This is a genomic window from Streptomyces sp. NPDC001515, from assembly GCF_053597115.1.
In genome coordinates, this window is sequence record NZ_JBSFHN010000005.1 from 55,353 (window position 1) to 110,612 (window position 55,260).

Annotated in this window: 53 protein-coding genes and 2 pseudogenes (2 of these 55 running past the window's edge); 31 read left to right on the forward strand and 24 right to left on the reverse strand. The window is 72.4% G+C overall.

Translation table 11 applies throughout. The features are described from left to right. The 3 genes in view from ACWCXC_RS08005 to ACWCXC_RS08015 are tightly spaced (each overlapping or abutting the next) and all read right to left on the reverse strand, a layout consistent with a single transcriptional unit that may run on beyond the window. A protein-coding gene (locus ACWCXC_RS08005; protein ID WP_450887348.1) for a glycoside hydrolase family 65 protein crosses the window boundary here: on the reverse strand, positions 1-1,018 show its start. 1,376 nt of this gene lie to the left of the window's left edge; the window shows 1,018 of its 2,394 coding nt (coding positions 1-1,018); it begins with the start codon at positions 1,016-1,018; its stop codon lies beyond the left edge, outside the window. After that, positions 1,015-1,785, reverse strand: a complete 771-nt coding sequence (locus ACWCXC_RS08010; protein ID WP_450887350.1) for an HAD family hydrolase — start codon at positions 1,783-1,785, stop codon at positions 1,015-1,017. The genes ACWCXC_RS08005 and ACWCXC_RS08010 overlap by 4 nt, the downstream gene beginning before the upstream one ends. Next, positions 1,782-2,861, reverse strand: coding sequence for an alcohol dehydrogenase catalytic domain-containing protein (locus ACWCXC_RS08015; protein WP_450887352.1), 1,080 nt, complete (start codon positions 2,859-2,861; stop codon positions 1,782-1,784). The genes ACWCXC_RS08010 and ACWCXC_RS08015 overlap by 4 nt, the downstream gene beginning before the upstream one ends. Before the next feature lie 244 nt (positions 2,862-3,105). Between ACWCXC_RS08015 and ACWCXC_RS08020 the strand changes: the two genes are divergently transcribed. Both ACWCXC_RS08020 and ACWCXC_RS08025 read left to right on the forward strand, forming a co-directional pair. Further along, on the forward strand, positions 3,106-4,455 hold the full coding sequence (locus ACWCXC_RS08020; RefSeq protein ID WP_450887354.1) for an MBL fold metallo-hydrolase RNA specificity domain-containing protein: 1,350 nt from the start codon (positions 3,106-3,108) through the stop codon (positions 4,453-4,455). A gap of 65 nt (positions 4,456-4,520) precedes the next feature. After that, positions 4,521-5,171, forward strand: a complete 651-nt coding sequence (locus ACWCXC_RS08025) for a CBS domain-containing protein (protein WP_450887356.1) — start codon at positions 4,521-4,523, stop codon at positions 5,169-5,171. A 407-nt stretch (positions 5,172-5,578) separates the two neighbouring features. Here ACWCXC_RS08025 and ACWCXC_RS08030 read toward each other — a convergent pair whose 3' ends face one another. Beyond that, complete coding sequence (locus tag ACWCXC_RS08030) at positions 5,579-6,484, reverse strand: universal stress protein (protein ID WP_450887358.1); 906 nt, start codon at positions 6,482-6,484, stop codon at positions 5,579-5,581. Between the two features lie 181 nt (positions 6,485-6,665). Between ACWCXC_RS08030 and ACWCXC_RS08035 the strand changes: the two genes are divergently transcribed. After that, positions 6,666-7,550 carry a universal stress protein gene (locus tag ACWCXC_RS08035; RefSeq protein WP_450887360.1) on the forward strand — a complete coding sequence of 295 codons (885 nt, stop codon included), beginning with the start codon at positions 6,666-6,668 and terminating at the stop codon, positions 7,548-7,550. A 66-nt stretch (positions 7,551-7,616) separates the two neighbouring features. Here the strand turns inward: ACWCXC_RS08035 and ACWCXC_RS08040 are convergent, their stop codons facing one another. The 3 genes and pseudogenes from ACWCXC_RS08040 to ACWCXC_RS08050 all read right to left on the reverse strand — a co-directional run bounded on the left by ACWCXC_RS08040 (position 7,617) and on the right by ACWCXC_RS08050 (position 10,889). Further along, positions 7,617-8,297: a helix-turn-helix domain-containing protein gene (locus tag ACWCXC_RS08040; protein WP_450887362.1), complete on the reverse strand. Its 681-nt coding sequence runs from the start codon at positions 8,295-8,297 to the stop codon at positions 7,617-7,619. 242 nt (positions 8,298-8,539) lie between these two features. Continuing rightward, positions 8,540-9,938: pseudogene (locus tag ACWCXC_RS08045) on the reverse strand (MFS transporter). A 534-nt stretch (positions 9,939-10,472) separates the two neighbouring features. Further along, a complete protein-coding gene (locus ACWCXC_RS08050) occupies positions 10,473-10,889 on the reverse strand; it encodes an NUDIX domain-containing protein (protein ID WP_450887364.1) in 417 nt (138 codons plus the stop codon). A 595-nt stretch (positions 10,890-11,484) separates the two neighbouring features. On the opposite strand from ACWCXC_RS08050, the gene ACWCXC_RS08055 reads away from it, so the two are divergent. The 9 genes and pseudogenes from ACWCXC_RS08055 to ACWCXC_RS08095 all read left to right on the forward strand — a co-directional run bounded on the left by ACWCXC_RS08055 (position 11,485) and on the right by ACWCXC_RS08095 (position 19,807). After that, positions 11,485-12,978 carry an NUDIX domain-containing protein gene (locus ACWCXC_RS08055; protein ID WP_450887366.1) on the forward strand — a complete coding sequence of 498 codons (1,494 nt, stop codon included), beginning with the start codon at positions 11,485-11,487 and terminating at the stop codon, positions 12,976-12,978. Between the two features lie 237 nt (positions 12,979-13,215). Next, positions 13,216-14,028 (forward strand): class I SAM-dependent methyltransferase, encoded by an 813-nt coding sequence (locus tag ACWCXC_RS08060; protein ID WP_450685748.1) that lies wholly within the window; start codon positions 13,216-13,218, stop codon positions 14,026-14,028. After that, complete coding sequence (locus ACWCXC_RS08065; protein ID WP_450887368.1) at positions 14,025-15,473, forward strand: phosphotransferase; 1,449 nt, start codon at positions 14,025-14,027, stop codon at positions 15,471-15,473. The genes ACWCXC_RS08060 and ACWCXC_RS08065 overlap by 4 nt, the downstream gene beginning before the upstream one ends. A gap of 34 nt (positions 15,474-15,507) precedes the next feature. After that, complete coding sequence (locus ACWCXC_RS08070) at positions 15,508-15,843, forward strand: hypothetical protein (RefSeq protein WP_450887370.1); 336 nt, start codon at positions 15,508-15,510, stop codon at positions 15,841-15,843. A 62-nt stretch (positions 15,844-15,905) separates the two neighbouring features. Continuing rightward, on the forward strand, positions 15,906-16,694 hold the full coding sequence (locus tag ACWCXC_RS08075; RefSeq protein WP_450887372.1) for a hypothetical protein: 789 nt from the start codon (positions 15,906-15,908) through the stop codon (positions 16,692-16,694). Then, positions 16,691-17,473, forward strand: coding sequence for a PIG-L deacetylase family protein (locus tag ACWCXC_RS08080; RefSeq protein ID WP_450887374.1), 783 nt, complete (start codon positions 16,691-16,693; stop codon positions 17,471-17,473). Before ACWCXC_RS08075 ends, ACWCXC_RS08080 begins: the two co-directional genes overlap by 4 nt. Before the next feature lie 86 nt (positions 17,474-17,559). Beyond that, positions 17,560-18,672 carry an NUDIX hydrolase gene (locus tag ACWCXC_RS08085; protein WP_450887612.1) on the forward strand — a complete coding sequence of 371 codons (1,113 nt, stop codon included), beginning with the start codon at positions 17,560-17,562 and terminating at the stop codon, positions 18,670-18,672. A 31-nt stretch (positions 18,673-18,703) separates the two neighbouring features. Beyond that, positions 18,704-19,108 (forward strand): annotated as a pseudogene (locus ACWCXC_RS08090) (GFA family protein); the annotation flags it as partial. Between the two features lie 69 nt (positions 19,109-19,177). Continuing rightward, positions 19,178-19,807, forward strand: a complete 630-nt coding sequence (locus ACWCXC_RS08095) for a M15 family metallopeptidase (RefSeq protein ID WP_450887614.1) — start codon at positions 19,178-19,180, stop codon at positions 19,805-19,807. Here the strand turns inward: ACWCXC_RS08095 and ACWCXC_RS08100 are convergent. Beyond that, on the reverse strand, positions 19,735-20,058 hold the full coding sequence (locus ACWCXC_RS08100; protein WP_450887376.1) for an AMP-binding protein: 324 nt from the start codon (positions 20,056-20,058) through the stop codon (positions 19,735-19,737). The genes ACWCXC_RS08095 and ACWCXC_RS08100 overlap by 73 nt on opposite strands. A gap of 665 nt (positions 20,059-20,723) precedes the next feature. Between ACWCXC_RS08100 and ACWCXC_RS08105 the strand changes: the two genes are divergently transcribed. Next, positions 20,724-22,592, forward strand: a complete 1,869-nt coding sequence (locus ACWCXC_RS08105) for an FG-GAP-like repeat-containing protein (protein ID WP_450887378.1) — start codon at positions 20,724-20,726, stop codon at positions 22,590-22,592. A gap of 60 nt (positions 22,593-22,652) precedes the next feature. On the opposite strand, the gene ACWCXC_RS08110 is transcribed toward ACWCXC_RS08105, so the two are convergent. Then, a complete protein-coding gene (locus tag ACWCXC_RS08110; RefSeq protein WP_450887380.1) occupies positions 22,653-23,510 on the reverse strand; it encodes an alpha/beta fold hydrolase in 858 nt (285 codons plus the stop codon). An 11-nt stretch (positions 23,511-23,521) separates the two neighbouring features. Then, positions 23,522-25,078 carry a carboxylesterase/lipase family protein gene (locus tag ACWCXC_RS08115; RefSeq protein WP_450887382.1) on the reverse strand — a complete coding sequence of 519 codons (1,557 nt, stop codon included), beginning with the start codon at positions 25,076-25,078 and terminating at the stop codon, positions 23,522-23,524. A gap of 95 nt (positions 25,079-25,173) precedes the next feature. Here ACWCXC_RS08115 and ACWCXC_RS08120 point away from each other — a divergent pair, with 95 nt between their 5' ends. The 3 genes from ACWCXC_RS08120 (at position 25,174) to dhaL (ending at position 27,716) form a co-directional block, all read left to right on the forward strand. Next, a complete protein-coding gene (locus tag ACWCXC_RS08120; RefSeq protein WP_450887384.1) occupies positions 25,174-25,812 on the forward strand; it encodes a TetR/AcrR family transcriptional regulator in 639 nt (212 codons plus the stop codon). Between the two features lie 187 nt (positions 25,813-25,999). Then, positions 26,000-26,998 (forward strand): dihydroxyacetone kinase subunit DhaK, encoded by a 999-nt coding sequence (locus tag ACWCXC_RS08125; protein ID WP_450887386.1) that lies wholly within the window; start codon positions 26,000-26,002, stop codon positions 26,996-26,998. A 49-nt stretch (positions 26,999-27,047) separates the two neighbouring features. Further along, complete coding sequence (gene dhaL / locus ACWCXC_RS08130; RefSeq protein ID WP_450887388.1) at positions 27,048-27,716, forward strand: dihydroxyacetone kinase subunit DhaL; 669 nt, start codon at positions 27,048-27,050, stop codon at positions 27,714-27,716. Between the two features lie 20 nt (positions 27,717-27,736). On the opposite strand, the gene ACWCXC_RS08135 is transcribed toward dhaL, so the two are convergent. Continuing rightward, the gene (locus ACWCXC_RS08135; RefSeq protein WP_450887390.1) at positions 27,737-28,417 is read right to left on the reverse strand and encodes an HAD family hydrolase; all 681 of its coding nucleotides are present in this window, start codon (positions 28,415-28,417) and stop codon (positions 27,737-27,739) included. A 458-nt stretch (positions 28,418-28,875) separates the two neighbouring features. Between ACWCXC_RS08135 and ACWCXC_RS08140 the strand changes: the two genes are divergently transcribed. From ACWCXC_RS08140 to ACWCXC_RS08150, 3 genes are all read left to right on the forward strand, one after another. Then, the gene (locus ACWCXC_RS08140) at positions 28,876-29,511 is read left to right on the forward strand and encodes a ScbR family autoregulator-binding transcription factor (protein ID WP_450686206.1); all 636 of its coding nucleotides are present in this window, start codon (positions 28,876-28,878) and stop codon (positions 29,509-29,511) included. A gap of 98 nt (positions 29,512-29,609) precedes the next feature. After that, a complete protein-coding gene (locus ACWCXC_RS08145; RefSeq protein ID WP_450887392.1) occupies positions 29,610-30,830 on the forward strand; it encodes a metallophosphoesterase in 1,221 nt (406 codons plus the stop codon). Between the two features lie 120 nt (positions 30,831-30,950). Continuing rightward, complete coding sequence (locus tag ACWCXC_RS08150) at positions 30,951-31,364, forward strand: SgcJ/EcaC family oxidoreductase (RefSeq protein ID WP_450887394.1); 414 nt, start codon at positions 30,951-30,953, stop codon at positions 31,362-31,364. A 54-nt stretch (positions 31,365-31,418) separates the two neighbouring features. On the opposite strand, the gene ACWCXC_RS08155 is transcribed toward ACWCXC_RS08150, so the two are convergent. Continuing rightward, positions 31,419-32,369 carry a sigma-70 family RNA polymerase sigma factor gene (locus ACWCXC_RS08155; protein ID WP_450887396.1) on the reverse strand — a complete coding sequence of 317 codons (951 nt, stop codon included), beginning with the start codon at positions 32,367-32,369 and terminating at the stop codon, positions 31,419-31,421. Positions 32,370-32,391: 22 nt separating this feature from the next. Beyond that, positions 32,392-32,817 (reverse strand): DUF3592 domain-containing protein, encoded by a 426-nt coding sequence (locus tag ACWCXC_RS08160; protein WP_450686186.1) that lies wholly within the window; start codon positions 32,815-32,817, stop codon positions 32,392-32,394. 323 nt (positions 32,818-33,140) lie between these two features. On the opposite strand from ACWCXC_RS08160, the gene ACWCXC_RS08165 reads away from it, so the two are divergent. Both ACWCXC_RS08165 and ACWCXC_RS08170 read left to right on the forward strand, forming a co-directional pair. After that, a complete protein-coding gene (locus tag ACWCXC_RS08165) occupies positions 33,141-34,055 on the forward strand; it encodes an AurF N-oxygenase family protein (protein WP_450887398.1) in 915 nt (304 codons plus the stop codon). Positions 34,056-34,086: 31 nt separating this feature from the next. Next, positions 34,087-35,757, forward strand: a complete 1,671-nt coding sequence (locus tag ACWCXC_RS08170) for an FAD-dependent oxidoreductase (RefSeq protein WP_450887400.1) — start codon at positions 34,087-34,089, stop codon at positions 35,755-35,757. Positions 35,758-35,835: 78 nt separating this feature from the next. Here the strand turns inward: ACWCXC_RS08170 and ACWCXC_RS08175 are convergent, their stop codons facing one another. Next, positions 35,836-36,366, reverse strand: a complete 531-nt coding sequence (locus ACWCXC_RS08175; RefSeq protein ID WP_450887402.1) for a DoxX family protein — start codon at positions 36,364-36,366, stop codon at positions 35,836-35,838. Positions 36,367-36,596: 230 nt separating this feature from the next. Here ACWCXC_RS08175 and ACWCXC_RS08180 point away from each other — a divergent pair, with 230 nt between their 5' ends. Next, the gene (locus ACWCXC_RS08180) at positions 36,597-38,612 is read left to right on the forward strand and encodes an oxidoreductase (protein ID WP_450887404.1); all 2,016 of its coding nucleotides are present in this window, start codon (positions 36,597-36,599) and stop codon (positions 38,610-38,612) included. 63 nt (positions 38,613-38,675) lie between these two features. Next, positions 38,676-39,227, forward strand: a complete 552-nt coding sequence (locus ACWCXC_RS08185; RefSeq protein ID WP_450887406.1) for a PadR family transcriptional regulator — start codon at positions 38,676-38,678, stop codon at positions 39,225-39,227. Between the two features lie 9 nt (positions 39,228-39,236). On the opposite strand, the gene ACWCXC_RS08190 is transcribed toward ACWCXC_RS08185, so the two are convergent. After that, on the reverse strand, positions 39,237-39,968 hold the full coding sequence (locus ACWCXC_RS08190) for an SDR family oxidoreductase (RefSeq protein WP_450887408.1): 732 nt from the start codon (positions 39,966-39,968) through the stop codon (positions 39,237-39,239). A gap of 95 nt (positions 39,969-40,063) precedes the next feature. Between ACWCXC_RS08190 and ACWCXC_RS08195 the strand changes: the two genes are divergently transcribed. Genes ACWCXC_RS08195 through ACWCXC_RS08205 form a run of 3 tightly spaced genes read left to right on the forward strand, consistent with a single transcriptional unit; the run spans position 40,064 to position 41,368 of the window. Then, positions 40,064-40,912: a LysR family transcriptional regulator gene (locus tag ACWCXC_RS08195; RefSeq protein ID WP_450887409.1), complete on the forward strand. Its 849-nt coding sequence runs from the start codon at positions 40,064-40,066 to the stop codon at positions 40,910-40,912. Positions 40,913-40,951: 39 nt separating this feature from the next. Continuing rightward, complete coding sequence (locus ACWCXC_RS08200) at positions 40,952-41,098, forward strand: hypothetical protein (protein ID WP_450887411.1); 147 nt, start codon at positions 40,952-40,954, stop codon at positions 41,096-41,098. Positions 41,099-41,101: 3 nt separating this feature from the next. Next, a complete protein-coding gene (locus tag ACWCXC_RS08205; protein WP_450887616.1) occupies positions 41,102-41,368 on the forward strand; it encodes a GAP family protein in 267 nt (88 codons plus the stop codon). Between the two features lie 18 nt (positions 41,369-41,386). Here the strand turns inward: ACWCXC_RS08205 and ACWCXC_RS08210 are convergent, their stop codons facing one another. The 3 genes from ACWCXC_RS08210 to ACWCXC_RS08220 all read right to left on the reverse strand — a co-directional run bounded on the left by ACWCXC_RS08210 (position 41,387) and on the right by ACWCXC_RS08220 (position 44,664). Beyond that, the gene (locus ACWCXC_RS08210; protein ID WP_450887413.1) at positions 41,387-42,718 is read right to left on the reverse strand and encodes a DUF1254 domain-containing protein; all 1,332 of its coding nucleotides are present in this window, start codon (positions 42,716-42,718) and stop codon (positions 41,387-41,389) included. 117 nt (positions 42,719-42,835) lie between these two features. Continuing rightward, positions 42,836-43,795 (reverse strand): hypothetical protein, encoded by a 960-nt coding sequence (locus ACWCXC_RS08215; RefSeq protein ID WP_450887415.1) that lies wholly within the window; start codon positions 43,793-43,795, stop codon positions 42,836-42,838. Further along, on the reverse strand, positions 43,792-44,664 hold the full coding sequence (locus ACWCXC_RS08220; protein WP_450887618.1) for a phosphatase PAP2 family protein: 873 nt from the start codon (positions 44,662-44,664) through the stop codon (positions 43,792-43,794). The genes ACWCXC_RS08215 and ACWCXC_RS08220 overlap by 4 nt, the downstream gene beginning before the upstream one ends. Positions 44,665-44,820: 156 nt before the next feature. On the opposite strand from ACWCXC_RS08220, the gene ACWCXC_RS08225 reads away from it, so the two are divergent. From ACWCXC_RS08225 to ACWCXC_RS08245, 5 genes are all read left to right on the forward strand, one after another. After that, entirely contained in the window at positions 44,821-45,447 is a 627-nt protein-coding gene (locus ACWCXC_RS08225) for a TetR/AcrR family transcriptional regulator (protein ID WP_450887416.1), read from the forward strand. A gap of 216 nt (positions 45,448-45,663) precedes the next feature. Beyond that, a complete protein-coding gene (locus ACWCXC_RS08230; protein ID WP_450887418.1) occupies positions 45,664-46,677 on the forward strand; it encodes an SPFH domain-containing protein in 1,014 nt (337 codons plus the stop codon). Next, complete coding sequence (locus ACWCXC_RS08235; protein ID WP_450887420.1) at positions 46,674-47,573, forward strand: hypothetical protein; 900 nt, start codon at positions 46,674-46,676, stop codon at positions 47,571-47,573. The genes ACWCXC_RS08230 and ACWCXC_RS08235 overlap by 4 nt, the downstream gene beginning before the upstream one ends. A gap of 72 nt (positions 47,574-47,645) precedes the next feature. Continuing rightward, positions 47,646-48,164, forward strand: a complete 519-nt coding sequence (locus ACWCXC_RS08240) for a nucleotide triphosphate diphosphatase NUDT15 (protein WP_450887422.1) — start codon at positions 47,646-47,648, stop codon at positions 48,162-48,164. A 40-nt stretch (positions 48,165-48,204) separates the two neighbouring features. Next, positions 48,205-48,699, forward strand: coding sequence for an FBP domain-containing protein (locus tag ACWCXC_RS08245; protein ID WP_450887424.1), 495 nt, complete (start codon positions 48,205-48,207; stop codon positions 48,697-48,699). Here the strand turns inward: ACWCXC_RS08245 and ACWCXC_RS08250 are convergent. The 6 genes from ACWCXC_RS08250 to ACWCXC_RS08275 form a co-directional block, all read right to left on the reverse strand. Beyond that, the gene (locus ACWCXC_RS08250) at positions 48,690-50,033 is read right to left on the reverse strand and encodes a cytochrome P450 (protein WP_450887426.1); all 1,344 of its coding nucleotides are present in this window, start codon (positions 50,031-50,033) and stop codon (positions 48,690-48,692) included. The genes ACWCXC_RS08245 and ACWCXC_RS08250 overlap by 10 nt on opposite strands. 154 nt (positions 50,034-50,187) lie before the next feature. Beyond that, entirely contained in the window at positions 50,188-51,915 is a 1,728-nt protein-coding gene (locus ACWCXC_RS08255; protein ID WP_450887428.1) for a CocE/NonD family hydrolase, read from the reverse strand. Next, a complete protein-coding gene (locus ACWCXC_RS08260) occupies positions 51,912-52,868 on the reverse strand; it encodes an MBL fold metallo-hydrolase (RefSeq protein WP_450685920.1) in 957 nt (318 codons plus the stop codon). The genes ACWCXC_RS08255 and ACWCXC_RS08260 overlap by 4 nt, the downstream gene beginning before the upstream one ends. A 36-nt stretch (positions 52,869-52,904) precedes the next feature. After that, positions 52,905-53,828, reverse strand: a complete 924-nt coding sequence (locus ACWCXC_RS08265; RefSeq protein ID WP_450887430.1) for an alpha/beta hydrolase — start codon at positions 53,826-53,828, stop codon at positions 52,905-52,907. A 4-nt stretch (positions 53,829-53,832) separates the two neighbouring features. Further along, positions 53,833-54,948, reverse strand: a complete 1,116-nt coding sequence (locus ACWCXC_RS08270) for an FAD-dependent oxidoreductase (RefSeq protein WP_450887432.1) — start codon at positions 54,946-54,948, stop codon at positions 53,833-53,835. Between the two features lie 11 nt (positions 54,949-54,959). After that, positions 54,960-55,260, reverse strand: partial view of a phosphotriesterase family protein gene (locus ACWCXC_RS08275; protein WP_450685923.1) — the end only. Its footprint extends 659 nt past the window's final position; the window shows 301 of its 960 coding nt (coding positions 660-960); its start codon lies beyond the right edge, outside the window; the stop codon is at positions 54,960-54,962.

A 55,260-nucleotide genomic window follows, 5' to 3' on the forward strand; every position in this document is an offset into this window, starting at 1 on the left:
TGGCGGGCACGCCGACGTCCAGCTCCGCGGAGTGGGCCGAAAGCGTCTGCAGCAGGTGGAAGAGATGCAGGCGCAGAACGTGCCCCGTTTCTCCGGGCACGTGCAGCTCGGCCTCGTGCCACAGCCGCCGCCAGACGGACCGGTGTGAGCTCAGCAGGGCGGAGAAGTCCGGTGCGTGCGCCACGTCTTCCACGGCGGCTGCCAGGGGGTCGCTGGCCGGACGGTCGCGTGAGGTGCGCAAGGCCACGGTCTTCACGACAGCCGCAGAGCCGCCCGGAGTCACCGGAAGCACATACCGCTGCACTGCGGTGGTCGCACTGTGGTCGTCGACGGCCTGTGCCGAAGGGACGGTCTGAGTGCGCGCTGCCAGCGCGATCCGGACATCTGATTGGAAGGTCCGGCAGGTGAGCCACGCGATCCGTTCGGGCTCCGTCCCGGTGCGGTGAGCCCTCAGGTGGTTCCCGTCGAGCTCGCGGTAGCGCTCGACGCCGGCATTGCTCACGGCGCCGTCGAGAACCGATTCGACTTCGAGTGCCCCCTTCCAGCCGTAGGCCCGGAAGATACTGCGTTGTGCGGCGAGTCGCGGGTTGCCCATGTGGACGATCCGGTGGTGGGTGACGCGCAGACCACGGCCTTCGGCGTCCTGGAAGAACAAGCGGTGGGTGAGAGTCCCGGCACGGAGGTCGAGGCTGGCGTCGTACCGTTTCAGGTCCGCGGAGTCGGGGGTCAGCCACTCGCCGGGGGCGCCTTTGTCGGGCAAACAGCGGTAACGCAACAGCGTCCAGTTCGGCAGGTTGACCATGTCTTCGTTCTGGACCTGCCGACCGGCCACCACGGAGGTGAGGCGGTCGTAGCACCCTGCAAGATAGGTCCCGGGGTAATGCGCGCTGTCCGCACGGCACTCAGGAGCGGAGCCGCGGGTGGCGAATCGTCCGTTGCCGAGGGTGCACAGAGCCTCGGCAACCTTCTCGGTCTTGGGGTCGTAGGCGTCGTATTTCCAAGTCCAGGCCGCTGTCATGGAGGTACTCCTGGCAGGTCCCCGATCAGTTCGGTCAGGTCTCGCACGACAAGATCGGCGCCCCGACCGGCCAGCGCGGACGCCCGGCGGGGGTCTGCCGTGCGGTCCACTCCCACGACGAGAGCGAAGTCTCCGCGCCGTCCGGCCTCGACTCCGGCAACGGCGTCTTCCACCACCGCAGTGTTCCCCGGGTACGCCCGCAGCCGCGATGCCGCCTCCAGGAACAGGGCTGGATCCGGCTTGCCGGGAAGCCCCAGCCGTTCCGCCTCCCCGCCGTCTACCACGGCCGCGAAGCGACGGCGGATGCCGGCCGACTCCAGGAGTTCCGTGGCATGTCGCGACGCGGATACAGCGGCACACATCATGCCGCTCCCCCTCAGAGCGTCGAGTGCCGGGACGACGTCGGGGAAGGACGCCACTGCCCTCGATCGAACCATCTGTGTGAACGCCTGCTCCTTACGCGCGGCGACTGCCCACACGCTGGCACAACCGGGCGGGTCGTCGGCGTTTCCGACGGGCAGTGCGAGACCTCGGGCCTCCAGGAAGGCGCGGGCCCCGTCGAACCGCGCCTTACCGTCCACGAGCCGCCTGTACTCCCCGTCCGCGTCGAAGAACGGCTGCCTGTTCTCCCCGGATGCCAGTGCCTCCAGACAACCGTCGAAAGCGGTCTTCCAGGCTGCGGCGTGCAAGGACGCGGAGTCGAGCAGCACACCGTCCGTATCGAAGGCGACCGCGCGCACGTGCGAGGCACCGCGGGAACTGCTCATCGGCCGGCCGGGGCGGGTCGGCTGACCGCGTTGTGCTGCGCATCCCCGAGGGCCACCTTGAGTGCTCCGGTGTCGGCCGCACGGCCGAACACGTCGTACGCCTCCTCCATCTGTCCCAGTTCGAACCGATGGGTGACCAGCCCCGCCGTCGGGAGCCTCCCGGCCGCCAGCAGGCGCAGCAGCATCGGGGTGGACGAAGTGTCCACGAGACCGGTGGTGATGGTGACGTCCTTGATCCAGAGGTCTTCCAGGTGCAGGACGGCCGGCTTGCCGTGCACACCGATATTCGCGACGCGGCCGCCCGGCCGGACCATGCGCGTACACATCTCGAACGAGTCCGGGACTCCCACCGCCTCGATGACGACGTCGGCACCCAGCCCGTCCGTCAGGTCCGCCACAAGCTGCACGGGGTCCTCGTCGGCGCGTGCGGTCGCCTCCGCACCCAGGGACCGTGCAGCGGCCAGTCGCGCTTCCGCCAGGTCCACGACGATGACTCGCTCGGCCGAATAGAGACGAGCGGCGACCGTGGTCGCCAAGCCGATGGGACCGGCGCCCACCACCACGACCGTGTCACCCGGGCGTACCGCCCCGTTGAGGACGCCCACCTCGTAGGCGGTGGGGAAGATGTCGGCCAGGAGTACGGCGTCGAAACTGTCGACGGAGCTGGGCAGGGGGTGGACCGAAAGATCGGCGAAGGGCACCCGTACGTACTCCGCCTGTGTGCCGTCGATGGTGTGCCCGAGCACCCATCCGCCTCCGCCCCGGCATTGCCCGTATCTGGCCTCACGGCAGAAACGGCACCGCCCGCAGGAGGCAATGCAGGAGATGAGCACACGATCGCCGGGGCGGACGCTCCGTACGTCACCCCCCGTCTCCACGACGGTGCCCACGGCTTCGTGGCCGAGCACGCGCCCTGGCTCCACCTCGGGCACATCACCCTTGATGATGTGCAGATCCGTCCCGCATATGGTCACCGCGTCAACCCGCACGATCGCGTCGCCGGCGTCCTCGACGTCCGGATCCGGCACGTCGTCCCATTCGATGTGGCCAGGGCCGCGGAAGAGGAGTGCCTTCATGACGTGGCCTGCTTCCTGTCTCTCGTCAAGAGGTCACGGCCAGATTCACCCTTGGCCCCGGGAACGCGCATGGGCCGACCGGTCCCCAGGAGGGCCCCTGGGGACCAGTTCGCTCCGTTTCGCCGGATGCGACGGTGGAGATGCCCACTCAAGCCAAGGGGTGCCCATGTCCCCAGCGATTCCTCCCCCCGTCCGCACAGTTCCCCGGCCGGCGCTGCTCACGTTCCTCGGTGGTGTGGGCACCGTGACCGGAAGCAAGTTCCTGATCGAGGGCGACCGCTCCCGCATTCTCGTCGACTGCGGCCTCTTCCAGGGCTTCGCGGACCTGCGGCGCCGCAACTGGGGAAAGTTCGCCCGGGAAGCACGCGACATCCACGCCGTCGTCGTCACCCATGCACATCTGGATCACTGTGGCTACCTGCCCAGGCTCGTACGGCAAGGATTCAGAGGACCGATTCTCATGAGCGCCGACAGCGCCCGCCTTGCGGCAATCGTCCTGCGGGACAGCGCCCGCCTCCAGATGGAAGCCGCCAGGAACGCGAACGAGCACGGCTGGTCGAGGCACCACCCGGCCGAGCCCTTGTACGACGAGGCCGACGTGGAGAAGACGCTGACGTACTTCGACCCGCTGCCTGTCGGCAGCGAGACCGAAATCGAGGCCGGCACCCGCGTGACCCTCCACCGTGCCGGTCACATTCTCGGCGCTGCCTGGGCTCATCTCACTCTGGAGGACGGACACAGCCTTGTGGTATCAGGAGACCTCGGCCGTCCGGGACACTCTCTCCTCCTGCCCCCCGAGCCGTTCACCGGGGCCGACGTGCTGCTGGTGGAGTCCACCTACGGCGACCGTCGCCACGACCTGGAAGGCGGCCGGTCCGACTTCGCCTCGGTTATCGACCGCACCGTGTCGCGTGGAGGCACCGTGGTCATTCCGGCCTTCGCGATCGACCGCACGGAAGTCGTCCTTCACGAACTTGCCAGGCTACGCGGCACCGGGTTGCTGCCCGGATCCGTGCCCGTCTTCGTCGACAGTCCCATGGCCCTGGCCGCCTTGGACGTGTACCTGGACGCAGTGCGCCGCCGCTCCTCCGAGGTGCGACCCGAGGTGCTGGACCAGGGTCCGAGGTCCCTGAGCCCGGAACCGTTCCTGGCCGCCCGGACGGTGCGGGAGTCCATCGCCATCAACAGGGCGCGAGGGCCGTGTGTCATCGTCTCGTCCGCGGGCATGGCAACGGGCGGCCGCGTCCTTCACCATCTCAGCCGGCTGCTGCCGGACCCCCGCAACACTGTGGTCGTCGTGGGCTTCGCCGCGGCCGGCACCCGGGCCAGAGACCTGGTGGACGGCGCACGCGCTCTCAAGATGTTCGGTGAGTACGTTCCCGTACGCGCCGAAGTGGCGGATGTGCCGCACTTCTCGGCCCATGCCGACGCCGGTCAGATTCTCGACTGGCTGCGCGGTGCCCCGCCCCCGCACACCACCTACCTCGTTCACGGCGAGGAGGCGTCGTCAGAGGCACTGCGCGCCCGCATCGACCACGAGCTGGGCTGGACCGCCGTCGTCCCCCGCTCAGGTGAAGCGGTCCTGATCCGATGACGATCGCCCCTGGCCTCACAAAACACCGTCCGTCGGCCCCGTCGGCGCCTCTGAAGGACACCACCATGGCCACACGCCCGTACAACGTCGCCGACGTCATGACGAAGAAGGTCGTGGCGGTCGCGCCAGGCGCCGGATTCAAGGAGATCGTCGAAACCATGGCCCGGTGGAAGGTCACCGCGCTCCCCGTTCTCGAAGATGATCACCGCGTCATCGGGGTCGTCTCTGAAGCCGACCTGCTCCCCAAGGAAGAGTTCCACGACCGAAGTCCCGGACTCATCGAGCAGATGCGCCGCCTGGGAGACACGGAGAAGGCGGGCTCGCTCTGTGCCGGAGACCTGATGACCAGTCCGGCCGTCACCGTGTCCCCGGACGCCCTTCTTCCGCAGGCCGCCCGTCTCATGGCAACCCACCACATCAAACGCCTCCCTGTCGTCGACATGGACACACTCGCCGGCATCGTGAGCCGGTCCGATCTGTTGAAGGTGTTCCTTCGACAGGATTCCGAACTCGCCGCCGACGTGCGGCATCAGGTCATCGAACGTCTCTTCCCCCTGCCCTCGGCAAACGCCCGGGCAGATGTCACCAACGGCGTCGTGACCCTGTCCGGCGAGGTGCACGACCCGACTCTCGTACCGGTGGCAGCCCAGTTGGCGCGGGCCATTGAGGGTGTCGTGGACGTGCGGTGCGAACTCACCGTCGCCGAATCTGCCTGAAGCAGCTCACCGGTGAATGCGGTGCCGCGCGCGTAGCAATTCGTCCGTGCCCCACACTAGGACGGCAAAGGCCGCACGCAGGACGACGACGTCCTGGGGGAGCGATGCCGTGCCGGATGCCGCGCTGGGGGCACGTAGACAAATAGGGCGGTGAAGGCCGACGCGAAGGCAATGCCCGCCAGCAGCCGTGGGCAGAGGGCGGCCGGACGGGGTGCGCACGTCGAGCGGTGAGGGCCTGCGCGGACCTGGCCTGGGTACGGAGACCCGGATGCGTTCCATGTGACCTGCCTCGTCGAGGCTGTGGACCGCGGCCCCTTGCCCCGCAGCACCGGGAGCGCCGCGGGCGGGGAGCATGCCGGTTGGTGGGGAAGCGGGCGTGGGCACGTCGTCGCGCACGAGTGAGACCTTCACGGCTCGTCACCCGCCGGCACGAAGTCGGGAGGGATGATCTCGATGGGACAGCGACCGTGGTGCAGCAGCGCATGGCTGACGCTCCCCAGGGCGGGCCCGCTCCGGAACACCCGATGCCTGCTGCCCATGACCAGCAGGTCGGTGTGGGCCGTGGCCTCGACGAGAACGCCGGGCACGCTGGTCGCGGTCTCGACCCGATGGGTGACCGTGAGGCCGGGGCAGCGTGCCCGGACGCGATCGGCCATGGCGGCCACCTCGTGCACCCTCTGCTCGGCGATCCCGCCGACATCGTCGAGCATGGTGGTGACGTTGCCGACGTGGGCCAGAAGGTTGCACACGCTCAGCAGGCATAGCGACGCCCGGCGAACCTGCGCCTCGGCGGCCGCGAACATCAGCCAGTCAAGATCGGACGCGCTGTACACGGCACCCGTAATCGCCCCCGTCCCGGCCCGGCCGCACTCACCTCGCACGACAATCACCGGAACCTTCGTCCGCGAGGCGACGCCCAGACTCACGGACCCGAGCAGTAGAGCACCGAACCCTCCCAGCCCTCTGCTCCCCACCACGATCGTTCCCTGGTTTCCTGCAGCCGCGTAGAGTCCGGCCACCGGCTCCTGCCGGCTCAACTCCTTCGTCACGGGCAAGCCGGGGAATTGTTCAGCCACGGCATCGGCGGTGCCCGCAAGCAGGTCTCGGGCCTTTTCGCGCGACGCCCGGATGGTGCCGGCCGACGAGAGGATGGCGCGCCGATCGGCGTCGCTCGCGTGAACGATGTGCAGCGGACTTCCGCGACGGTCGGCCTCCGCGGCCGCCCACAGCGCCGCTGCCCGTGCTTCCGGGGACGCGTCGACGCCGACAACCACGGCACCGAATTGCGGGACGCCGGTAGAGTCGCAGGTCATGGCTTCTCCTCGGGAGCGGCCCAGAGCTACCCCGCCACCCTCGCACCGACCGGCAGCTCACGAGGAGGGGCCCTTCGGCCCCGATCGAGACCTGTCGGCCCTCCTCCTGCCGGCATCGCCGGAGCGACGCTTTATCCATGCGTGGTTCCTCATCCGAGCCCGGGTTCGAGGAGGCTCAGTCATGACTCGTCACGTCGCCGTCGGAGTGGACGGCTCCACCGAGAGCACTGCGGCGGTCGGCTGGGCAGCCAGCGAGGCTGCGCTCCGGGAGGTACCCCTCCTCCTTGTCCACGCGGAGGAGACGCCGGCCGGCCCCGAGACACCAGCGGCTTTCGCCCGCGCGCAGGCCGAGCGGACCGACAGCCTCCTGGGCGACGCCGCAGACGGAGCCCGCAGACGGCACCCCGGCCTTGAGATCATCAAGAACGTCGCACAGGGCCGCGCCGCCGACGTACTCACTGCCGCCGCGAACAGTGCTGAGGTGATGGTGCTGGGCTCACGGGGTCTCGGCAGGGTCGCCGGATTCCTCGCCGGCTCAGCCTCGCTCCCCGTGGTCGCCGCATCACGCCAGCCGGTGATCCTCGTGCGGCATCCAGGCTCCACGGAACCGCCATCACCGGGTGAAGGCCGCGACGGCACGGGCTCGGGCATCGTCCTGGGACTCGACATCCGTCATCCGTGCGACCCGCTCATCGCCTTCGCTTTCGGAGAAGCCTCGCGCACGGGCCAGGAGCTCCGGGTCGTGCACGGCTGGTCCCAGCCGGCCGCCTACGGATATGCGGCCATCATGGACCCGGGCATCGGTGTGGAACTCGAGCAGCGCGTCACCGAAGGCCTCGCGGACATGATTCGGCCGTGGCGGTCGAGATTGCCTGAGGTCACCGTGTGGGAGAAGACCGTGAACGGACCCGCAGCCGCCGAGCTGCTCCACGCCTCGAGCGATGCCGCTCTGCTCGTCGTGGGGCGCCGTAGCCGCAGCACGCCCACGGGGCTCCGCCTGGGCCACGTGGCCCAGGCCGCCATCCACCACAGCAGCGCACCGGTCGCCGTGGTCCCGCACGAGTGAGTGCCCGGCACGGTCAGGACGGGGCCCGTGCCCGCGTTCCCGCCTCGGACGTCCCGTGCCCGCTGCTCAGCAGTCATCACCTGGAGCGCCGCTCACGATGATCCGCCGACCGGTGACGCGTCGCGGCGAGAGCATCATGACATGGTCGCGCCCGTCTCCTGCCCAGGGTGACGAGTAGGCGGACTCTCTGAGCCGACGAGCGACTTGCTCGTCCACCACACCGTGAACGGGCCCCACGAGCAGCACGCTCCATCCTCTGCTGAAGGCGTCGTCGATGTGATCGGCCTCGAAGGCGATCTCTGTGCCCTCGGCCATGGCGAGGGAGGAATGCTCCGCCGTGCTGAACATGATCTCGCCGTCCAGCACCTGATAGTTCACCGGGAACACGACCGGCCCGTCCGCGCCGCCCAGAGCCACCCTCCCCACGCCGTGGTCGCCGAGCAGGGCCCAGGAGTCCGACGCGTCCAGTTCCACCATTCGGGCTCGCCCAGCCGCTCTGGCAAGCCCTGCCGGCAATTCCCCGGCCGCGCCCGTCAGCTCCTCGACCGTTGTTTCGAGGGCGTTGGCCAGCCGGAGGAGAAAGCCGATGCCGGGTGACGTGGAGGAGTACTCCTCCACGTACTCGATGTAGCCGGGCGCCGCTGCTGCCCGCAAGGCGACCTCCTGCCTGGACAGGCCGAGCTGCTTGCGACGCGTGGCAACACGTCGGCCGATGTCGCCTCTCGCCGAGTGCGGTTGTGAGGGCATCCCCGGAGCTCCCTGTCCATCGACACACGTCGTACGAGTACAGAACAACGCTAGCGAGAGTCGGAGCCACGCGCAGTCCGGGGCAATACCCTGTCCGTCTCGACCGAACGGGCGAGGCGTCAAGGCTGCTGCTCGGCTGACGGAGCCGAAATCCTCGATGCGGGATCCGGTGTCACCCGCGCTTCGCACGCGGGAACGCCACACGGCAGGATCGGGACAGCCCCGTTCCCCATGCCCTGCGGCTACGACTCCGTCGAACGCGGCTGGGTGCTCGGGGTTCGCGGGGTGAAGAGGGGTGCCAGGAGAGCAGCAGAGGCGAGGATGGCGAGTGCGGCACGTAGACCGTCGATCCTGGCCTCCCTGTTCGCACCGTGTACCGCACGCGCCACGTCCTTATCGAGCCGGCGAGCGCCGTACCGATCGAGGCCCCGAGGTGGGTGACGGCGTTCTGCACGCCGCCGACTTCGGCGCCCTGTGCTTCAGGCACCGCGGACACGGTGACCGACACGAGCTGGGACGCCGGCGCGCCCATGCCGAGCCCGATCAGCAGAAGAGGGACGGTGACGATCTCCGCACCGGCACCCGCATCGAGTGCGGCCATCAGGACCAGCGCGCCGGCGAGCAAGGCAAGGGTCACGAGCCGCACGACCCGGCGCGGTGAGACGTCCGGGAAGAATCGCGGGATCAGAACGGCTGCCGCCAGGAGTGTCACGGAGAGCGGCGATGCGGGCGTCGGCCGTGAGCGCGGAGAGGCCCAGGGCGATCGGCAGGTAGAGCGGCACGACAAAGAAGACGCCCGTCTGAACGAGGTACTCGAAGAAGAACATGGTCAGTCCTCCGGCGAGCTGCTTGTTGTGCAGCATGCCCGGATCAATGAGCGGCTCCCTGCCCAGCTCCGCGAGCCAGGCCCACGGCGCAGGAAGAGCCGGATCAGCAGCAGACCGGCCAGCATCAGCCACACGACCAGCGACACCCCGAGCCACGACGCCGCGCCCGGCTTCGGAGGGAACCAGCGCCATTCGTCCGAGCGCAGCACTCCGTAGACAAAGGCACCGAGTCCGAGCGCGGACAGCACGGCGCCGACAAGATCGACGCGCGGGCGCTCGCCGACCGGTGCATCGGCGATGCGGCGGGCGCGCACGAGAATACCGATCACCACCACGACCTCGCCGGCGAAGACCCAGCGCCACGAGAAGTACGTGGTCGCGACGCCGCCATTGAGCGGACCGACCGCGATGGCCACCGCCCCGCGGCAGCGACGAGACCATGGGCGGCCGACCCGCGTTCGGCGGCGAAGTTGCTTGCCACGAGCGCCACGATCGCGGGCAGGATGAGAGCCGCTCCGATTTTTACGAGGAACGACCAGCCGAGCAGCAGCACGGACATGTTCGGCGCCAGCGCCGTGGCGAGCGATCCGCAGCCGTAGACGGCGCTGCCGACCATGAACGTTCGCTTGCGGCCGGTCAACGCCCCTACCTTGCCACCGGGGATCATCAACATCGCCATCACCAGGGTGTAGGTCGTAATCGCCCCCTGGACGCCTGCGACGGTCGTCCCCACGTCCTCGGCGACCGTCGCGATGGAGACGTTCATGACCGAGCTGTCGAGGGCCATCAGGAACTGACCGGCCGCGAGTGTCATCAGGACGATGCGGACCGTTGACGCACTCTTGGAAGTGCTTGCCAGGGGCGCATCGTGCCAGCCGGCGCGGGATGAGCCCCCTCGCAACCCGCTCCGGAGATCCGCCGACCGGCGGAATGCCGGTCGCCTCAATGTCCGTCTCGGGCGGAACGGCGAAACCTTGGGGTTCTCACACGTGCCCGGGACGGCCGGTTCCCGTGCCGCTCCCTGAGATTGTCAGGGCCCACGCTGACCACGCGCCGACTTTTCTGACGCCTCGCCCGTTGGCTCCGACGAAGCCGCGGTGCTGAGTCCCCTGGTGCTCCGGGCGTTTGCGCGGTGCCGCTGACTGCCGACGATGGCGACCCCGCTCACCACCCCGCTGGCACCGGGCTCCGCACGCTCACTCGCGCCCTCACGGGCGCGCCGACCGCCCTGCTCGCCGCATTCTCCGCGCCCGAGCAGGAGAAAGGCCGCAGGGCACGGGATCCCGGCCCGACCCGCACTGCTCCCGCCCGATCGACCTCGCCACCTGGGGACAATGCCTTCGCCGTTCTAAAGGCCGATTGCGCTCTTGGGCCCCATGTAGGACCCGGCGCCCGGGAATCCTTCGCGGCACAACGTCGCAAACCGTGGACTGAATCCCAGGTCCGGCAGGCGGGTGAGCGGCACCCACTGGACCTTCCGGATCGGAGACGTGTCCGCGTCCCGCGCGACCGCGCCGATCTGCCCGCCTGTGCGGCGGGCCTCGAAGGTGATGTGCACGACGTGAGCCGAGGGCACGTCGCAGACATACAGCAGTCGGCCCACGTCGACGTGGAGGCCGGTCTCTTCCAGCATTTCGCGGACCAGGGCCTCTGCGAGGGTCTCCCCGTCCTCGACCTTGCCGCCGGGCAAGGACCACGTCCGGTGGCCTTCCGTGTCCTGGTCGAGGAGCAGTACGGCGCTGTCCTCGATGAGGATGCCTGTCACGCGTGTGTGGATCCGGCAACGGTAGTGCCGTCCAGCTCGCCCCCCCCCGGGTGAACATCGCGACCGCCTCGTGGCTCATGAGGTCCTGGCGCCGCGGATAGCCGCTGCGGCGGCGCCGGCTGTGCCCGGACCGTTTCGGGCCTGTGCGCCCGGACCGGCGTCGGGCCAGTGCGCGTGTATCGCGCAAGCCCCTGATCGGGTGCCCCAGGTCGCCAACCACTCGAACGTGTGAGTTCAGAAGTGACCAGGCAGGCGTCACTTACCCAGGAGGCAGGATCGCATTCACGTTCGAGATATTCACCCGTCCGAGGCCGTTACGACTCCGAAGTCGGCGCGTTCTTAGAGCACCAGTACCAACTAACAGCCCGGCGGAGGACACACCATGAACACTGACCCCGTCCTCACTTCGTCGCCCCGGATTCGAACAGCGACGGCCGTCCATGGTCGCCGCCGAGCTCGAAGCCGGTCCCTGCCCCTCCTCGGACCGTCCTGCCTCCGGCGCCGTCGGGGCCGGCAGTCGCCCGGCACGGAGCCGTCATAGGCGGGCCCGCCGCAAGGCAGGCCCCTCGCTCCCAGCCCGTTCGTCCGCCCCCCCATGTGTCGAGGTGATCACGTGCCGCCCTTCCCTTCTGATGTCCGCGCCACTATCGAGGCCTATCTCAGCCGTCATGCCGAGGAACGAGGCTCCTTGGAGGGTCTGCTGGCTGTCCTCGACGCCGGCGAGGCGCCGTTCAGCCGCGCCATGCCCGGCCATGTGACCTGCAGCGCCGTCGTCATCGACCGCGACCGCCGGGTACTGCACATCGGTCATCGGGCGACAGGGCTGCTCCTGTGTCCGGGAGGCCACGTCGAACGGGAGGACCGCACGCTGCTCGCCGGTGCGCTGCGCGAGGTGATGGAGGAGGCGGGAATCGCTCCGGGGGCCCTGTGCCTGACCCCGCAGCTGCGGGACGCACCGATCGACATCGACGTGCACGACATCGCCGCCGACGCCGCCAAAGGTGAACCTGCTCACCAGCGCTACGACTTCCGCTACGTCTTCTGCCTCGCCGAGGAGGAGCCGCCGGTCATCATGCTGCAGGACGAGGAAGTGTCCGGCGCCCGGTGGGTCCCGTTGCCGGAGATCACCTCAACGACACTGCGTGCCAAGCTCCTGCGGGCCGGGGTGGACGGCCGGCCGGAACCGGTGAACGCGTCCGCGATCATCCACGACGGCCACGGCCGGTACTTACTTCACCTGAGGGACGCCAACAAGCCGGACATCTGGGAGCCGGGGTGCTGGTCGTTCCTCGGCGGCGGCCGAGAACCGCAGGACCGGACGCTGCTCGACACCGTCCGCAGGGAGTTGCGAGAGGAAGCCGAGCTCACGGTCGCCGGCCTGGAGCCGTACGCCATCGAGTGGGCCACCGGCATCGACGGGACGCGGGTGCCCGTGCAGGTCTTCACCGGCCGGTGGAACGGGGAGCCGGACCGTCTGCCGCTCACCGAAGGCGTGATGGTCGCCTGGGTGCGCCCCGAGAAGTTCCCGTACATGACGATGCTGTCTTCAACAAGGAACCTCCTCCAGCGGCACGCCGCCGAGCACCCCCCGACCGCCCTGGCCGCCCCAGTGGGTGCGGTCGCGACCGCACCGGCCGGGTCGCCACCGGGGACCGTTCCGAACGTGGTCGGCGTCCACCTCTATCTGGAACGCGACGGCCAGGTCCTGCTGGGGCTGCGCCACCCGGACTCCGCCTTCGCGGGCAGCACATGGCACCCGCTCGCGGGTCACTGCGAGGCGGAATCGGCGACCGCCTGCCTCGTGCGGGAGGCGTACGAAGAGGCGGGGCTCGTGATCGACCCGGCGGACGTCGAGCTCGTGCACACCGTCCACATGGTCAACCGGCCGGGCGCCACGCCCCGGATCAATCTGTTCTTCCGCGCCCGGACTTGGGAGGGCGTGCCCGAACTGAAAGAGCCGGACACGTGCGTGGCCTGGCAGTGGTGGAGCGCCAAGGACCTGCCCGAGCCGATCGTCCCCTACGCCCGCACCGCGATCGAGGCCGTCGCGGCGGGCCGGGCCTACAGCGAGCTGGGGTGGGATCAGTGACCGGGTTCGAATCCAGGGTCACGTATCGCGCCCGCTCCCCCATGGTCGGCCGGCTTGCGACGGACGGCCCCCTGAGCGACACCGGCACGCACCGGTCACCGCGCCGGAACACGGCGGGACCCAGCAGATCGCGTCCGGGAGCGGTCCGCGCGCCCTGAGGTGGGTTCTGCCTCCGCTCGCGCCGGTGCCCCGCCAACCCGCCAAACCCTGCCCGACAGATCATCCGACGGAGACCCTGTGAGCCTGTTCCATGCCACGGCCGACGCCTACAGTCGTCACCGACCCGGGCTCCCCGACGACGTCGTTCATCTGCTCGCGGGCACTCTGCGCGGCATCCACCGCCCGGCTCTGCTCGATCTGGGCACCGGAACCGGCCAGGTGCCGGCCGCCCTTCTGCCGGTCCTGCCTCCGCTCGCCCGCCTGGACCTGGTGGATGCCAATCAGGACATGCTCCACCAGGCCGATCTTGCCCTCCGCCCTCTGCTCGCGGGCCGGAGCGCCGCCTTCCATCCCATTCGGGCCGAGGAGTTCACGCGGCCCCAGGAGGGATACCAGGCTGATCTGGTCACCTGCGCGCGGGCCTTCCACTGGATGGACCGCCCGGCCGTCCTGGCCGTGGCCGAGCGTGTCACCGCCCCCGGCGCCACGCTGGCGATCATGGGTGACGGCAGTCTCTGGACCCATCCGGCGCCGTGGGCCGTAGCCCTGCGGGAGTTGATCCAGTCCTATCTCGGCGCCGAACGGCGCGCGGGAACCACCGGGGCTTACGCGGAACCGGAGCGCAGGTACGAGGACGACCTGGCCGAGTCGGCGTTCAGCGACATCGCGGAGCACCACGTCCCGTTCCGCCGCGTGTGGACCCCAAGAACAGTGGTCGGCTACCTGCGCAGCACCAGCTTCGCCCGCCCTGGCCTCTTCGGCGACCGGCATCCCCGGTTCGAGGCAGAGGCCGACGCCCTGCTGGAGCAGCACGCGGCACAGGAGAGCCGGCTCGTCGAGGACGGGGTGTTCGATGTTCTGCTCGCGCGCCGGCCGGGGGGTGCCACGTGAGCGGCGGTGCGCGGCACACGGTGCCGGTCGACGTGCACATGATCGCCGTCCGCGAAGGGGAGAAGGGGGCGGAGGTGCTGCTGTCGCGGCGGGCCGGGGCCGTCTACGCCGCGGGGCACTGGCACCTCCCGTCCGGTCCCGTCGACGGGCCCTTCGAGGACGTCGTCACCGCGCTCGTGCGCGAGGCGTACGAAGGGACGGGCCTGGTGGTAAATCCGGACGACGTGCGGGCAGCGGTCACCCTCCACCACCGGGCGCCGGGCGGGAGCGCGCGGGTCGGGTTCTTCTTCGAGGTCCGCTGCTGGTCCGGGACGCCGGAGGTCATGGAGCCCCAGGTGTGCGACGCCATGGGCTGGTTCGCGTTCGACGCCCTGCCCGAGCCGATGGCCGCGTACTGCCGCGCGGGGCTGGATGCCTACCGTGCGGGTGTCCCCATGGCGCTGCACTTCCAGGAGCCGGGCGACACGATCGCTCATGACCCGGCCGTCGACCGGATGCGCCGCGTGCCCGCCCCGGGGTCCGACGCGCAGCGGCCTGACAGGGAAGTGCGGGAGTTCTCCGAGCGTGCGGTGGGCCGGATCACGACCTGGACGGACGTGTCCTGGGCGCGTGAGGAGAGCCGCGTATGGCGGGCCCGTGGTGCCGAGGGCGGCACCTGGTACGTCAAGATCCACCAGAGCGACCGTTTCCACCGGCGTGAAGTGACCGCGCTCCGCGGCTGGGTGCCCGGCATCGGTGCCGCCGCGCCCCGGCTGGTGGCCGCCGACGCACTGCTGCGGGCCGTGGTGCTCACCGCGGTGGGAGGCCGCTCCCTGCACGGCGCCGCGTACACGCCCGAGCAGCAGCGCCACATCTTCCAGCGCATCGGACAACTCGCGGCCACCATCCACACCAGTGCCCCACCGCACCCAGCCACCATCCACACCAGCGCCCCGCCACACCCGGCCACCATCCACACCAGCGCCCCGCCACACCCGGCCGCCTACGCCCTGCCCCTGGGGAAGGTGGAGCGGCACTTGAACGGCGCCCGGCCCCATCTCACGGCTGGAGACGTGGAGTTCGTCCGCACCACGGTCGAGGAGGCCGCCGGCCTGCCTGCCCCGGACGTGGTGCCCACACACGGCGACTTCCACCTACGCAATCTGCGCTGGGACGAGGCCGCCGATGTCCTCTACGTCATCGATTTCGAGCGGTCGGAGGAAGGCCCGGCGATCAGGGACTTCGTGAGGCTGTCCGATGCCTGGCACGGCCGTCCCGACCTCCTGGACGCCGTGACGGAGGGATACGGACGTGTCTTCACTCCGGACGAAGCGGCCCACCTCACGGTTCTGTCCGCCCTGGATGCCGTCTCCGGTATCTCCTACGGCGCCGCCCACGACGACCCCGAGCTCATCGAGCGCGGCCGGCGCACACTGGCCCGGCTCCGCACCGCACAACGGCCCTGAACACGAGCACCGCCTACGCACGAGGAGCAGCACGTTGACGTACACAGCCCGCGACGAGTGGGAGAAGCACTTCAGCGACGGCGAAAACGTCCGACTGGTCGGTGGGCGGGAGACTGTCATCCAGCGCATCCCCGCCGCCCCGGTCCATGCCGACCATCCGCAGTACGCCCTCCACGCCGTGCACGCCCTCCACGCACCAGGATGGGAAGCGGTGGCCGTGCACACCGTCGGCCTCGACCCCGCCGGCGGCACCTCGATCGGCACGGCCGGGGTGGACCCGTTCACCGATACGGCCCGCACCGGGCGCCGCACGGGACTACAGATCCTGGACGCCGGAGCGGCCACCACGCTGCTGGGCGGGCCGGTATGACGACGCAAGCGCCTCCGACCTCGGTATTCGCCCCACCCCAGGAACCCTCCGAGCGTGCGCGGATGCGCCGGGCCCACACGGTGGGCACTGCCCTGTTCGAAGTCCGCGCCCAGGGGGCGGAGACGTGGGGGTGGCAGGGACGCACCCTCAGCCGCCGGGCCGACGGCCGTTGGCTGCGCGTGGTCGCCAGACCCGTGGACAAGGCGCCGGGGGCGACCTGGGACGGCAACGCGCGGGCGGACGCCCTGCTCCCCCGGTCGGTGCCCCGCCCGCGGCTGCACGACGTCGCCGAGTGGACCGCCGATGGGTACGTCTACCGCGCCGAGCTGTCCGAGTACCTGCCCCGGCCCGCCCTCGCCGCCGGGGGGCCCGTACTGGGTGTGGATCTTGATCTGCCTCCCTCCTGGTGGTCCGATCTACGGGAGGCGCTGGCCGCCACCGCGACGGTGCCGACCACTCGTACAACGGTCCGGCGGCAATGGATCGACCGGCACTTCACCCGCCTCCTCGGCATTCCGGCCCCGGCGCTCGTGTGGACCACCGGACACGGGGACCTGCACTTCGCGAACCTCATCGGTCCCCCGCTGGTCATCTGCGACTGGGAGGGCTGGGGGCGGGTCCCTGTCGGCTTCGACGCCGGGCTCCTGCACGCCTACAGCCTCCTCCGCGGCGAAACGGCGGCCCGGATCCGCCGCGAGTTCGCCCACGTCCTGGACACACCCGCCGGCCGGGCCGGTGAACTCGTCGCGCTCGCGCAGCTCCTTCAGGTCGTCGCACGCGGCGGTCACCCCGAACTCGCACCCCGCCTCGCGCGCCACGCGGAACACCTCACCTCCACCCCCGTACCGTGACCACTCCGGAGACCCCCGTGCATCCCAGCCTCCTGGCCGTGTTCGCGCACCCGGACGACGAGTCCCTTCTCGCGGGTGGCGTGCTCGCCCGGCATCACGCCGCCGGGGCCCGCACGGCTGTCGTCACCGCCACCTGGGCGCCCGACAGCCGACGTGCCCCGGAGCTCGCGGACGCCCTCACCGTTCTCGGTGCCGGCGCCCCGCGCCTGCTCGGCTACAACGACGCACGCAACCCCGAAGCCGCGCCCGGCCGGCCCCGGCTCGTCGACGCTCCGCTCGACGAAGCCGTCGGCCACGTCGTCGCCCACATCCGCGGCTTCCGCCCCGACATCGTCGTCACCCACGACGCGGTCGGCCAGCTGACCGGCCACCCCGACCACGTACGCACTCACCAGATCACCCTGCTCGCGGTCGAAGCCGCCGGTCTCGCCCACCTGCACCCCGAGGCGGGCCCACCATGGCAGCCCTCCGCGCTGTACGCCGCCACACATCCCGTCTCCGCCGTGGGTCCGCTCCGCGCGCTGCTCGAAGGCGTCGGCAAGAGCATCCTGGCGGTACCCGACTCGTACGTCACCACCACCGTCGACGTCACCCCCTTCACCGAGACGAAGTGGCACGCCATCAGCTCACACGCCGGGGAGATCGCGCGAGAGCGGCCCCTGCCCGGCATCCTCGCCCGTCTCCCCGAAGCGGACCGGCTCCGGTTCATCCGGACCGAACACTTCACGCGCCTGAACCCCGGCCCCGTGCGGGGTGACTCGGCCCACCTGACCCCCTGACCCCTTGCCCCCTGATCCCCTGACCATCTGGCCACCTGACCTGCCGATACGGGCATGCCCCACCGATCGAAGAGAGAGGCGTGACGATGACCACGACGTCCGCGCCCGACGAACGTCCAGGCGTGACGATGACCGACGAGGCGTACGGCGCGCTGCGCGCCTCCCACGCGCTGTGGGCCGGCACCTCGGTACTGATCACCGACCGGCACGGTCGGGTCCTGGTCCAGCGCGTCGGCTATCGGCCCACCCGTCTCCTGCCCGGGGGCGCGCTGGACCCGGGCGAGTCCCCCGCGCAGGGTGCCGCCCGTGAACTGCGGGAGGAGTTGGGCATCGCGGTGCCCCTCACACGTGGGCTGGCCGTCGACTGGGTGTCCCCGGCAGGGCGCAGGGCGTCTCCCGTCGTACGGTTCCCCGGTGAACTGCTGCACGTCTTCGACGGCGGCGTCTGGGACGAGGACCGGATCGCGGCCATCCGCCCGGCGCCGGGCGAGATCGAGGGCGTCGACTTCGTCGAACCGGCCGACCTGCCCGCGCTCATGTCCCCGGACGATGCCCGCCGCGCGCTGTCCGCCCTGCGCGCCCGCGTCAACGGCTCCGGCCCCGCGATTCTTGAGGACGGCGTCCCCCTCGCCCCCACCCTCCTCGACCGCGTGAACACGTTCACCCGGCACCGCGCCACCCACCACTGGCCCTGGCACGAAGGGCCCGCGCCGGCCGGGCTCCCCGTCCGCCAGAGCTGGGGGTGGCTCTTCGCGCCCGACGGCCGCGTCCTGGTACTCCTCGATCCTGCGAACGGCGCCGCCTGCCTTCCCGGCGGCACACCCGAGCCCGAGGACCACCAGGACCCCGCAACAACCCTCGTCCGCGAGGCCCTTGAAGAGGCCACCGCCCGCATCGGCCCTCCGGTTCTCCTCGGCCACCTGCCGGACCGGGAACACAGCGCCGGGCCATGCACACGCGTCCGCATGGGAGCTGTCCTCACGGACCTCGGCCCCTCCCGGCCCGACCCTGCCACGGGCCAGACCTACGTACGCGCGCTGGCCACCCCCGAGCAGGTCGTCGAGGTGTTCAACTGGGGCCCCGGCGCAGCCGACCAGCTCACCGCTGTCCACCACGCCCGAGCACGGTTCGGTCTCCCCCGCGCCGCGCGACAGCCCCTCACCGAACTGCCCGACGCCACCGACCTCACCACCCTGTAGCCCCCGGCCCGCTTCCGAAACGAGGACGCGCATGAGCAGCACCTCACCCGCCCCCGGCACCCCGGCCGTGCCCGCTCACCCGCTGCCGGCGGCACGCGCCGCGTCGGAGGCTCCCGCGCCGGTACGGACAGGGCACTGCCAGTGCGGCCGGATCTCCTACCAGGTCACCGGTGTGCCGGATGATCCGCATCTGTGTTCCTGTGTCCATGAGACGCGGATCTCCGGCGGGCCCGCGGTGCTGTGGGTGGGCTTCCCCCTGGACTCCCTGATCTGGACCGGGCCCGGAGGCGAGCCGAAGTGGTACGCGACCTACCCGACCCTCCGGCGCGGCTTCTGCCCCGACTGCGGGACGCACCTCGTGTCCGTGGCCGACGGCTCCCGCACGGTCATGGTGACCGGCTTCAGCCTCACCGACCAGAGCGGCATCGAGCCCCTCGGCCACTCCTACCGCGAGAACGCCGCGCCCTGGATGCATATCACCCTCGCGCCCCCTCCCGTCGTCCTGATGTCCGACCCGCGCGTGGCGGCCATCCCCGTCACCGACTGCGGCGAGCCGCTCGTCGACGTGCGCGGAACTCTGCTGGTCGACGACCGCCGCGCCGACGCCACCGGCGCGTACGCCCACCTGCGTCGTGGCGTCCTCGACCGGCTCGTCCACGCCGAGTCGCTTCTGGCCGACGGCCTGCGCCTGCTCTTCGTGGAGGGCTACCGGCCGCCCGACCTGCAGCGGCTGTACTTCGAGGAGTACGCCGGGGAGCTTCGCGCGGCCAACCCGGCCTGGTCCGACGACCAGGTCCACCGGGCCGCCAGCCGGTACGTGTCCCCGCCGGAGATCGCCCCGCACAGCGCCGGAGCCGCCGTGGACCTCACCCTCGTGGGCGCCGACGGCACCGAGCTCGACATGGGCACCCGCGTGAACGCCAGCCCCGAGGAGAGCGACGGCGCCTGCTACACGGACGCCGCCTCGATCAGCCCCCACGCCCGCGCGAACAGGGCGCTGCTGACCGATGCCCTGTCCACTGCCGGGCTGGTCAACTATCCGAGCGAGTGGTGGCACTGGAGCTACGGCGACCGGTACTGGGCCCTGACGTTCGGCCGGCCGGCGGCCACGTACGGATCTCGGCGCCTTGACTGACCGGGCCGCCGCCCGCCGGCGTCAGCGCTGGCGGCCTCCCCACCGGCAGGCCGGGGAGGCCGGGGCTCACCGGGGGTGACGAGCGCTCCGGCGAGCTGGACTCCGTAGAAAGTGACCGCCAACCAGGCGGTGTTGGGCTGGCGCGGGGCGACGATCTCGCCGGGCCGGACACCTCGTTCCCGTAGGCCCTGGGACACGCCGAGCGCGTGGTCGTCCAACTCGGCGCAGAGGCCGGCGAGGCGGGCGCGCATCGGCGCGGCGCGGGGCGGGGTGAGGTACGAGGCTTCAGGGGGTCGTGCTGTCCCGGTCGTCGCGCTCCGAGCGGGGGCATCGCGCCCGGACCCGTAGCTCCGTACCCATGGATCGACCGCGGAGGCGGGCCTCCCCCCGTCCCGGGGCGATGACAACTCGTCCTCTCTTAGCGCCAGTTGGGCGAACCCCGGCGGCCGTTCGCTTCCGTGTGATGGATCGGACTCTCGACGAATTCGGCATTCCTATCGTCAGCTAATATGCCTGGAGTCCGCGCGACGGGGCGGCTGCAGGGCGCATTTCGTGCACGGATGAATCGGTCGGACACGCCGCCCGTTCATCGGTGACCTGGGACCTGATCCGCAGGCGTGCGCACCGCCGTTCGAGGCGAGAAGGCGCTCTGCCCCGAGCGCCCCCCGCGTCGGCGCTGTTCCCGGGGGGCGGGGGCCACTGGAGCGCGGACGGTCTCTTCCCTCCGCCGATTCGCAGGGGCAAGGGGTTGGGGAATCGAATGAAGAGACGTTTCTGCATCATCGGCACGGCACTGTTGTGTGCCGTCTTCTGTGTGCAAGGGCCCGCCGTCGGGGCGGGCATGGAAGGGACGGCGACGGTCGCGTCGCAGGACAGCGCGGCGGAGTCGGAGTGGCCCGCCGTCGCTTCGGCCCCCGTGACCGGCACCGCCGGCGGGCCGCGTGCCGCCACCGCGGGCGCTGCCGGCACCGCCCCGCGCCACGACTACAACGGCGACGGCCGCAGTGACATGGCCTCCTGGTACGACTACTCCCAGGGGCAGGACACCATCCACACCTTCACCGCGCGGGCCGACGGAGGTTTCGCTTCGCCCGCCGCGGGACGGACGGCCCTCAAGGGCACCTTCTCGGCCGAGCGCATGAAGCGTGTCACGGGTGACTTCAACGGTGACGGCATCGGGGACGTAGCCGCCTTCTACGGTTACGACGACGGGACGGTCTCCCTGCTCACCTGGCTCGGCAGGGGAGACGGTACCTTCGCCGAGCACTTCACCTCATGGTCCGTGGAACCGAAGAACTGGACCTTCGACGCCATCACCGCGCAGGCCGGTGACTTCAACGGCGACGGCCGCGACGACATCGCCGCCTGGTACGACTACCGCAACGGCGACGACAAGCTCTTCACGTTCCTGGCGAACTCCGGCGGCGGCTTCGCCGCCCCCGTCTCCTCCTTCGCGCGCACCGAAGCCGACGGATGGGTGGTCGAGCGGATGAAGTTCGCCACCGGTGACTTCAACGGTGACGGCCGCGACGACCTCGGGGTCCTGGACAGCTACATCGCGGGCACGGTGCGGCTGATGGCGTTCACCGGCACGCCGGACGGCGGCTTCGCCGAGCCGGTGAGCGGCTGGCAGTCCACCGGCTGGCAGTTCGACCGGGTGAGCGTGGTCTCGGGGGACTTCGACGGCGACGGCCGCGACGAGTTCGCCACCTGGTACGACTACGCCGACGAACACGACGCCCTGTTCGCCTTCGGTCTCGACGCCACCGGCGGGTTCGCCGACCAGCGGGAGCTGTTCAACGCGCCGAAGGGATACTACGACCGGGCCCGCATGTACCTCGTCTCCGGCGACTACAACGGGGACGGTCGCGACGACGTCGGCGCCCTCTACGGCTACGGGGGCGGGACCGTCACGGCCCTCACCTTCACCGCCAGGGCCGACGGGACCCTCGTCGACGCGCTGCACAGTTGGAGCAGCACTGCCACGGACTACTGGACCTTCGCGCGGGTGGCGACGATCGAGCGCTACAACAGTTCACTGATCGCCTGTCCGACGCTCTTCGGGCACGGTGGATATCCCAGCGGGGACGAATCCTGGGCCCGGGACAAGGTCCGGGAGCCGAACCACCCCAGGGGCCTCGCCGATCAGAAGAGCTGGGGCGCGAACGGCGTGGAAGCCGATCTCCGGCTCACCAAGGACGGCAGCAAGGCCGTGATGTGGCACAACAGCTCGAGCAGGGGGCTGTCCGGCACCAAGTACGACATCGACAAGATGACGTGGGCCACCGGCGCCGAACAGCTCAAGGGCCGCACGATCTACGACGCCAGCCCGTATACCGGCGAGACCGTCTACACCTTCCGCGAGTGGCTGGAGAGCGCCAGGACCCAGCAGATGGCCGCTTTCGTGGAACTCAAGAAGGAAACGGCGCCGCTCCTGCTCCACGGCGAGGCGTCCGCCCTCGAGGCCGGCTGGAACGAGATCATCACGCCCCTCAAAGAGCGTGCCACCTCGCAGAAGATCATGATCTACACCCTGAGCGACGAACTGCGGCCCGAACTCGAAAAGCGCGTCAGGGCCGCCGGTCTCGGCACGATGCTGGAGAACCATCCCCGCTGGATCGACGATCCCGACTTTCTCTGGCAAGAGCCGCCTCCGGTGGCCTCGCTCCAGTACGCCAACTGGCAGTACAAGCTGAACAAGTTCGGCTCCCCGGTCACTTCGGTGCCGGTGGTCACCTCATGGACGAGTGACTTCGCGACCTGGGTGCGGGGGAAGTGCCGCTGAACCGGCGCCGTGCACGGCTCGTCGCTCCCGGCGGCCGGCCTCGGAAGACCCCGCACGACGTCACGACCACAGGTCGCGCAGGGCCGCGTTGACCTGGTCCGGGTGCTGCGTGTGCGGGTAGTAGCCCGGCACGCGCAGCCGTCGGGCGCCGATCCTGTGGGCGACGGCTTCCGCGCAGGCGAGCAGCGGCTCTCCGGCGTAGCGGCGGTAGAGCTCCGGGGCGTCCTCCCAGGTGCCCGAGACGACGAGCTTGGGCCAGGGGGCGGAGGCGAGTGGTTCCAGGGGCGGGTCCGCCTCCCATACGGGCCGTTCGCGCATCGATGTGGTGACGGCGCGCAGCCGTTCGGGGGTCGGGTCCGGCATGGGCATCCCGAGACCTTCGGTGGACTGGCGCAGGTAGTCCACCGGGTCGGGCTCCCGCGGGTCCGGCCCCTCCGGCCGTGCCTCCGGGCGCGGGCCTCCGGGGCCGGGCCCGGCCGAGCGGTCGGGCCCGGCCGGTGGGTCGACCCGGTCGAGCAGTTCGCGGATGGCGGGATGGCCGGGGGCGGCCCTGAGGGCGGACGGCTGGATGAGCGCGAGGGACCGGACGGCCCGGGGGCGTCGGCCCGCGGCGAGCATCGCGGCCAGGCCGCCGTGGGAGTGGCCGACGAGATGGGCCCCGTCGGGGCAGTGGTCGAGCAGCCGGACGAGGTCGTCGGCGTCGACCTCGAAGTCGCTGCGCGCGGTGTCGGGAGAGCGGCCGTATCCGCGCCGGTCCATCAGCAGCAGCGGGCGCTCGGCCGCGAGGGGGCGCTGGGCGGCGAATCCGTAGGCGGGGTCCTCGCCCCAGGTGAAGACGCCGTGCACGAAGACGGCGGGCGCGCGACGCGCTCCGGTCTCCTCGCCGGCCTTCCAGACGGTGACGTGCACCGGTTCCATCTGCGGTCTCCTCACACTCTCTCTGCGGCTCCGTCGATGACGAAGAAGCGTGTCGTGGGCAGGTCGGGGGGCGTCGGTGTGCCGGATCGGATGAGGTCGAAGGGGGCGGGGAAATGCCCCTGCCAGATCCGGCGCGACGCCTGTTCGGGGTAGGGCTCGGTCCTCGACCGGGCGTCCAGGACGCGGGTCAGCCGCCGGCCGGGATCGTAGGCGGGCCAGCCGGGACTGCCGGTGGCGGCGAACCGGGCCCATCCCCGCCGGAGTTCGCGTGACACCGCGAGGGCCTCGGGGGCGGGCTCGTCGCCGAGGAGCGCCGTGCCGGTCGGGCTGTCCGTCGTGCCGAACGCGAGGGGGACGTCGAGACTGTGGCAGGCACCGCCGACAGTCGGTGAGTCGAGGCACAGTTCGAAGAGGTACGCGTGGCCGCCCGCCGCCGCGTTCGCCTCGGCCAACTGCAGGGAGGGCATGCGGAACGTGGCATCGGAGAACACCGTCTCCAGGAGCTCTTCCGGGCTCCCGTGCGGGTGCGCCGCGCGGTAGGCGTCGGGACCGCCCGGCGCGGGGGCGAAGACGTCCAGAGCGGTCCGGGCGTCCTGCGCGGTGAACGTTCCCCGCCGGCCCGTCATGACGCTGAACAGCCGGAACTCGTCGCGCGTGTGGCCGACGAGAAGGTCGATTCCGGCGGCGCGGCCGGCGGCCAGGGCGGTCCAGGGGGTTTCGGGGAGGACATCGCCGTCGACGACGGGGCACACCGCGATCCCCAGGCGTGCGAGTCGTCCCCAGCTCTCCCGGTGGCGGGGCACGTCCAGGCACAGCGCGGTCAGCTCGTCGGCCAGGCGCTGCGGTGCCACACCGGCGAAGGACGCTGCGGTGGGCGCCACGCCGAGACGGTCCGCGAGGGTGGCGGTGACCTGTTCCGCCAGCGCGGGCGTGCAGTACATGCCGGGCACCGAGTGGGTGATGGCCCGCCGGAAGAGGCCACGCGCCGGTTCCCTCGTCAGCAGCGCGGCGACCGAGCCGGCTCCGCCGGACTGGCCCGCCAGGGTGACCAGGTCCGGATCGCCGCCGAACCGGGCGATGTTCCGCCGCACCCATTCCAGGGCCGCGATCTGGTCGAGCATGCCCCGGTTGGCCGGAGCGCCGTCGAGGAGGGCGAACCCCTCCGCGCCCAGGCGGCCGTTGACGCTCACCACGACGAGCCCGGTGGCGGCGAGCGCCGTCGGGTCGTACATCGGGTCGGCGGGGCTGCCCGCCATGAAGCCCCCGCAGGTGATCCACACCAGGACCGGCAGCCCGGCGCCGCCGGGGTCGGGCGTGCAGACGTTGAGCGTCAGCCAGTCCGTGTCCTTCGGTGGGTCCGCCCGGGTGGGCCCGGACTGCGGGGCGACGGGGCCGAACGCGGCCGCCTGCCGGATCCCCTCCCAGGGCCGGACCGGGACGGGAGCGGCGAAGCGGAGCGCGCCCACGGGCGGCCGGGCGTAGGGGATGCCGCGGAACACCGCGTTCCCCCGGAGCCGACGGCCCTCCACGACGCCCTCGGCGGTTCGCACACGCGGCTGCTCGGACATGTTGTGTCCTCTCCGAGAGGTACGGACAGGCTCCCCAGGGTTTCCGGTCAGCTGTATTATGTCAACCGTATGGGAACGAGGAGAGGAGCCGGACGATGCCGAAGCAGGTGGACCACCGCGAGCGCCGCGAAACGATCGCGCGAGCGTTGTGGAGGGTGGTGGAACTGCGCGGTGTCCTGCATCTGAGCGTGCGCGAGGTCGCACGGGAGGCAGGGATCTCCCACGGACAGGTGCAGCACTACTTCCCGTCCCGGCAGGCCCTGCTCGCCTTCGCGACGGACTTCGCCGCCGAGCAGACCGCGCGGCGCGTCGCCCGAGGCCTGGCGGACCTCGGTGACCCACCGCACCCGCGCGACGTCCTGCGGCTGCTGCTGACGGAGATGCTTCCTCTGCACGCCGACGCCCGCGCGACCAGCCGGATGAACGCCGCGTACGTCCTGGAGGCACTGCACGACCGGGAGGTGCTGGCCCGCACGCGGGACGCCATGCGCCAGGGGCGTGCGCAGGTGGAGCACGTGATACGTCGGGCGATCGAGGACGGTCACATCGGTTCCGACCGCGACCCGGCGGTCGAGACCGACCTGCTGCTCGCGCTCACCGGCTTCGCCACCCTGCTCGAACTGGAGGTGGTCGCCCCCGAGGACGCGCTCACGGCCGTGGACCGGCATCTGGACCGGCTGTTCGGCGGGAGCGCCACCGCGCCCGGGGGCGGGAACCCGGGCGCGGAGCGGTAGTGCGGTCCTGGCAATGCCGCCTCGGCCGTGGGTCCGGGGAGACAGGGAGTCCGGACGGAGTCCGGGGCCCGCGCCGCGCGGCCACGCTCCGCGAGTTGCCGCATGCGTGCGGTCACTCCACCATGGAGGTCTCGTCCCAAGACCGGCCCGGCCGGTCCCGCAGCAGTGGACAGGAGGGGTTCGGCACGTGGCCAGGTACTTCGAGAACGACGCCGGCGCACTCGTCCCCGACGCACTGTCCGGCTTCGCCCGTGCCCACGCGGGCCTCGTGGCGTACGACTCCGACGACGGGTTCTTCACCGCCCGGCACTCCTCGCCGGCCCGCCGGGTGGGGCTCCTGTCGGGCGGCGGATCGGGGCACGAGCCCCTGCACGCGGGATACGTCGGCGCGGGCATGCTCGACGCCGCCTGCCCCGGGCGGGTCTTCGCCTCGCCGCACAACCGGCAGATCTTCCGGGCCTCACGCGCGGTCGCGGGCCCGGAGGGCGTGCTGCACATCGTCAAGAACTACACCGGCGACCGGATCAACTTCGGCATCGCGGCCGAACGGCTCGCCGCCGCGGGCATCGGCTGCGCACGGGTCCTCGTCGACGACGACCTGGCCTCCGACTCCGGGAGGATCGCCGCGGGCCGCCGGGGCACGGGCGCCACCATGCTGGTGGAGAAGGTCCTGGGCGGCGCCGCCGACACCGGGATGGGGCTCGACGAACTGGTGGATCTGGGTACCGCCGTGGCGGGACGGTGCCGGACGCTCGCCGCCGCCTCCGCCGCCCACACCGCGCCCGCCAGTGGTGAGCCGGCGTTCGAGCTGCCGGCCGGGGAACTCGAATTCGGTGTCGGGATCCACGGCGAGCGGGCCGGCCGCACCAGGAGCCAGGGCGGCGTGCGGGCGCTGGTGGAGGAGATGGCCGGCGCCCTGCTGGACGCGTTGCGCCCCGGCACCGACGATCCGGTCGTGGCCCTGGTCAACGGCCTGGGTGCGGTGACCTCGCTGGAGCTGTACGGGATCTTCGGTGAACTGGGCCGGGTCCTCGACGGCCGGCGGGTGCGGCTCGCACGGCATCTCGTCGGTGACTACGTGACCGCGCTCGACATGCGGGGCTTCTCGCTGACCCTGATGGTCGCCGACCACGACACGCTGAGCTTCTACGACGCACCGGTCCGCACCCCGGCGCTGCGCTGGTGAGCAGCCCCATCCCCCGGCGGCCCGGCAACAGGAGCAGGAGGACGGCCCCATGACGACCACCGACGCGTTCGACGGGACACGGACCCGCGCGTGGATGCGCAGCTTCGCCGATTCGGTGTACGCCACCGAGGCCGAACTGACCGCGCTCGACCAGCAGGCGGGGGACGGCGACTTCGGGACCAATCTCGCGGCCGGGGTCCGGGCCGCCGGGCCGCTGCTCGACCGTACGGACGACTCGGCCGGGCCCTCGGCGGCCCTGGGCGTCGTGGCCACCTCCTTTCTCGATGAGATCGGCGGAACGAGCGGGCCCCTGTTCGGTCTGCTGTTCCAGTCGCTGAGCAGGGCGGCGGGCTCCGGTCCGCACCTGACGACGGCCGCGCTCGCGGACGGCACGGCCCAGGGCCTCGCCGCGATCCGCCGGGTGGGTGACGCGGCCCCGGGCGACAAGACGCTGGTCGACGCGCTGGATCCGGCGGCGACGGCGCTGCGGGCGGCGGGGAGCGCGCCGGCCGCGACCGCCCTGGCCGCGGCGGCGGACGGTGCCTGGCAGGGCGTACGGGACACCGCGTCCCTCACGGCGCGCATGGGCCGGGCCAGCTACCTCGGTGAACGGGCGACGGGCGTGCCCGATCCCGGTGCCGTGGGCATCGCCCTGTTCTTCGCCTCCGCGGCCGGTCCGGTGACCGCCCTCGGACCGCTGCTCCGGCCCGCCGGCTGACCACGCCCGCGCCGGTCCCGCTACGCCCCGACGCGCTCGCTGGCCCAGCGCACCAGCGTCGGGTCCGCGAGGTCCTCGACCCACAGGTCCGCCCGCTCGGCGTCGGGTCCCGGCGGGCGGTCCCCGATGCCGATGACGCGCAGGCCGGCCCGGCGAGCGGAATCCATGCCCGTGAGCGAGTCCTCCACGGCCAGGGCCTCGTTCGGTGGAATACCGCAGAGGCGGGCGGCCACGCTGTAGACGTCGGGCTCCGGCTTCGGCCGTACACCCTCGCCGGCCACCACGACATGACTGAAGAAGTCGAGGAGTCCGGCCCGGCCGAGGCACGATTCCACCGTCGAGCGGGGGCAGTTGCTCGCCACGGCCAGCGGGAGGTGCCGGGCGGTCGTCCGGACCAGGGCGGCGGCTCCGGGAATGGTCACGGGGTCCTCGTCCACCAGCGCGGTGAACGTGGCGAGGAGGGTGGACGCCATGTCGTCGGCGAGATCCGGCTTCCCGGTCTCCTGGGCCATGAGCGCGCCGCAGTCGGTGTAGTGCACGCCCTTGGCACGGTCGGCGAAGCCGGCCGGAGGCTTGAGGCCGAAGACCCGGAAGGTGGCGTTCCGGGCCTCCTGCCAGTGCCGTTCCGTGTCCATGAGGGTGCCGTCGCAGTCGAAGACGATGGCTGACGGGGACCAGGCGAGGATATTGCGAACTGTCATGTAACTGCCGTTCTCGGAGACTGCGCCGACCGTTTCGGGGTGCACGGATGCACGGGTGACAGAGAGATGCCGGAATACGGGTCCCGCATGCGCAGCGAGGAAAGCCGCGCGCATGGGCGCGGCCGCTGCGACCGCGTGCACGTTGCTGGGCGCGTCGTGGCGGACGTGGGTCGATGGTTCTGGCTTCAGCCGAAACATCGTGACGGTTACGTTATTTCGCGGCGCCTGATTTACGCAATCACCAATTCGAGTGCAAGGAAATACCCCGGACCATCACGCACCCCGCCGGGAACCCCACGCCACGCACCACTCCCCCACCGGGCTGCGGATTGCGTGAACCGCACCCCCAAGCGACGGGCGAATAATAGGATCTTCGCGCGACGCGACTGCGCCCTCGCGGAGAGGGGCCGCATTCCCTGACCGCATGGGCAGAACATGTGAACGAAGGTGGAACGTATATGCAGGACAGGGCTCGGGCTACCCGCACGGCGCTGCTGGAATCGGCGGCACATCTCTTTGCCGAACAGGGATACGCGGGAACGAGCGTCAATGACATAAGTGATCACTCGGGGAAAACCAGCGGCGCGATCTATTTCCATTATTCGAGCAAGGAGAAGCTGGCCCTGGCGGTGGCCCGGGAACAGTTCGCCACCTGGCCGCAGCTCGCCGCCTCCTACGCGGCGCCCGGAATCCCCCCGCTGGAGAAGCTGGTCGTCCTGAGCCTGGGTGTCGCGCACTCCCTCAGCGAGGACGTCATGGCCCGCGCGGGCGCCCGGCTGTGGGCGGAGCGCCGGGGCATCGACGCGGCCGTGCCCGCACCGTTCGGCGTATGGGCGGTGGCCGTGACCCGGCTCCTCGCCCAGGCGCGTACGCGGGGCGAGCTGGCGGCCGGGGTGAAGCCGGCGGACGCGGCCGTGACGCTGGTGTGCGCGTTCTTCGGACTGTGCACGCTGAGCGACGACCTGCCGGGCGGACGGAACTGGAGGGAGCAGTTCGAGCAGTGGTGGGTGCTGACGCTCACTTCCCTTCAGGCCGCACCGGATCCGGCCGGTCTGCTCGCCCGCGCGCGGGAGCGGATGCCGGCCGGGGCGTGAGGACGCAACGCCCTCTTCCCTGTGCCCGTTCGCGAACCGGCCGCCGGGGCCCACCGGATACAGTGCGCGGGACGGAAGCCCGGTCGGGGAGGGAACACGTGACCGACACCAGCCATACACGACGCGCCGATCCGGAGAGGCCGCACCCGGGGCCGAGTCGGCTGCGGCGCATCATGCGTTTCGTTCCGCTGGTCGCGCCGGTGCTGCTGTGGGCGGTGCCCTGCTGGGTGCTGCTGCACGCCGGACAGGGCTGGCCGGCCCCGGTCCGGTGGGCCGGGACGACGGTGTGCGCGGCCGGGCTGGTCGTGATGCCGGTGGCGATGATGCGGGGCCACGGGCGGCGGCAGCGGGACGGCGCCGCCATCCTCGGGGACGGTCTGCTGGGCGGCGGCTGGGTGCTGTTCACGTGGTCCGTGCTGCTCGGCACGGTGCTGCGGGCGGCTCTGGCCGCGGGCGGGGTCGGTACGGGGCAGGAGCGGGCCCGGATCGTGACCTGGGCCGTGCTGGGTGTGACGGCCGTGCTGCTGGTGTGGGGGTACGCCGAGGCGCGCCGGGTTCCCCGGGTGCGCCGGGTGGAGGTGGAACTGCCGCGGCTGGGCGCCGGCTTGGACGGCACCCGGGTCGCGCTGATCACGGACACGCACTACGGTCCGCTCGACCGGGTGCGCTGGTCGGAGCGGGTCTGCGAGACGGTGAACGGGCTGGAGGCCGATGTGGTCTGCCACACCGGGGACATCGCGGACGGTACCGCAGACCGGCGCCGCGCCCAGGCCGCACCGCTCGGCACGGTGCGGGCCGGCCGGGCCCGCGTCTACGTCACCGGCAATCACGAGTACTACAGCGAGGCCCAGGGCTGGGTCGACCTGATGGACGAACTGGGCTGGGAGCCGCTGCGCAACCGCCATCTGCTGCTGGAACGCGGGGGCGACACCCTCGTGGTCGCCGGGGTGGACGATGTCACGGCCGAGTCCTCGGGCCTGGCCGGTCACGGGGCGCACCTCGACGGGGCGTTGGACGGCGCCGACCCCGGCCATCCCGTACTGCTCCTGGCCCACCAGCCGAAGTTCGTCGACCGGGCGGCGGCCGCGGGCATCGACCTCCAGCTCTCCGGCCACACCCACGGCGGCCAGATCTGGCCCTTCCACCATCTGGTCCGCATCGACCAGCCGGTCCTCGCCGGCCTCAGCCGCCACGGCGAGCGCACCCTGCTGTACACCAGCCGGGGCACCGGGTTCTGGGGGCCGCCGTTCCGGATCTTCGCCCCCAGCGAGATCACCCTGCTCGTGCTGCGCTCCCCGGGCGCCGGGGGCGGCGCGTAGGGCCCTCTCGCGCCCGCCCGGAGAATTCTTCGGGCGGGCGCGATGAGTTCGCGCCCTCCCGGCGGTACGTACCGGTGGGCCTTTCCGGCCCTCGATACGACCGAGCACGAGGAGTGAGTCATGACCGAGACGCGATCGCACGACGAGGCGGCCATCAAGGCGGTTCTGGAGGGCGTCTACCGGGCGTGGGAGGCGGGGGACGCCGAGGCGTTCGTCGCGGACTACCGGGAGGACGCCACGGCGATCCTGCCCGGTTCGTACCGCAGGTCCAAGGAGGAGGCGCGGGCGAGGATGGCCGCCGGTTTCGCCTCCGTCCTCAAGGGGAGCACGACCGTCGACCGGCTGGAGAGCATCCGCTTCCTGGGCGGGTGCGGGGCGGTCGTCGTGAGCGAGACCGCGGTCCTGTTCCCGGGCGAGACCGAGGTTCCGGCGGGCCGTCCCGTGTACGCGACCTGGGTCCTGGAGAAGCGCGACGGTGCCTGGAGCATCGTGGCCTACCACAACAGCCCCGCCGCGGCGCCCGCTTCGGCGTGAGCCGGACCGCGCCCCCGCCCGTACGCAGGGCGGGGGCGCGGTGCGTCCGGTCCGCTACGGGAGCCTCTCCGGCAGCGCGAACGCGGCGAAGACACCGGGGTCCTGGAACACCGTGTTGCGGCTGATCCCGGCCGTGGTGACGGTGAGGACCTGGAGGGTGTGGAGGTGGTGCCCGCCGCCGTCGGCGCGCCGGTAGGCGGCCATGGCGGGCTGGCCGTTCGCCGAGGTGCGCAGGGTGCGCCAGTCCGTGCAGCGGGAGAACACCCACTCCATGAACGCGCCGTAGTGGTCGCGGCCGAGGAACCAGTTGGTCATCGGCGGCATCTCCAGGAGCACGTCCCGGGTCAGCAGTTCCTTGATGGCGGCGACATCGGCGCGTTCGAACGCCTCGACGAAGCGGTCGACCCGGGCACGGACCTCGCGCTCGGGCGGCTCGGCGAGGTCGTCCTCGGGGACGCCGGCCGCGCGCAGCCGCGTACGGGCGCGTTGCAGGGCGCTGTTGACCGCGGGGGTCGACATGTCGAGGATCTCGGCGGTCTCCGCGGCCGAGAAGTCCAGGACGTCGCGGAGGATCAGGGCGGCCCGGCCGCGCGCCGAGAGATGCTGGACGGCGGCGACGAACGCCAGTCGCAGGGAGCCCCGGAGGGCGGCGCCCGGGTCCGTGCCCAGCAGGGCGTCCGGGAGCGGCTGGAGCCAGGCGACCTCGCCCCGTACGAGGGGGGCGGCCGGATCCTCGCTGGGGGCCACCAGTCCGGAGGGCAGGGGGCGCCGGGCGCGGCCGTCGAGCGCGGTCAGGCAGGCGTTGGTGGCGATCCGGTAGAGCCAGGTGCGCAGCGAGGACTTGGTGGCGTCGTACCGGTCGCGGGCGCGCCAGGCGCGCAGGCAGGTCTCCTGGACGAGGTCCTCCGCGTCGTGGAGCGAGCCCAGCATCCGGTAGCAGTGCGCGAGGAGTTCGGGGCGGTGGGCGTCGACGCGGCGGTCGAAGTCCGCCGTGGCGGGTGTCATGTGCGTGGTGTTCCCGTACCGCTCAGAGCACCCCGCCCAGGACGACGGCGCCGACCACCGCGAAGAACGAGCCGAACGCCGTGATGACCGCCCTGGCGTGGCGCAGCCCGAAGGAGGGGGTTCGGGCCGTGGCCTCGTCGGGCGCGTCCTCGGCGTAGTACACCGTCACGAAGTCGCCCTCCTCGGGGGCGAGCCGGGTGCGTCGCTCCTCGATCGAGACGGTCCGGCCGTCGGCGGCGGTGAACTCCAGCGTGACGCGGGAGACGGTGGTCGGGACGCCCTCGGCGTCCTGGGTCTCCTCCGTGCGCACGGAGGTGCACCGGGCCTCGGCGGTGCGGCCGTCCCAGGCCGCCCGCAGACGGGGGCTTTCGAGCTGCCGGTCCATGGACCGGGCGAAGCTCAGTGTGCCCGCCATGGCCACGACGAAGTAGACGAGTGCGATGACCATGGCTCCCCAGAATCCGGTCCGGTCCGCCGTGGGTCCGTGTGCGGTACGGCGCGGCGGCGCAGTCGCCATGATCCCCGGCGGGAACGGCGGCGGCAAGGGTCCGGGCTCCGCTGACGGGGGGCACAACGGTGGAGACATCGTACGGATTCTCCGCACGGGGGTAGGCTGCGCGGCCCTCTTGCTATACCTTCCGTCTAACAGCTTGCTAGACGTGACGTCTAACAAGCGCGGGCGGCGCTCCCGGCGCCCCGTACGGACACGCACGGGGCGGGACCGGTGGGCAGCCGTCGGATCGGCCCGTCTCGATTCAAGGAGCCCGCACCATGGCAAGCAGCACCGTTCGGCCGGGGGACCAGGACCGGCTCGCCGAGCAGGACGTCGCCCGGCGCCTCCTCGACTCCTCCGCGAAGCTCTCGTACGACCCCGCCACCGAGGTGGACTGGGACACCCCGCTCGACACCGGCCACCACGGCGCGAGCCCGGAGTGGAGCACGCTCTACGGCACCGCGTACTGGAAGGAGATGACGGAGGACCAGCGCAAGGCGCTGACCCGGCAGGAGGCCGCGTCCGTCGCCAGCACCGGGATCTGGTTCGAGATGATCCTCCAGCAGCTGGTGCTGCGGGACATGTACGCCAAGGATCCGACCGATCCCCGCTTCCAGTGGGCGCTCACGGAGGTCGCCGACGAGTGCCGGCACTCCATCATGTTCGCGCGCGGCGCGGCGAAGCTGGGCGCCCCCGCCTACCGCCCGCAGCGGGTGGTGGTCGAGCTGGGCCGCGCCTTCAAGACGCTCGCCTTCGGCGAGGCGGCGTACGCGGCGATCCTCGTGGCCGAGGAGGTGCTCGACGTGATGCAGCGCGACTGGATGCGCGACGAGCGCGTGGCCCCCTTCGTCCGCACCATCAACAACATCCATGTGGTGGAGGAGTCGCGGCACATGAAGTTCGCCCGCGACGAGACGCGCACCCGGATGCGCGGCGCGGGCCCGCTGCGGCGGCAGATCAACTCGCTGGTCATCGCCATCACCGCGTACTACATCGTCACCAGCATGGTGCACCGCGACGTGTACGCCAACGCGGGGCTCGACGCGGACCGCGCCCGCGCCGAGGCCGCGCGCAACGAGCACCACAAGTCCCTCATGCGGGCCAGCTGTTCGGGCCTGATGGAGTTCCTGTCCTCGTGCCGGCTGCTCACCCGCCCCGCCCTCTTCTTCTACAAGCGCGCCCACCTGATCTGATCCGCCCGATCCGAGAGACCGAGCCGACCCGATGACCTACGCCATCACCCAGACCTGCTGCAGCGACGCCACCTGTGTCGCCGTGTGCCCCGTCAACTGCATCCATCCCACGCCCGAGGAGCCGGACTTCGGCCGCACCGAGATGCTCTACGTCGACCCGGCGACCTGCATCGACTGCGGGGCCTGCGCCGACGCCTGCCCGGTGGACGCGATCTTCCCGGTGGACACCCTCGTCGGGGCGCGGAGGGAGTACGCCGCCGTCAACGCCGCGTACTACGCGGACCGGGCGCCGCAGCAGGCCGCCGGGCCGAACTTCCACGCCTGGGGCGAGCCCGCGTTCCCCCGCAGCCTGCCGTCGGACTTCGCCCCGATCCGGGTCGCCGTGGTCGGGACCGGTCCTGCGGGCATGTACGCGGCGGAGGACCTGCTGCTGCACACGAGCGCCGAGGTCACCCTGATCGACCGGCTGCCGGTGGCGGGCGGCCTGGTGCGGTACGGGGTGGCGCCGGACCATCCGGCGACCAAGGGCGTGGGCGAGACCTTCGCCCGGTTCCACGCCCACCCCCGGGTCCGCATGCATCTGGGCGTCGAGGTGGGCAAGGACGTCACCGTCGAGGAGATCGCCGCCCACCACGACGCGGTGATCTACGCGGTCGGCGCCTCCACCGACCGCCGGCTCGGCATACCGGGCGAGGACCTGCCCGGCTCCCTGGCGGCCACCGCGTTCGTGGCCTGGTACAACGCGCACCCCGAGGCCGCCCCGGCGGGCACCGGGCTGGACGCGGAGCGCGTGGTCGTCACCGGCAACGGCAACGTCGCCCTGGACGTGGCCCGGATCCTCGTCGCCGACCCGGCCGCCCTGGCCCGTACCGACATCTCCGACCACGCGCTCGCCGCGCTGCGCGACTCACGGGTGCGCGAGGTCGTCCTGCTCGGCCGGCGCGGCCCCGAGGACATCGCCGCCACCGTCTCCGAACTCCTCGCGCTCGGCCACCTGCCGGGCGTCGACCTGGTCGTCGACGCCCACGACCCCCGGACCGCCGAGGCGATCGACGCGGCGGCGCCCAGCGACAAGGCGGCCCTGCTGCGGCGGCTCCCCCGCGAGGCCGTCGACTGGTCGCAGCCCCCGCCCGAGGGGCGCCGGATCGTCCTCCGCTTCCACTCCGCACCCCTGGAGGTGCTGGGCCGCCGGTCCGCGGCCGGGGACGCCGCGAGCGGTGTGAGCGGTGTGCGGGTGTCCGGCGCGGTCGGGGAGTCCGTCGTGCCGGCGGGGCTGTTCCTGCGGGCCATCGGCTACCGGGGCGTTCCGGTCCCCGGCCTCCCCTTCGACGAGGCGACCGGCACCGTGCCCCACGACGGCGGCCGGGTCGCGGGGCGCCCCGGCACGTATGTCGTCGGCTGGATCAAGCGGGGCCCGACCGGCGGCATCGGGGCCAACCGGACCTGCGCCGCGGAGACCGTCGGCGCGCTGCTGGAGGACGCCGTCGCGGGCGTCCTGCCCTCCCCCGCCCACCCGGCCAGGGCGTTCGGGCGGCTCGCGCGCAGCCGTGGCCGCCATGTCGTCGACGCCCGGGGACTGGCCGCCATCGACCGCGCCGAACAGGCCAGGGGCCGCGCCCTGGGCCGTCCCCGGGTCAAGTTCGACACGGTCCCGGCGCTCGTGGCCGCCGCGCGCGGAGGTCTCCGGCGTTCTCCGCGCTGACCGGCCGATGCCCGGTCCGGCGCCTCGCGCGGCGGCGGACCGCGCATCGCCGGTGGAGGGACCCCCGGGGTCCCTGCCCTACTCGTCGAAGGTCTCCAGCGGCTCGGACCGCGCCTTCGCCCGCTTCCCGACGACGGCGGCCGCCGCGGCGGCGCTGCCGACGAAGGCCAGCGCGACCGTCCAGGGCTGGTTGAAGGCGTGCCGGGTGGCGTGGTCCACGGAGTAGCGGCCCGGACCGATCAGCCCGATGGCGGCCGCCGTGAACCCGAGGAACGCCGGGTACTCGTAGCCGCCGCCCTGCGCGAAGAAGCCCGCCGGGGCGTGCACGGCCACCGCGCCCGCCATGGCGCCCGCTGCCGCCGCCCCGGCGGCCGGGGTGGCCAGGCCGAGCGCCAGCAGCGCGCCGCCACCCGCCTCGCCGAGACCCGCGGCGACCGCGCTGTGCTTCGGCGGATGGAAACCCATGGCCTCCATCGCCGCCGTGGTCCCCTCGATGCCTCCGCCGCCGAACCAGCCGGCGAGTTTCTGGGTGCCGTGCGCGGCCAGTACCGCGCCGGTGCCGACCCGCAGGACCAGCAGGCCGAGGTCATGACGGTTGACGCTGCCCATGAGCACTCCGGAGGGGTTCGGGGGCCCGGCCGGAAGCGGGGCCCGGGGCCGTACGTCCCCACTCTCCGCGCCGGGCCGCGCCGACGGTCTGCGGTGCTACTCCGTTCGAGCGCATCCGCTCGGGCCGTGACCCGTGACACAGTGCGACATTCGCCATTGTGCAACTTGTTGCACAATGGCCGGCGGCTCCTCTAGAACTGGTGCGACGACACTGCGCGAGGAGACGCCGCATGACCCCGTACCCCCATCTGCTGAGCCCGCTCGACCTCGGGTTCACCACCCTTCCCAACCGGGTGGTCATGGGGTCGATGCACGTCGGCCTGGAGGAGGCCGAGAACGGCTTCGCGCGCATGGCCGCGTTCTACGCCGAACGCGCCCGGGGCGGGGTGGGCCTCATGGTCACCGGAGGGATCGCGCCCAACGAGCGGGGCTGCTCGATGCCCGGCGGCGCCCGCATGACCAGCGAGGCGGACGCCGCCCGGCACGCCGAGGTCACCTCGGCGGTGCACGCGGCCGGCGGCCGGATCGCGATGCAGATCCTGCACTTCGGGCGGTACGCGCACCACCCCAAACTGGTGGCGCCGAGCGCGATCCAGGCGCCGATCAGCGCGTTCACCCCGCACGCGCTGACGGACGACGAGGTCGAGCAGACCGTCGAGGACTTCGTCACGGCGGCGGCGCTGGCCCGGAGCGCCGGATACGACGGGGTCGAGATCATGGGCTCCGAGGGCTATCTGATCAACGAGTTCACCGCCTCCGCGACCAACCACCGCGAGGACCGGTGGGGCGGCTCGTACGAGAACCGCATCCGCTTCCCCGTCGAGATCGTGCGCCGGGTCCGCGAGCGGGTCGGCAGCGACTTCATCCTGATCTACCGGCTCTCCATGCTGGACCTGGTGCCCGGCGGATCCTCGCTGGAGGAGGTCGTGCACCTGGCCCGGGAGATCGAGGCGGCCGGGGCCACGATCATCAACACGGGCATCGGCTGGCACGAGGCCCGCATCCCCACCATCGCCACCTCGGTCCCGCGCGGCGCCTTCACCTGGGTCACCGAGAAGGTGCGCGGCGCCGTCTCCGTACCGCTGGTGACCAGCAACCGCATCAACACCCCCGAGGTCGCCGAGGAGATCCTGGCGGCGGGGCGCGCGGACATGGTGTCGATGGCCCGGCCCTTCCTCGCGGACCCGGACTTCGTGGCCAAGGCGGCTGCGGGGCGCGCGGACGCGATCAACACCTGCATCGGCTGCAACCAGGCGTGCCTGGACCACGTCTTCGGCGGCGAGGTCACCTCCTGCCTGGTCAACCCCCGGGCCTGTCACGAGACCGAGCTGGTCCTCTCGCCGACCCGGACGCGCAAGCGGGTGGCCGTCGTCGGGGCCGGACCCGCCGGGCTGGCGTGCGCGGTCACGGCCGCCGAACGCGGCCACGCGGTGACGCTCTTCGACGCCGCCGACGAGATCGGCGGCCAGCTCGACGTGGCCCGCCGGGTGCCGGGCAAGGAGGAGTTCGACGAGACGCTGCGCTACTTCCGCACCCGACTGGCCGAGGAGAACGTCGAACTGCGGCTGGGCACCCGGGTGGAGGCCGCGGGTCTGGACGGCTTCGACGAGATCGTCCTGGCGACCGGCGTCACCCCCCGCACCCCGGACATCCCGGGCGTGGACCACCCGAGCGTCGTCGGCTACCTGGACGTGCTGCGGAACGGCGCGCCGGTCGGTGACCGGGTGGCCCTCATCGGCGCGGGCGGCATCGGCTTCGACGTGGCCGAGTTCCTGACCGACGGCGGCGACGCGGCGAGCCGGGACCCGGAGACGTTCTTCCGGCAGTGGGGCGTCGACACCGCCTACCGCGAACGCGGCGGACTCGGCACGGCCGAGCGCCCGGAGTCCCCGCGCACCGTCCACCTCCTCCAGCGCCGCACCGGCAAGGTGGGCGCGGGCCTGGGGAAGACGACGGGCTGGATCCACCGCACCGAACTGCGGCACCGGGGCGTCGGGATGGTCTCCGGGGTCGGCTACGAACGCATCGACGACGAAGGACTGCACCTGACGGTCGACGGCGAACCGCATCTGCTGCCCGTCGACACGATCGTGCTCTGCGCCGGCCAGGAGCCGTCCCGCGAGCTGTACGAGGAGCTGCGCGCCGCCGGGCGTTCCGCGCATCTGATCGGGGGCGCCGACGCCGCCGCCGAGCTGGACGCGAAGCGGGCGATCCGCCAGGGCACGGAACGCGCCGCCGCGCTCTGACGCCCACGCGGCCGGCCGGTCCGCCCGGCGGACCGGCCGCCCGCCGTCCCTAGGATGCCTCCCATGTCACTCCCGCACGCGATCCTCACCGCCCTGCTCGAAAAGCCCTCCTCGGGGCTGGAGCTGACCCGCAGGTTCGACCGCTCGATCGGCTACTTCTGGTCGGCGACGCATCAGCAGATCTACCGCGAGCTGGGCAAGCTGGAGCACGCCGGACAGATCCGGGCCCTCGCCCCGGCGCAGCCGGCCCGGGGGCAGAAGAAGGAGTACGAGGTGCTGCCGGCGGGCCGCGAGGCGCTGTCCGCCTGGGTGGACCTGCCGGAGGACCCCCGGCAGATCCGTGATCCGCTGCTGCTGCGGATGCGGGCGGCGGCGGTCGTCGGGGCGAAGGACCTGGACGCGGAGCTGCGCCGCCACCTCGCGCTGCACCGGCAGCGGCTCGCGGAGTACGAGGCAATCGAGGAGCGGGACTTCCCGCCGGACCGCGACGCTCCCGAGGACCGGCTGCGCCATCTCGTGCTGCGCGGCGGCATCGACCTGGAGAACTTCTGGATCGGCTGGCTGGCCCGCGCCCTGGACGCGGACGCGGGCGCGGCAGCCTCGCACCTCAGCTGACCCAGGGGGTCACCAGGGCACCGGACCCGCGTCCTCGAAGAACTGCCCGGTCGGTCCGTCGTCGGGCAGGGTCGCGAGGCGGAGGGCGATCGCCGCTCCCTGGGCGGGGGTGCGGGTGCCCCGGAAGCCGTTGAGATCGGTCGCGACGAAGCCGGGGCAGCAGGCGTTGATGAGGATGTCCGAGCCCTCCAGCTCGCGGGCGTACTGGACGGTGAGGGCGTTCAGGAAGGTCTTCGACGGGGAGTACGCCGCGGAGATGGGGCCCTTCGTCTCCTCGCCGCCGTCCTGCGACTGCCGGGTGAGGGAGCCGACCCCGCTGGACATGTTCACGATCCGGGGCGAGGCGGAGCGGCGCAGCAGCGGCAGCAGGGCGTTGGTCACGCGGACGACGCCGATCACATTGGTCTCCACGACGGTGCGGAGGACGGCGGGGTCGACCCGGGTGGGGTCCTGCGGCAACGCCCCGGTGATGGCCGCGTTGTTGACGAGGACGTCGAGGCGGCCGGCCCGGTCCTCGATCAGCCGTGCGGCGTCGGCCGCGCTCGCGTCGTCGGTCACGTCCAGCGGGACGCCGAAGGCGTCGACCCCGGCCGCCCGCAGCTTCTCCACGGCGGTGCTCCGTCGTCCCTCGTCACGGGCGCCGACACCGACGCTCCAGCCGAGGGCGCCCAGGCCCGCGGCGATCTCGTAACCGATTCCCTTGTTCGCGCCGGTGACCAGCGCGATCGTTCGTTCGTTCATGGAGACCATGCTGCTTCCGGAGCCCCGCGGGGGTCCAAGACCGATGGCGACGGGAACGATACCGCCAGGGTATCGATGCGGGGTACGGTGGGGCCGTGGAGACCCGGGAACTTCGTTACTTCGTCGCCGTGGCCGAGGAGTTGCACTTCGGGCGCGCCGCCCAGCGGCTCGGGATCGCGCAGCCGCCGCTGTCCCGGGCGGTCCAGCAGCTCGAACGCCGGCTGGGCACCGTGCTGCTGGACCGCACCAACCGCTCGGTGTCGCTCACCGAGGCGGGGCAGGTGCTGCTGGTGGAGGGCCGGGCGGCCCTCGACCAGGTGGAGGCCGCCGAGCGCCGGACCCGTCGCGCCGCCCCGTCCGCGTCCGGCGGTCCGAGCGTGGTGCTGGTCGCCAAGGCGAGTGCGTCCAAGGACCTGCTGGCGAAGCTGCTCGACGCGTACGCCGCCGAGCCCGGCGCGGTCCCCGTGGACGTCGTGCTGTGCGGTCCGGCCGAGCAGGAGCGGTATCTGCGCGAGGGCCGGGCCGATGTGGCCCTGCTGCACCGGCCGTTCGATTCCACGACCGGGTTCGACACGGAGGAGCTGGGCTCGGAGGGCCAGGTGATGGTCCTGCCCGCCGGGCATCCGCTCACCGCCCGGCCCCATGTGCTCCGGGCCGACACCGGGGCGGTGCCGGATCTGCCCCGGCCGCGCTGGCCGCGCCCCGACGGCTCCTACCGGTCCGGACCCGGCCCGCGCGTCCGCGACCACGCGCAGTTGCTGCAGCTCATCGCACTCGGCCGGACGTACGCGGTGCTGCCGGAGTCGTGCCGGAGCCATCTGCCCGGAGACCTGGCGACCGTGCCCGTGCGGGACGCGCCGACGGTCACCACCGTGATCGCCTGGCCGCCGCACAGCCGGTCCCGGGCCGTCGCCGATCTCGTCCGGACGGCGACCCGGCTCTGACCGGCGGGTCGGCACCCCCGCCCCCGTACCGCCCATCGTGTGGCTCCCTGGCGCGGCCTGCTTGACCCGCCGCGCCGCCGCCTGGACGGTCGGGCGAAGCCCCACGGCACCCCGCGCTGGGCCGCCCGGGTCGACCACGCCTCCTGGGGCGCGGCGGCCGGCCTGGCATGGCTGGTGCGGCCGTGAGGGCTGGTCGGGGCCGGGGCGGCGACGGCGCTGGAGGCGGACCTGTCCAGCGCCGAGGACTGGCTCGCGCTGACCGGTTTCTGTGTGCCGGCCACGCTGAGCCTCATCGTGATGGAGATGTACGCGGTCTGGGCCCCCGCCGCGGCGGAGGCCCGGCTCAACGCCCTGCGGGAGTGGATGGGCCGTCATCAGGAGCAGGTGATCGTGACGCTCTCGCTGGTCGCCGGCCTGTGGCTGATGGGCGCGAGCATCTACGCACTGGTGACCTGAGGCGCGCGACGGGCCGGTTCAGCCGGTGCGCCGCAGCGTGGGCGGGGTCCAGTCGCCCGTGAGGGCGGGCCGCTTCGGCCAGTACAGGCGCAGGAAGACGTTGAAGCTGCCCGCAGGGGCCGGGAGCCAGTTGCTCTCGCGGTCGGGGCCGGGGTTCTCGTGCTGGACGAGGAGGTCCAGGGAGCCGTCGGGGTTGGTCCGCATGCCGCTCCGGTCGCCGATCGCGTAGCGGTTCAGCGCGTTGGCGGCGAAGAACTGGTGCTCGTTCATCATGGTCAGCGACCAGAAGCCGTCGACGGGCGGGGTGTCGCCGGCCTCGAAGTGGAGCACGTAGGTGTGGGCGCCGTCGAGGGGCCGGCCGTCGGAGTCGGTGGTGGCGTGCGGGTACAGGGCGTCGGCGTCGAGGTTGGCCCCGTATCCGAACCGGGTGATGAGGGCGCGCTTGGTGTAGTCGGTGCCGTAGTCCCCCAGGCCCCGGTGGATCGTCCAGCCGCCGGTGTTCGCGGCCTCGGCGCGGGCGAACAGGGTGCGCAGGGTCTCGGGGCCCTGCCGCGCCCCGGCGTCCAGGGCGGCGAGTTGCGCGGGGGCCGGCGCGTCCGGGCTCGCGCCCGGGGCGATGCCGAGGACGGCGAACCGCTCCAGGGCCGGGGCGTCGGCGGGGGCGGGCGGGTTGTCCGCCATCATCCGGTTGAGGAGGGTGGCGTACGCGCGTCCGCCGAGTGCGTGGACCTGGTCGACGGGGGGTGTCGTGGTGTCGACGCCTTCGGGGACGGGGACGTCGGTGGGCGGCGTGTAGGCGTCGGGGTCGCCGGTCCACTCCGACAGCGGGATGAGCCGGGTGGCGTCCTGGAGCCGGTTGACGGCCGGGAAGTCCGAGGGGCCGCTGGTCGCGTAGCGGGCGATGATCCAGTTCACGGCCGTGGGCGAGGTCAGCGGGGTCAGGCCCTGCGGGGTCTCCCCCGACCAGGAGGGTCCGGCGATCAGGAAGGGTCCCGCGGTGGAGCCGTGGGTGCGGCGGCCGACGACGGCGCAGACGTTGGACCAGGCGTCCAGGACGGGAACCATCCAGAACCGGTCGCCGAAGTCCGGCAGGGTCAGCACCAGGGGCTGTTCGGACAGATCGAGCCAGGCGCTGGAGTACAGGGTGTCCGCGTTCGGCGAGACGACCTCGGTGAAGTCGGCGTCCGGTGTGGTGCGCATGTACGTGAACTGGTTCACGGGCGCTTTGCGGCGCGCGTCGTCACGGGCCGGCACCGCCGTCATAGTGCCCTTCGTCACCGCCGCCGTGACCAGCGGATATCCGTACAGCCATGCCTCGGTGGCCAGTTTCTCCAGCGACTCGTCCGTCATGGGTCTCTCCCGGATGCTGCGGTGCGTCCCGTCCGGCCCGACGCTACGAGCGCACCCCGTGGGCCGCGCGATGGATCCGCCGGGCGGGTGACGCGTCCGGTGGTCCGCGTGCCGCTGTCAGGGGCGGCCGGCCCGGATCCTTCGTGGCTGGCCGTGGGGCGGGCGCAGGGCGCGCGGGCGGGCGATGACGACGCGGGAAGGGGCCGGGCCGGGCCGGTTCGCGGCGGCCGGTACGGGGGCGGCGGGCGCGGTCCGGGCCTGGGCGCGGCTGAGCAGGATCACGCCCCTGACCGCCGCGGCGGCGCCCAGCAGCGCGGGGACCAGCCCGAGCGTGCCGCCCTGGAGCCGCTCCCCCAGCAGCGCCAGTCCGATGGCCGCGGCGGCGACCGGGTTGGCGAGGGTGACGACGGCGAGCGGGGCACCGAGGCCGCCCCGGTAGGCGGTCTGCGAGAGGAGCAGTCCGCCGGTCGCGAAGGCCGGCACGAGGACCGCGACGACGATCAGGCGCCAGGTGAACAGCGGGCCGGTGGTGTGGTCGGTGACGGCGACGGTGAGGGTCTGGGTGAGGGCGGAGGCGACGCCCGAGGTGATTCCGGACGCGGCGGCGTGCCGCAGCCCCGGGCGGGTGCCGGGGCGGCTGAGTCCGGCGACGACGGCCACGGTGGCGGCGCCGACGGCCAACGCCTCGACGAGGGTGAGCGTCTCGTGCGGCGCGGTGCCGCCCGCCGCCGCGAGGAGGGCACCGAGACCCAGCAGGGTCAGCAGGGTGCCGCGCCATTCGACGGCCGAGACCCGGCGGCCCGAGGCGCGGGCCCCGAGCGGGACGGCGGCCACCAGGGTCAGCGCGCCCAGTGGCTGGACCAGCGTCAGAGAGCCGTACTTGAGCGCGGCGACGTGCAACAGTGCGCCTCCGGCGTTCAGTCCGACGGCCGCCCACCAGGTCCCGCGCCCCAGGAGCCCGAGAATGCCGGTGCCGGGCGGGGTGCGTCCGGCGAGCCGTGCCTGCGCCACCGCGGCCGAGGCGTAGGCGACGGCGGAGACGAGCGAGAGCGCGACGGCGGCCGCGGTGGCGTTCATCGACGCGTCCCGGCGGACGCGTACCCCGCGGGCGAACGGGGGGCGGAGGGGCCGGGGACGTGTGCGGCGGTGGCGTACGGGGTGGCCGCGCCCCGGGCCGCGACACCGTTCGCGGACGGCCACGGCAGGTGCCCGGGGACCGGTCCGGTGCGCGGCAGCCGCAGTGCGGCGAAGGCGACCGAGAGCAGGGCGGCGACCACGAGGGAGTCCATCCAGTAGTGGTTGGCGGTGCCGACGATGACGAGGAGCGTGATCGCCGGGTGCAGCAGCCAGAGCCAGCGCCACCGGGAGCGGGTGGCGACGACCAGTCCGACGCCGACCATGACGGCCCAGCCGAAGTGCAGGGAGGGCATCGCGGCGAACTGGTTGGCCATGGAGTCCGTCGAGGGCGTGGCCCCGTACACCGTCGGTCCGTAGACCTGGCCGGTGTCGACCAGGCCGGTGGCGGCGAGGAGGCGGGGCGGGGCGAGCGGGAAGACCAGGTGGAGGGCAAGTGCGGCGCCGGTGAGCACGGCGAGGACGCGGCGCGACCACAGGTAGTGGAGCGGGCGGCGCCAGTACAGCCAGGCGAGGAAGAGCAGGGTCGCCGGGAAGTGCACGGTGGCGTAGTAGGTGTTGGCGAGGTGGATCAGCGTCTCGTCGTGGAGCAGCAGGTCCTGGACGAGGCCCTCGCCGGGGAGGTGCACCGCGCGTTCCAGGTCCCAGACGCGTCCGGCGTTGCGGAAGGCCTCGTCGACGTGGCCGTTGGCCGCCTGGCGGCCGAACTTGTAGACGAGGAAGAGTCCTACGACGAGAAGAAGCTCGCGGACGAGGGGCGGTCGGGCTGTGGTGTCCGGCTCTCGGTCGGCGGGCCTGCTACCGGCGAACATCACCCGGTGCCCCTTTGCTGACGAACGGTGGATCGAGTGGCGCGGGAGCTGCCCGCACCTTATCGATACGCCAGTGTACCGATACGCGACCGTATCGGAACACTCGCGTATCGGTACACTGGCGCATCGAAGCCTCGCCGCAGGGAGGGAACGCGCATGTCGTCGAAGACGGAGCCGGAGCAGGCCACCGCGTCGCGCCGCTCGAAGATCACGCCGGAACGGGCCCAGGAGCTCTACACCGCCGTGCTCGACATGCTGCGGGAGAACGGCTACGAGTCACTGACCATGGAGGGCGTGGCCGCCCGGTCGCGCTGCGGCAAGTCGACGCTCTACCGCCAGTGGGGCTCGAAGTCCGAGCTGGTCGTCGCGGCGCTGAACGGGACGCGGCGCGGACTGCTCCGCCGGATCGACACGGGCACGCTGGCGGGAGACCTGCGCGAGGCGGCCCGCGCCATCGGCCAGGGCTCCGGGCGGGACACCCCGCTGATGCTGGCGCTGAGCCACGCGGCGCTGCAGAGCCCCGAGCTGCTGTGCGCCATGCGCTCCTCGCTGATCCTGCCGGAACTGGCGGCGATCGACGCGATGGTCGCGCGGGGCGTGGAGCGCGGCGAGGTGGCGGCGGACAATCCGGCCGTGGAGTTCGTCTCCGCGCAACTGCTGGGCGTCATGCGCGCCCGCCCACTGCTGGACTGCGCGTACGCGGACGAGACCTTCCTCGTCCGCTTCGTGGAGGGGTCCGTGTTCCCCGCGCTCGGCCTGGACGCGGAGGCGACCGGGTCCTGAAGACGTGGACCGTCGTCCGAGCGGATGACGACGGTCCGCACGCGCCGCACCGTGGGGACGGGGGCGGCGCACCACCCCCGGCCGGCCGGTGGCTTCGCAGGAAGTCACCGGCCGGCCGGGCGTTTTCCCGGCTTCGCACCCTCTCCTTTTCGTCCTCTTGACGATATGCGGCGCTCTTCATTATCGTCGTCATGACGAGAAAGAGGGGGTTCCATCATGGCCGACATCACCCGGCGGTTCGGCTGGCGCCATCTGAGGTCCGCGCCCACCGCCCACATCCGCCACCACAAGCGCGGCCGGCTGGCCCATGACGGGACCGGGCTCAGCTTCTGGTACCGCTCGCTGAGCGCCGCGCTCTCCGAAGTGCCGGTCGACGACCGCGAACTGGCCATGGCCTTCCACGCCCGCACCGCCGACTTCCAGGACGTCACGGTGCAGGCCACCGTCACCTACCGGATCAGCGACCCGGCGGAGGCGGCCGCCCGCCTGGACTTCTCCGTCGACCCGGACACCGGCGCCTGGCGAGGCACCCCGCTGGAGCAGATCGCCACCCTGCTCACCGAGACCGCCCAGCAGCACACCCTCGACGTGCTGGCCCGCACCCCGCTCGCCGCCGCCCTGGTCGACGGGGTCGCCGCGGTGCGCGAACGGGTCGCGGCCGGGCTCGCCGCCGAACCCCGGCTGCCGGCCACCGGCATCGACGTGGTCGCTGTCCGCGTCGTCGCCATCCGCCCCGAGGCCGAGGTGGAGCGCGCGCTGCGCACCCCCGCCCGCGAGCAGATCCAGCAGGAGGCCGACCGGGCCACGTACGAACGCCGGGCCGTGGCCGTCGAGCGCGAGCGGACCATCGCCGAGAACGAGCTGGCCAGCCAGATCGAGCTGGCCCGCCGCGAGGAGCAGCTCGTCGAGCAGCGCGGCACCAACGCCCGGCGCGAGGCGGAGGAGCGCGCGGCGGCCGACGCGGTGCGCACCGAGGCGGAGGCCGCCCGCACGGTGCGGCTGGCCCGCGCGGAGGCGGAGGCGGCCCGCGAGTTGGGAGCGGCCCGCGCCGAGGCGCAGGCGGCCTGGCTGCGGGTGCACGGCGAGGTGGACGCGGCGACGCTGCACGCGCTGGCCGCCACCCGGCTCGCGGAGAACCTGCCCCGGATCGACAGCCTCACCCTGTCGCCCGACGTGCTGACCGGACTGCTGAGCCGGCTCGGCCGCCCCGCACCGGAGACCGGGGCGTGAGCCTGGCACCCCGGGCGGTCCTGGTCCACCGCACCACCGAGTACGAGGAGTTGCTGGCCCGGCACGGCACGCACGGCCAGGCGGCGTTCTTCCTCACCAGCCGGGGCCGCTCCCTCGACGAGGTGGCCGCGCGCCACGAGCGGACCCGGCGGGCGCTGGCCGAGGTGGCGGCGGCCGTACCGCTCACCTGGCGGCAGTCCCGGGTGGAACGCGCCGATCTGGACCGGTTCCTCTTCGCACCCGAGGACGTGGTCGTCGTCGTGGGGCAGGACGGGCTCGTCGCCAACGCGGCCAAGTACCTCTCCGGCCAGCCGGTCGTGGGCATCGACACCGATCCGGGCCGCAACCCGGGCGTACTGGTCCGGCACCGGCCCGCCGACGCGGCCGCCCTGCTGCGGGCCTCGGTCGCGGCGGCCGGCACGGCGGACGAGCTGACCATGGTCGAGGCGGTGGCCGACGACACCCAGCGGCTGCTCGCGCTGAACGAGATCTATCTCGGCCCGGCCGGGCACCAGACGGCCCGCTACCGGCTCGGCGGCGACCGGGCGGACGCGCCGGCCGAGTCGCAGGCATCCTCGGGCGTGCTGGTCGGCACCGGAACCGGCGCCACCGGCTGGCTGCGCTCGCTGTGGCAGGAGCGCCGCAGCGAGCTGGCGCTGCCCGGCCCCACCGATCCCCGTCTCCTCTGGTTCGTCCGGGAGGCGTGGCCCTCGCCCGCCACGGGCACCTCCCTGGTCGCGGGCGAGCTGCGAAGGGGCCAGGGGCTGCGGCTGACCGTCGAGTCGGACCGGGTGGTGGTCTTCGGCGACGGGATGGAGTCGGATGCGCTGGAGCTGACCTGGGGGCAGAGCGTGCGCGTGGGGATCTCGGCCACTTCGCTGCGGCTGACGGTATGAGACGGCGAACGGCGCGGCGGCTTCCGTAGGCTCGTGCCCGACCCGAGGAACCCCCGGCCCCCGAGGAGCGGCATGAACGACGACACGGCCCCGGAGATCCCCGCCCGCAACGCCCGCCCGCCGCAGGCGCAGGCCGCGCTGGGGGTCGGGGTGCTCGTGCGGGACGGGCGCGGGCGGATCCTGCTCGGCCGGCACCACGGCGGCACCTGGGAGCTGCCCGGCGGCAAGGTCGACGCGACGCACGAGTCCGTCGCGGAGGCCGCCGCCCGCGAGCTGTGCGAGGAGACCGGGATCCGCGTCGGTCCGGACGAGGTGCGGATCCTCGCGATGCTCCACGACGCGGTGCACGGCATCAACCGGGTGACCATGGCCGCCCTCGTGGACATCGGCACCGCCGTCCCGGAGGTCACCGAACCCCATCTGATCGCGACGTGGCGATGGGTCCGCCCCGAGGAGCTGCCGGCCCCGCTGTTCGACCCCTCCGCGCAGATCCTGGCGGCCTGGCGGCCGGATCTGGGCATCGCGCACCCGCCCGTGCACCGGCTCGACATCGCACCCAAGGCAGCCCAGGAAGCGCCCTACATCAATTAATCATTTGCCTAGGGATCATAGGCACCGTACCGTCGGTCCCATGAAGGCCTTGACCGAGCGGGAGATCCGCCAAGCGTTCGTCAACTGCTCCAAGGGTGAGGCGGGCCGCCTGCCGATGCCCCGTGATTTCGACGAGCTGCCCTGGGACGACCTCGATTTCCTGGGCTGGCGCGACCTGTCCGCCCCCGGGCGCAGCTACATCGTCACCGAGCGGGAGGGCCGGCCGGCCGGCATCTCCCTGCGCTTCCCCTCCCACCAGCGGGGATTCCTGCACCGCAGCATGTGTTCGCTCTGCCTCACCACCCATCCGGGCAGCGGCGTGTCGCTGATGACCGCCCGCAAGGCGGGCCCGGCCGGCCGCGAGGGCAACTCGGTGGGGCTGTACATGTGCACGGACCTCGCCTGCTCGCTGTACGTGCGCGGCAAGAAGGCGGTGGACTCGGGCGCCCGCTTCAAGGAGTCGCTGACCGTGGAGGAGCAGATCGAGCGGACGACGGCCAATCTCGCCGCGTTCATCGACAAGCTCTACTCCTGACGGCCGCCGCGCGGTGCGGGCCGTGGCACGGCGTACATCCTCAGGCCCTTGGGCGTCGGTGTGAGTTCCAGGCTCACGCCGATCTTGCGCCCCGGCCGCGCCGGGCGCAGCGTGCGCGCGCGGGCCAGGGTCGCCAGGGCGACGGGCAGCATGGCATCGGCGGCGGCCGCGCCGGGGCAGTACCGGGGTCCCAGGCCGTACGCCAGGAGCGCGGCGGGGGACGGCGCCGGTTCGGCGCCGGGGAGCCAGCGCCGGGGGTCGAACACGTCCGGGTCCGGATAGCGGTCCCGGTCGCGGCGCAGGGCTCCCAGAGGCAGCGTCACCACCGCTCCGGCCGGGATCCGCACCCCGTGGTGGGAGGTCTCGTGACGGGTGCGGCGGACCAGGAACGGGATGCCGTGGAGGCGCGTGACTTCCTGGAGGAAGGCGGCCGCGAGCGGGAGCTGGTGCGCGTGGAGGCGGCCGGGATCGGGGGCGGCGTCGGCTTCGTCCCGGATCGCCTGCTGGAGATGCGGATGGCGGCCCAGCTCGTAGCAGGCCCAGGCCAGAGTGGAGGCGCTGGTCTCCATGCCCGCGATCAGCAGGGCGCGGATGTCGCGCCCCACCACGTGCGGGTTCCCGGGAGCGGCGGCTTCGAGCACGGACACCAGGTCCTGGCCGTCCGGGTCGGGGCGGTGGTGGGCCCGCACCTGGCGGACGGCCTCGTCCAGTCCGGCGAGCGCGCGGCGGCTGGAGCGGCGCCGGGGCACGGGCACCCAGGGCCAGGGCGAGAGGGCGTAGCGCCAGAAGGTGCCGGCGGACAGGGTGGCGCGGGCGCCCGCGATCCCGGACAGGGTGTCGTCCCTCAGCTCGCTGTTGAGGACGCAGCTGACGAGGAGCCCGCACGCCAGTCGGCTCATCTCCACCCGGATGTCGAGCGGCCGGTCCCCGGGCAGGCCGGCGAGCAGCTCCCGGGTGCGGTCCTGGACGCCGGGCCCGAGCGCGGTGACCCGGGACGCCGCGAACGCCGGTCTCATCACCCCGCGCCGCTCCCGGTGGGCGGCGCCCTCCAGGCCGACCACCCCGTCCTCGTTGAATTCGCGCAGGCTCGGGTCCGGGCCCCAGAACCGGAAGGTTTCTTCATCGCTGCCGACCTTGCGCAGCAGGGTCGGATCATTGATCTGGAAGGCGGTCGCCGGCCCCGTTCTGGTCCGGACGACCGGGGCCGCCCGGCCGGCGCGGGCCGCGAGGTTGGCCGGGTTCAGCCAGAACCGCAGGGCCCGGGAGGGGGTGAGTGCTCCCGCGCCGGGCGGCACGGGCGGTTGTCCGGGGCAGGCTGTCTCGTCCACACGCATCGGTTTCGCCGTCCTGTCCGTGTTCGTCGGCCGCCGAAGGCTCCGGCCGCCGGTACGGATGGGCAACGAGCGACCGCGACGGACGGTCACGGGCGGACCGGCCCTGTCCGTCGCGGAGTTGCCGCCGACGACGGCGCCCGGCGCACCGGGTGGATCACCGGTCGGCGCCCTTCGTGTACGGGAGCACCAGCCGGGAGGGGTGCGCCGCGTCGCGGTAGATCTTGTGCGTGACGGGGCGGCCCACCGGCAGATGGAAGGCGTCCGGCGGCAGCAGGGAGTTGTGCTCGTCGGCGAGCGGTTCGGTGTTGGAGAGTTCGGCGACCAGCCGGTGGCCGGGGAGGAACGTGGCGGCGAACGGGTAGACGCGCAGGACGTACTCCTCGATCCTGCCCGGCTCGACCGGGACGGCCCGGGTGTGCGGGTGGTACGGGTCGCCGTCGGTGGTGCGTTCCGCGTCGAGTTCGCGGTGCGACGCCTTGAGATAGGCGGTGGTGACGAGTTGTCGTCCGCCGCCCGGGGCCTCGTCCCACATCCGCAGGACGAGGTTGGTGTCGGGCTGGTCGATCTCCATGAAGAGGTGCGCGGCGCCCTGGCCGATCATCTCGGTGGGCTCGGTGAACGGGGCGGTGGACCAGCTGAGGATCTCCACCCTGTCGGTCACGGTGAGCGGCGCCTGGTAGAAGCCGTCCGGGGCGGCGTGCTCCGCGCCCATGCGCTCGGGCTCGGGCGACAGGGCGTGGCGCGGGCGGAGGTAGAGCGGGCGGTGCTCGACGGGCCTGGGCGGCCAGGTGGAGCCGGTGACGGTCTCCCGGGAGCCCTCGACGTGGACGGTGACGGCGGGTTCGTCCATGACGCCGTTGTCGATGCCCTTCAGCCAGTACGCGTACCAGCGGAACATCTTGTCGTGCTCCTCGACGAAGGGGCGCGACTGCATCGGCGGGTAGGGGCCGATGTCCAGCTTCTTCGGGCCCTTCAACGCCTTGAAGGTCTCGATGGTGCCGTCCATCGTCCAGCCGCGGCCCTGGTCGATCTGGAGCCAGACGGGGATGTCGATGCGGGGCGCGAGCGTGACCGGGTTGCGCTCCTCGTACCAGTCGCCGTCGACCTCGTTCATGACGATGTCGAACCATGCCTCGTGGTTCTTGGGGTAGGTGAGGACATGGACGAGGTTGGGCCAGGCGGCCACGTCGGGGTCGCGCAGCCGCTCGGCCACGCGCTCCCTGATCTCCTCGGGCGTACAGGTCTCCAGCATGCGGGACTTGACCCCGTCGGTGAACGCCCAGCCGGAGTCTCCGCCGCGCCCCTCCCGGGCGGCGCGCGGCATGAACCACATGACACCGCCGTGGTACGTCGTCTCGTAGAAGTCGTAGTGGCCTCCGCTGACGAAGATCGCCTTGAGGCTCGGCGGCCGTTCGGCGGCGGCCAGCACCTGCATGGAGCCGAAGTAGGAGATGCCGATCATGCCCACGTTGCCGTCGCACCACGGCTGGGCGGCCACCCATTCGATGACGTCGTACGCGTCCTCGCCGAGCGGCACGCCTCCGGCGTTGTAGTTGCCGATGTGCTCGCCGCCGGAGGCCCCGGAGCCGCGCAGGTCGCCGATGACGTGGACGTAGCCCTCCTCGACGACCCGGGCGATGTCTCCGGCCTCGATGCACCCGTCCCACATGGGACTGGGCCGGCGCTGCGGCGGGGTGGTGAGGGCGAGCGCCTGGAGTTCCTTGCCGTAGGGGCTGAGCGCCACGAGCGCCGGGCGGGGCCTGTCCTCGACGCCGCTGTACGCGTCGGCGGCGAGGGTCACCCCGTCGCGCATGGGCACGCGGAGGTCCTTGCGCACGGCGATCCGCTGTGCGCCCGCCTGGATCGTCCGGTGGTCGGTCATGGTGCGAAGCTCCTGTGCGACGAGTGGGGATGCTGCTGGGTGCGGTAGCCGTGCATCGAGGTGAAGAACGGGGAGGGTTCGAGGGCCGGGTCGCCGGTGTAGCCGAGTTCCTCGGCGGCGCGGGCGAACGGGGAGTACGGCGAGTCCGACTCCCGCGGCCCGTCCGCGAGGCAGGCGCAGGCCGCCGCGCCGACCCGGGCCTCGGCCTCCAGGCTCTGGGTCAGGGCCTCGCGGGCCTGCCCGGCGTCGAGTTCGACGCCGTACGGGGTGCCGTCGGCGCGCCGGTAGGGGTGGCCGAGGTAGAGATGGCGGGGGCGCAGCGCGTCGCGGACGTACAGCAGCCCGGCGCGGTAGGCGTCGGGGTCCGTGTAGCCGGGGAAGCCGTTGGCGGCGCCGTGGACCTGGACCGCGTCCCCGACGAAGACGTCGCCCTGCCCGTCGAGCGCGTAGGCGACCGATCCGGGAGTGTGGCCGGGCAGGGCGTGGACGGAGACGGTGATCCCGCCGCCGAGGTCGAGGGATTCGCCGCCCCGGACGAGGAGGGTGGGTTCCATCTCTCCGGAGATGACGGCCCGGGTGGCGGCCTCCACGCCGGAGCCGTCGCCGCCGAGGTAGCGGCCCCGGCCCGCGAGGTATTCGTCCACGTGGGCGCGGCGTGAGCGGAGCAGGGCGGCGTCGGCCTCGTGGATGACGACCCGGGCGCGGCGGCCGGTGCGTTCCCACAGGTCGTACGCGCCTCCGATGTGGTCGATATGACCATGGGTCAGCAGGATCCAGCGGATGTCCTCGACGCGCCGGCCGATGGCCTCCAGGGCGGGGACCATGCCGTCGGCGGGCGAGGTGGCGATGCCCGTGTCGACGACGGCGGGCTCGGGTGCGTCGATGTAGAAGCTGTAGAGGCCGAAGCGGCCCCACGGCGAGAACATCGGATGGACGGGGGCGGTGGGTGGCATGTCTACTCCTTCCGGACTCGTACGGGAGCGCCGCGATCAGGAGGCGCCGAGGAAGTCGCGCGTCTCGGCGAAGACGCGCCGGTACTCGGGAATGCCGGAGAAGTGCTGGACGAAGCCGTGGCCGGCGCCCGCGTACCGGCTGACCGTCGCGTCCACCCCGGCTTCCCGCAGCCGCCGCCCGTAGAGTTCGCCCTCGTCGCGCAGCGGGTCGTGCTCGGCGGTGACGACGAGGGCGGGCGGCAGCCCGGTGAGGTCGGTGCGGCGGATCGGTGAGACGCGGGGGTCGGCCGGGTCGGCCCCGCTGTCCAGGTAGAAGGAGTTGAAGGGTTTCAGTCCGGCGGTCTCCAGGCCGTAGCCGACGGCGTTCTCGCGGAGGGAGGGGTAGCGGTCGGCGTCGAAGTCCAGGTCGAGCGAGGGGTAGTAGAGGATCTGGTGGGTGATCCGGTCGAACCCCTCGTCGTGAGCGCGGGCCGCGACGGCGGCGGCGAAGGTGCCGCCCGAACTGTCCCCGGCGACGGCCAGGGTGGTGCCGTCCCAGCCGAGCGGGTCGCCCTCCCCCGCGGCCCAGCGGACGACGGCGTGGCAGTCGTCGAGCCCGGCCGGGAAGGCGGCCTCGGGGGCGAGCCGGTAGCCGACGGAGACGACCTTGAGCCCGGTCTCCTTCGCGAGGGAGCGCGCGATGTGGTCGTGCGTCTCCAGGCTGCCGAGGAAGAAGGCGCCGCCGTGGAAGTAGACGAGGACGCCGTGGCGGTCGGCGGGCGCCGGGGTGTAGACGCGTACGGGAACGTCGCCCGCCGGGGTGCGGGCGGTGAGGTCCTCGACGGCGTGGAGCGGAAGGCGTTCGGCGAGGGGCGTGAGGTGCGCCTCGTCGGCGGCACGCATCGCCGGCGGGTCGAGGGGGCCCGGCGGCGGGGGCGGCAGGGAGGCCACGAACGCGGCGATCTCGGGGTGCAGGGCCATGGGTTCAGTCCTCCGCCGCGGCGGTCGCGGGGCGCTGGCCGGGGAAGACCTCGTCGATCTCGTCCTCGGTCCAGCCCTGGCGGGACACGGCCTGGAGCCGGTCGGTGACGGGCTTGCGGGTGGCCTGGTAGAGGGCCAGCGCCTGCGGCACGGAGTGCGCCTCGCGCAGGGCGTCGGCGAGCGCCCCGGCGTCCTCGACGGCGGAGTTGGCGCCCTGGCCCTGGTGGTGGAGCATCGAGTGGGCCGCGTCGCCGAGCAGGGCCACGCACTGCGAGTGCCAGGTGTCGACGGGGTCGATGTCGTACACGGCCCGTATGTTGACGGTGTCCATGTCGAGGGCGCGGGTGATGGCGACCAGGCGCTCGTCGAACCCCTCGACGGTGGCGAGCAGGTCGTCCTTGGTGACCTCGGGGACCCAGGTGCCGTCCGGGCACAGGGCGGTGATGTCGAAGGAGACCTGGTCGCGGTGGCGCAGCGGCAGCAGATAGATCTTGGTGCCCCGTCCGATGTACATCCGCAGGTCGTCGTCCGTGACCATGCCATGGGCGTCGTCCAGGGAGATGACGGCGCGGTAGGCGTGCTCGCCGGCGAAGACGGGCTCCTTGTCGCTGAAGAGTTCCCGGCGTACGACGGACTTGATGCCGTCGGCGCCGATGACGAGGTCGGCCTCGGCGCGGGCACCGTTGGCGAAGGAGAGGACGGCGCGGTCACCGTGGTCGGTGACGCTCTCCAGCCGGTGGCCGAGGTGGACCATGCCCTCGGGGAGGACGCCGAGGAGCGCGTCGATGAAGTCGCCCCGGTGGATCAGATGGGTGTGCACCTGCTCACCGGCCGGCGGCCACGCCTCCTTCATGATCGGGTGGCAGGCGGGGGTGAGGATCTCGAAGTGCGCGCTCGGGGAGCTGACCTCCGCGATGGCGTCGAAGATGCCCCACTCGCGGAAGCGGTTCATGGTGGCCGGGCGCAGTCCGATGCCGGCGCCCGCCTCGCGGATCTCGGCGGCCTGTTCGTAGACGTCGACCCGGGCGCCGAGGAGGCTCAGGGCCTTGGCCGCCGCGGCCCCGCCGTAGCCGGCGCCGACAATGGCGATCTTGAGGTTCGTGAGGGCGGAGAGGTGCATGGTGGTTCTCTCTACTTCTGGAGGGTGAGGAAGCCGGCCGGGTTGTCGACGAAGAGCGTCCTGATCGCGGCCTCGTCGAATCCGGCGGCGCGGAGGTCGGGGACGAGGTCGTCGAAGAGGTAGTTGACGGTGTGGCCCTTGACGCCCGGCCAGCCCAGCGGGGAGCAGTTGGCGTCGGCGGAGGCGAGCACCTGGGTGAGGCGGCTGCGGTCGGCGCCGATGAAGCGGAGGAAGTGCGCGAGCCGTTCCTCGCGGGGGCGGGCCCAGAACGGCGGATCGGGCAGCTCGGTCTCGTAGCCGAAGGTGTCGAAG

What these genes read in the sequence shown, in the direction of transcription:
- ACWCXC_RS08010 (WP_450887350.1), bottom strand. Translation starts at nt 1,785, where the DNA reads ATGAGCAGTTCCCGCGGTGCCTCGCACGTGCGCGCGGTCGCCTTCGAT.
- ACWCXC_RS08015 (WP_450887352.1), bottom strand. Translation starts at nt 2,861, where the DNA reads ATGAAGGCACTCCTCTTCCGCGGCCCTGGCCACATCGAATGGGACGAC.
- ACWCXC_RS08025 (WP_450887356.1), top strand. Translation starts at nt 4,521, where the DNA reads ATGGCCACACGCCCGTACAACGTCGCCGACGTCATGACGAAGAAGGTC.
- ACWCXC_RS08030 (WP_450887358.1), bottom strand. Translation starts at nt 6,484, where the DNA reads ATGACCTGCGACTCTACCGGCGTCCCGCAATTCGGTGCCGTGGTTGTC.
- ACWCXC_RS08035 (WP_450887360.1), top strand. Translation starts at nt 6,666, where the DNA reads ATGACTCGTCACGTCGCCGTCGGAGTGGACGGCTCCACCGAGAGCACT.
- ACWCXC_RS08040 (WP_450887362.1), bottom strand. Translation starts at nt 8,297, where the DNA reads ATGCCCTCACAACCGCACTCGGCGAGAGGCGACATCGGCCGACGTGTT.
- ACWCXC_RS08055 (WP_450887366.1), top strand. Translation starts at nt 11,485, where the DNA reads ATGTGTCGAGGTGATCACGTGCCGCCCTTCCCTTCTGATGTCCGCGCC.
- ACWCXC_RS08075 (WP_450887372.1), top strand. Translation starts at nt 15,906, where the DNA reads ATGCGCCGGGCCCACACGGTGGGCACTGCCCTGTTCGAAGTCCGCGCC.
- ACWCXC_RS08085 (WP_450887612.1), top strand. Translation starts at nt 17,560, where the DNA reads ATGACCACGACGTCCGCGCCCGACGAACGTCCAGGCGTGACGATGACC.
- ACWCXC_RS08095 (WP_450887614.1), top strand. Translation starts at nt 19,178, where the DNA reads ATGTCCGACCCGCGCGTGGCGGCCATCCCCGTCACCGACTGCGGCGAG.
- ACWCXC_RS08100 (WP_450887376.1), bottom strand. Translation starts at nt 20,058, where the DNA reads ATGCGCGCCCGCCTCGCCGGCCTCTGCGCCGAGTTGGACGACCACGCG.
- ACWCXC_RS08110 (WP_450887380.1), bottom strand. Translation starts at nt 23,510, where the DNA reads ATGGAACCGGTGCACGTCACCGTCTGGAAGGCCGGCGAGGAGACCGGA.
- ACWCXC_RS08115 (WP_450887382.1), bottom strand. Translation starts at nt 25,078, where the DNA reads ATGTCCGAGCAGCCGCGTGTGCGAACCGCCGAGGGCGTCGTGGAGGGC.
- ACWCXC_RS08120 (WP_450887384.1), top strand. Translation starts at nt 25,174, where the DNA reads ATGCCGAAGCAGGTGGACCACCGCGAGCGCCGCGAAACGATCGCGCGA.
- dhaL (WP_450887388.1), top strand. Translation starts at nt 27,048, where the DNA reads ATGACGACCACCGACGCGTTCGACGGGACACGGACCCGCGCGTGGATG.
- ACWCXC_RS08135 (WP_450887390.1), bottom strand. Translation starts at nt 28,417, where the DNA reads ATGACAGTTCGCAATATCCTCGCCTGGTCCCCGTCAGCCATCGTCTTC.
- ACWCXC_RS08140 (WP_450686206.1), top strand. Translation starts at nt 28,876, where the DNA reads ATGCAGGACAGGGCTCGGGCTACCCGCACGGCGCTGCTGGAATCGGCG.
- ACWCXC_RS08150 (WP_450887394.1), top strand. Translation starts at nt 30,951, where the DNA reads ATGACCGAGACGCGATCGCACGACGAGGCGGCCATCAAGGCGGTTCTG.
- ACWCXC_RS08155 (WP_450887396.1), bottom strand. Translation starts at nt 32,369, where the DNA reads ATGACACCCGCCACGGCGGACTTCGACCGCCGCGTCGACGCCCACCGC.
- ACWCXC_RS08160 (WP_450686186.1), bottom strand. Translation starts at nt 32,817, where the DNA reads ATGGTCATCGCACTCGTCTACTTCGTCGTGGCCATGGCGGGCACACTG.
- ACWCXC_RS08165 (WP_450887398.1), top strand. Translation starts at nt 33,141, where the DNA reads ATGGCAAGCAGCACCGTTCGGCCGGGGGACCAGGACCGGCTCGCCGAG.
- ACWCXC_RS08170 (WP_450887400.1), top strand. Translation starts at nt 34,087, where the DNA reads ATGACCTACGCCATCACCCAGACCTGCTGCAGCGACGCCACCTGTGTC.
- ACWCXC_RS08175 (WP_450887402.1), bottom strand. Translation starts at nt 36,366, where the DNA reads ATGGGCAGCGTCAACCGTCATGACCTCGGCCTGCTGGTCCTGCGGGTC.
- ACWCXC_RS08180 (WP_450887404.1), top strand. Translation starts at nt 36,597, where the DNA reads ATGACCCCGTACCCCCATCTGCTGAGCCCGCTCGACCTCGGGTTCACC.
- ACWCXC_RS08185 (WP_450887406.1), top strand. Translation starts at nt 38,676, where the DNA reads ATGTCACTCCCGCACGCGATCCTCACCGCCCTGCTCGAAAAGCCCTCC.
- ACWCXC_RS08190 (WP_450887408.1), bottom strand. Translation starts at nt 39,968, where the DNA reads ATGAACGAACGAACGATCGCGCTGGTCACCGGCGCGAACAAGGGAATC.
- ACWCXC_RS08210 (WP_450887413.1), bottom strand. Translation starts at nt 42,718, where the DNA reads ATGACGGACGAGTCGCTGGAGAAACTGGCCACCGAGGCATGGCTGTAC.
- ACWCXC_RS08215 (WP_450887415.1), bottom strand. Translation starts at nt 43,795, where the DNA reads ATGAACGCCACCGCGGCCGCCGTCGCGCTCTCGCTCGTCTCCGCCGTC.
- ACWCXC_RS08220 (WP_450887618.1), bottom strand. Translation starts at nt 44,664, where the DNA reads ATGTTCGCCGGTAGCAGGCCCGCCGACCGAGAGCCGGACACCACAGCC.
- ACWCXC_RS08225 (WP_450887416.1), top strand. Translation starts at nt 44,821, where the DNA reads ATGTCGTCGAAGACGGAGCCGGAGCAGGCCACCGCGTCGCGCCGCTCG.
- ACWCXC_RS08230 (WP_450887418.1), top strand. Translation starts at nt 45,664, where the DNA reads ATGGCCGACATCACCCGGCGGTTCGGCTGGCGCCATCTGAGGTCCGCG.
- ACWCXC_RS08240 (WP_450887422.1), top strand. Translation starts at nt 47,646, where the DNA reads ATGAACGACGACACGGCCCCGGAGATCCCCGCCCGCAACGCCCGCCCG.
- ACWCXC_RS08245 (WP_450887424.1), top strand. Translation starts at nt 48,205, where the DNA reads ATGAAGGCCTTGACCGAGCGGGAGATCCGCCAAGCGTTCGTCAACTGC.
- ACWCXC_RS08250 (WP_450887426.1), bottom strand. Translation starts at nt 50,033, where the DNA reads ATGCGTGTGGACGAGACAGCCTGCCCCGGACAACCGCCCGTGCCGCCC.
- ACWCXC_RS08255 (WP_450887428.1), bottom strand. Translation starts at nt 51,915, where the DNA reads ATGACCGACCACCGGACGATCCAGGCGGGCGCACAGCGGATCGCCGTG.
- ACWCXC_RS08260 (WP_450685920.1), bottom strand. Translation starts at nt 52,868, where the DNA reads ATGCCACCCACCGCCCCCGTCCATCCGATGTTCTCGCCGTGGGGCCGC.
- ACWCXC_RS08265 (WP_450887430.1), bottom strand. Translation starts at nt 53,828, where the DNA reads ATGGCCCTGCACCCCGAGATCGCCGCGTTCGTGGCCTCCCTGCCGCCC.
- ACWCXC_RS08270 (WP_450887432.1), bottom strand. Translation starts at nt 54,948, where the DNA reads ATGCACCTCTCCGCCCTCACGAACCTCAAGATCGCCATTGTCGGCGCC.